We start from the raw sequence: 57,671 nt of genomic DNA, 5'->3' as shown, positions 1-57,671 counted from the left end.
AATGCCATCCAACGAATGGACGCCAGCATTTCGCAAGGCTGCCGAAGGAGAACCACAAGTCGGATGAGTGGAAGGTTCCAGCATCGTCTCCCGGCATATCAACGTCGAAATGGTAGTAGTAGGGAGCTTTGTCATATGCGGTTGTCCACGCATGAATGAACGCCAGATTGCCCATTTGCCCGACATGTTGAAGACTGCCATCTGCTTGAGGAACGATGAATTCGTTCGTCGTATTACCGACCATTACATCGACTTCGTTGGCGTCGCCACGCCCGATGATTTCGGCTTCCTGATCGGGCAGGAACAAGCCGTCAATGCACGGCACCCAGTTGACCATCATCGACCAATCGCCTTCACGTCCGCTGTCCGGTGGAACCGGCAGGGATTCGGCGGCTTCCAATACCGTTCGGGCCGGGATTGCACGGGCCTGTTCCAGCGTGGAGACACCCAATGCTTCGAACAGACGGATTCCGTTGGCCTGCGCATGCTCCAGCGTGTCCTGCCGCGCATTGAAATACCCTAGGCCTGCGCCGGATTGCATGATGGCTTTCTGAAACAGGCCATGATTCATCGGCGAGCAGATCTGGGCCAAGACGCTGGCGGCACCGGCCGATTGGCCAAAAACCGTAATGTTTTCCGGATCTCCGCCGAACTTCGCGATGTTTTCCTTCACCCATTGGATTCCGGCACGCTGATCCAGGAATCCAAAATTCGCATATGGTTCGCCGTCGCCGCGTTTTACGGCCTCCTCATGCAGCAAAGGGTGCGTCATAAACCCAAATGCATTCAGACGATAGGCCACACTGACCACAACGACGCCGTTCGCGGCGAGATGTGTGCCGTCGAATTCCTTTTCAAATGTGCCGCCGCATTGATAGGCTCCGCCATAGATCCAGACCATGACCGGCAGTTTTTCGGAGGCTACCATGCTATCCGCGCCATATCCACGTAATGCCGGAGTCCAAATATTCAGGTAGAGGCAATCCTCGCTCATCGGCACGGCCGGATCAGTGCCCCATTCACGATCATAGAAATCATCGGAGGCGCCCGGCGTCGGCTGCATCGCGGTAGGCCCGAAATCGAAGGCTTGCAGCACACCATCCCATGGCAGGGCCGGCTGCGGTGCGCGCCAACGCAAGTCCCCGACAGGAGGCTGGGCGAACGGGACCCCTCGGAACACGGTGATGCCCTGATCTTCAGCCGCCAAGCCTTCGACAGTTCCTTGCGCCACTATGACCTGTCGCTTCATTGCTCTCTTTCCTTCGTATCCGGCGTCGAATACGCAAAGTCGTAAAAATCGGCGATTCCACCGGTCTCTTTTGTCGAATACAGGAACAATCCGATACGGCAACCTGTGAAATGATCCATTTTGAAGACCATCCGGTGCGCTGTCCCCAATGGACGCCATTCGGATTCCGGCGTATCCGCATCGCGGTAGAAGAACGTCACTTCATCCTTGCAATCGGTGAAATCATATACCGCGCGCAGGCGCATGCAATCCTCATCCGCCATGATTTCCGCATCCGTTACGGCTGGACTGTCCCAATCATTATCGGAGAAGATGGAATCGTCATTCGCCGGCTTGTATTGGACGGTCAGCATCGTGCGGCCGTTCTTTCGCGTAAGCGCGATGTAGGAATAGCATCCTTGGAACGCCGCCAATCCGGCGAAGTCGCCATCGTGCAATGTCGACGCGTCGACGGTGACTTCGGCCACCGTCACAGGCCCCATCGTGCGCTGCGTCAGCGTGTTCCATGCATGATTGAGATTCGAGCTGATGCGTCCGGAATGCAGACGGAATGCTCCCGGACGTTCCGTCAGTGACCAGTATTCGTTATGTGAGATGTGATTGAACTGCCAGTATGGCTGCAGACAGTTGGCATCGACTCCGCCTTCGGCGTTATACCGGGCTATGAATTCGCTGCCGTTGATGGGCGTGACAGGTTCGGCACAGCTTGCAGCCGGCACGCTGACCGACTGCGGCACTTTGCCGTTCTCGCCGACGACGGGGAATCCGTCCTCGCCGAACCGCATCGGCATCAGTATCGGCACGCGTCCCACACCGCCGCGGTCCTGCATCATGAATGCATACCAGTCGCCGTCCGGAGTGTCCACCATACCGCCTTGCGCGACTCCGTAACCGTGGAAGGACAGGTCGTCTTCGATAATTTCACGCACTTCGAAAGCGCCATCCAAGGATTCGGCCATCAAGCAGGCTTCTGTTTTGCCCTTGCCTTGCGGGAAGTGACAGGTGAAGACGTAATAGCGTCCATCATGCTTGTACAGGTGACTGCCCTCATAACCAAGGTCAGCCTGCGGATCGTCCTGCACGATGACCCGGTCGAGCCCACCCGGCATCGGCCCGCTTAATTCAGGATTCAACTCCGTGATGCGCAATGTCGACTGCCCATGTACGACATAGGCTCGATCATCGTCATCAAAGAACAGTCCGCTGTCATAATAGAAGCCGTCAAGCTCACGCTTTCGCCATGGGCCGCATGGATCGTCCGCCGTCAGCAGATAGCTGGCATGCGTATCGTTGGCGGCGAACAACACATACCAAGTGCCCCGATGGTAACGCAGTGACGGCGCCCACATGCCTCGACCGTAGGCGTTGGCACCTTCACATTCCAAACGTTCTTCAGGGGTATCCGCCACGATATTCAATGCGTGCGCAATGAATTCCCAATGCACTAGGTCATAGCTGCGCAGAATATCGCACCCGGGTGTGAAATGCATAGTCGTAGTGGCCATGTAATACACGTCCCCGACCCGGATGATGTCTGGATCAGGAAAATCCGTGTAGACCATAGGATTAGTTGAGGTAATCATCATTCATACCGATACTTTCCGCTCAACGCCAGCATGGCGAAAGCATAGAGGAAATTGTCATAGTAACGACGCGTGCCGGTTCGCATCGGCGTATTCCACAGCATGCGCACCCATTCACGGGCATTATGTTCCGCGTCGGGCTGGGCCGAATGCACCGCCGCAAGTGCGCCTTGCGCGGTCGCGGCCAGGAATCCGACCGGATGAAGCACGACCTCGTCCACGGCGGTGCCGTCGATGGCGTAGACGCTAGTACGGTCGTGGGTCAGGAAGAATCGCTGCAGCGCGGCGACGCGGTCGCACAGCACTTCCTGCGGACCGTTCCAGGCTGCATCCAGTCCGATATTCGCCGCAGTACGGTAGGCGTCAGAATAGAAATGCCAATGATTGGACTCGTCGACATGCGGCTTTCCGTCATAATCCGCGTATTCAGCGTTCATGCCGGTCCGCTCGTCGCAGGCCGCCTGCAGATAGCGACGGCTTGCGGCGGCTGCCTCATGCCAAAATGGACGGTCTTCTTCGTCAGCTTCTTCGGCGAATACTTCATAGAAGTGCGGCAGATGGTAGGACGGATCGCTCCACTCGGTCTCCGGAATGAACTTGATGAGCTTGTTGTCGGGATTCCACATGGGTTCGCCGTCGTATCGTTCGCCCTTATGAACGCAATATCTCAAGATCTCGCGTCCCCATGCGGAATATTCGTAGATATCCTCGCCATCACCCCAGCGACGGGAGGCGAGGAACAGGTCCATCGCGAAATATTCCTCGCCGTCAGGTGCCGGACCGTTCGAGTTCGGCGTGCCGTCCGGCGCGACCGACCATGCGAAATAATGCGCATGGTGACCTTCCTCCATGTACATGTGACGCATTACCCAGCCCCACAGCTTGTCGAATACGTCCTTACGGTCGTATTGCAGGGCGATCATCATCGCATAGCTCATGCCTTCGGTACGCACATCGTTGTTGCCGGTGTCCATCACATAGGCAAGACCTTCGTCGTTCTCCCAATAGAATTTGTTCGGACCTTCGAAGATCTCATGCCAGACCTGCGCCACGCGCTTGTCGATGTCGTCCTGGGCATATCCGCATTGTGCGAACATGGATTTATCCAATGTCTTGTTGGTATCGGCCGTGTTTGTCATATCAGTTGTTCCATTTCCAGATTCGAATGTGGTTCTCTCCAGCGGCAAGGCCATTCAATGCACCGGCCTTGCGTTCCGTTGCCGTCAAGGCTTGCCCCAGCAAGTCGGTGTCCAGCACATAGTCACCGCCATCGGGCTGTTCGTAGCGTTCTTCCACGATGCGCGGCACGCCGAGCATATCGCTGGTGACGACCTGCATCCTGGTATCGGCGACGGCCTGCGGCACAGCGCACTGCAGGTACAGTCCATCGGCTTCTTCGACCAATGTCACCGGCATGGACTCATCACATGCAACGCTCATAGAGGCGGTGCCGCCGAAGAATGGGGCATCCTCCCGCATACGACCCGAATCGTCGACCATGCCTTCCTGCTTGCTCAGACCCCGGGCACCGGACAGGTAGACGTTGCCGCCAGCATACAGCGACTGCAACGGATTTCGCTCGCCGCCGCCCTGTGAAGGATCGGCCCACATGGCCCGCTGACGTTCCAAGTATTCATGCATCGACATCGGGCAATCGCCGTAAGCGGACAAACCATATTCACCGACGGCCGGCTTCACCGGCTGCGGCGCGAACATGTTGTTCAGCCAACGCTCATCGCCGCCGGACACCACTGCGCATCCGGCCACCTCGGTGGTATGCGGATAGTGATACGGCGTGGAACGGTCGGGGACGGTATGTGGTTCGATGGCGCCGCAGATCAGATTGTTGACGAAGGCACCGCCTTGCGACCAGTTCTGGAACATCACCGGCGAAGCGAAAACGTTATTGTCCACCAGATACGGCCCATGACTCACTTCAATCATCAGATCACGCACGTTGTTGTGGAACACATTGCGAGTGATGCGCGTGCCCTGTGTCTGCCAATCCATCCACATGCCCAGCGAGCAATCGTGGATGTTGTTGTTGGCAATGACCGTATCCAATGCGGCATGGAATTTGATGCCGGCGACTTCCCATCCGAAGAATTCGCGCTTCAGCGCGATGTGATGGACGTGATTGTGCTCGATACGGCAGAATGCGCTGCCCATATGACCGACGATGGCATTCTGGCCGCACTCGTAGATGTCGTTGTTGCGTACGATATGACCGCCGATCAGCCCCTTCTCCCAGCCGATGCGACGGGCCTTGAACACAGCCTCCAACTGGTATTGGTAACCGGTTTTGCGCTCGGTTTTCGCCCACTCGTTGTCGCCGGATGAGTTTTCCTTGCCCAACGACACCGCAGAGAATTTGGCGTCATGCAGGACATTGTCTTCGATGATCCAGCCATACGACCAGTTCGGACCGACCATACCCCACTGCTGCGAGGTCGGTGGCGCCCAATCGCCGGTGGCCTGCGCCATTTCGAAACCGCGCACAGTGATGTAGTTGACATGGTTGCGGGACGGGAAGAAGCACGCACGACGAACGCTGATTTCCACCAGTTCCGCATTCGGATCGGCACCTTGGAAATTCGCCCAGATCGTTGTGGTGCCGGCACGCTCGTCCACTTCGGCATGCCACGCATAACGGGTACGGTCCGCATCCGGTACAGGGCAGGGAATCTTCAACGCGAAATCCTCATCCGTGTCACGAGGTCGCGGGTCGTATACACCTTCCAACGTCGTCGATTCGAAGAAGGAGACACCGTTGAGATACACATCACCAAGATGTTTGTCCGGCTCCTTGCCGAACTTGGGCATTTCCAGCCAGTCACCGAAAATCGCAGTCGCGAAAGGATTGAAATCGCCGAACATCGCGTTGTCAAGCGTCACCGTCCACACATGCGGATGATCGGCCAATTCCGTCCAGCCCTGCACGCATTCCGAGCCTTTGATAACCGGCCGAGCTTCGCCCTCGGCTCCGCAATAGGTGATGCGTTCATGTTCGCTCAGACCACCGTGCCTCGGATCAACCTGTTCGCGGTATACGCCTTCATGCACGATCACCGTATCGCCCGGAGAGGCCACCCGCGCGGCCTTGGAAATCGTGGCGAACGGATGCTCCACGTCGCCGCACGCGGCATCGCTGCCGGTTGGTTTGACATGGTATTCAAACGTCATTGTTGAATCTCCTTCTTCAATATCGGGATGTGACCAATACAAAATCTCGTTACGACAATTTGATACGGAACGGCGTCACCGGTATACCGTACTCGTCACACAGCAACCCGCGATGCGGGTTGTTGCCCCACGCGTATCGGATGGATTCCGGACGACGCGGCGGCAACGCAACATGGACCGTGTTCCCGTCAATGATCGCCGGCATGGCCTGCACGGTGCCGCCGTCGGACCAGACATATTCGAATTCCTCCGGAACACCGCCGTCCAACGTCGCCATTGCACAATCCTCTGCACTGTCATCAGGCTTCGTACCGTACGGCACATGCACGAACGAGATAACGGCCTCATTGCGGGCCCGGTCAATGGTGACATCGCGTACGGCTGGCTGCAGGGTGTTCTCGCCGTAGACCAGTGACAACGCGGCTTCGAACAAACGCGTACCAACCAGCTGTTTGTTATAGGGATGCAGGTCGTTCCAAGCACCAGCATCCAACGTGACGACGGTGGCCACATCATTCACGTCCTGCGACACCTGCCATTCCGCCTCACGAATCAGCGGCCAACCGCCATCATCGAGACAATTCATCGAAAAGACAGGCAACTGGACAATCAGGAACGGCATACGTTTTTGCGCCCACTTACAACGCCACAGATTGATCATTGCGGCCAGCATGTCATGGTATTGTGTGGCGCGTTCACCGGTGTTTGATTCACCCTGATACCACAGTGCCGCACGGACACCGTAAGGAATGCACGGGGCCAGCATGGCATTATACAGGCCGACCGGCTTCCAGCGGACGAAATCCTCGATTGGTCGGTTCTCATCGGTGCGCGAGATGACCGCATACCGCCATGCTCCGGATACGTCGAAAGATTCGTCTCCGACACGCAGGAACATGGATTTGCCTGAAACGACGCATCCCATATCGTTTTCGCAAATCAAGCAAACGCGGATTTCGTTGGCACCGGCATGCAGAATGCCTTCATCGATCGTGAAATCCAACGGCTCGTACTGGCATGTGGTGCTACCGACGTGCCGCCCATTCACAAAAACCTCGGTACTGTCCATCCACAGACCAAGACGTAACAACGCGCTTTTGCTATCGCATTGGCGGGGCAGATATACGGTTTTGCGGAACTCCACACGACCACGAAAATCGGGTAACCCTGTTTCACGGAACACAGCAGGTATGTTCATCGTACACCACTGCCATTGTTCCGGTGGCAATTCGCTCTCATCCAAGCGACGCAGCCAGTCAGCTTGTGCGGCAATACTGTCGGCACTGCGTTTTTCGGCAATGCCCTCCCCCAGGTACGGCTCCAGTTCCTTCACCGCATCGGGGAACCGCTGCAACGTATCCCAATCCAGCCAGGATTCGATTGGGGAACCGCCCAACGACACGTTCAGCAGACCAACCGGAACATTGTAATGCTGTCGGATCTGCTTGGCGAAGAAGTAAGCGACGGCAGAGAATTCGGGCAGACCGTCCGCATCGCAGGCGGCCCAATGCGCCTCTTCATGATCGGCGACCGGACCATTGAAGTCATAACGCCACACGACTTTGTACTGGCGGAGGAACGGATCCGGATCCTTCTCGAATTCCGAAGGATAATCCGGCTTGACCCATTGCATCGGCAGTTCCATATTGGATTGGCCCGAGCACAGGAACACCTCACCTACATAACATTCACGGGTCAGTTGTTCGGTCCCGCATTCGATGACCATCGTGAACGGCCCACCGGGATTCAATGAGGGGAGAACAGCCTTCCAAGCGCCCTTCTCATCGGCCTGAGACGTCACCGCATGTTCCTGAACCGTGACCGTCACGCTCCGCCGTGGTTCGCACCACCCCCACACCGGCACGTCCTGTCCGGATTGCAGCACGCATCCGTCATCGAAAATCTTCGGCACCGCAAGCATCGTCGCTTTCCCCTTTCTTCCATCTTTGACCGGCCATATGAAATCTCCGTCATATACGATTCATGACGGTTTGCATACGCCAGTGGCGACGAAAACACACGTTTCCGTCGCCACCAGAACACCTATTCGTTATCAGGCAATTCCCGATAATCGAATTCGCCGAATTTCGCGACCCTGTCGTATCCGGACAAATCAACCACAGCCATGCCAACGAATGCTCCGGTGAAGAAGCCGCCGTACTGGCGCACGATATAGTCGTCCGACAGAATCTTCGCGTCCAGCTTGAGGCCCAAATCAGTCCACGTGGTCCCGTCAAACGAATATTCGTACGAATACCACTGCTTACGCACCTTCGTGCGCAGCCATACGGTCTTCACATCATCCGGCACAACAGGTGCCTTGTCGCGCAGGAAAGACGTGTAGTTGTTGAAATCGTTCTGTGCGACTTCAATCACACGGCACTGACGCTGTTCGTCCCAGGTCACGAACACCCAGGACCAGCACAAATCGTCATAGTAATTCGTCAGACCGGCCATTTGACGGTAGTTCTTCGGATCGAACTCGACTTTCACGGTCGCGTCGAAGTTGAACGCCTGCCAACGACGCGCCACCAACGACAGGTCGAACAGATTGCACAGCGAACCCTGGCCACGCAGTTCCAATGCACCGCCGCCGACCTTGCCCATGTTCTTATCGAACGGCACACGCAGCGTGTTCCAATTCAGGTCCAACGTGTCCGACATGAAATCGTCATGCTGGCTGTGATCCGCAGGCGCCTCGGTCTCGATGGCGTCCTTCGGGGCATCCACATAACGCTGTCCGCCGTGCCCTCCGACAACGTACGGCCAACCGTCCTCGGTCCATTCGACCTTCTGGATGGACGTTTCACGGCCCAGCGTACACCAGCCGCGAGGATCGGTGAAGGATTCATTGTCATGATGCCACGGACGGCCACACAGCGAGGCATAATACCATTCGCCCGACGGGGTATCGACCAGCGCACCGTGGCCCTGCTTCTGCAGATAGGAACGGGGCGTGTCGAAATTCGTGATGAACGGATTCGATGGCATGCCTTCAAAGGACAGTGCGTCCAAAGACCTGGAACGGGCCACGACTTCCTGATGCGTGTATACGGTGCCGCCTTCAGCAGCGAACAGGTAGTAATAACCATTGATCTTGTACAGATGTGGCCCCTCGGTAAGTTTGACATCCGTGCCACGCCAGATCGTGCGTTCGGTTTCCGGCTTGAGCTTCATCGTCTCCACATCGAATTCGGTAAGCGTGATGCCGTCGAATTGATGATGGTATTCACGGAAATCCCAAGTCTGCTGCACCAGATACTTACGGCCATCGTCATCATGGAACAGGCTTGCGTCGAAGCCGACGCCGTTCACACGAACCGGCTCGCTCCACGGACCACGAATGTCCTCTGCCGTCACCAGATAGTTCGTGCAGTCCTTGAACGCGCCGTTCACGACCTTCACGTCCGTGTAGATAAGCCAGAATTTGCCGTCCGCATAGGAAAGATCTGGAGCCCAGATGCCACCGGATGACGGATTGCCTCGCATATCAAGCTGGCTTATGCGGCTCAGTGGACTCGGCAACAGGTTCCAATGGACCATGTCCTTGGACTCGTGCAGACGGACACCTGGGAACCATTCGAACGTGGAATTGGCAATGTAATAGGTATCCCCAACTCGAATCATAGAGGGATCAGCATTGAATCCCGGGAGAACAGGGTTTGCGATTTGCATAGAATACTCCTTATGCAGGAGCTGTGTTCAAAAGCCACCTCGTAATGAAATGTCTCTTGAACACAGCTCCTTTCATGTATGGCTTATAGTTAAGCCGCAATCAGCCCTTAACAGCGCCGGTCAGTCCACCGACGATCTTCTTCTGGAAGATGGTGAAGCAGATCAGGGCCGGCAGCATCGCCAAAGAGGTGAAGGCCAAAACGGCTGCCGTATCCACGGAATGCTCCGAGCTGAACATAGACACACCCAACGGAAGGGTGTACTTGTCAGAGCTGCTGAGCACGAAGAGCGGAAGCATGTAACCATTCCAGCTGCCGACGAATTGCAGGATGCCGACAGTAGCGACGCCTGGCATCGACAACGGGATGACCATGCGCCAGAAGAAGCCCAGTCGAGAGCATCCATCAAGCAGACACGCCTCTTCAAGTTCGTTCGGGATTGACTGCAGGAACGGCACCAAGATAATGATGGTCTGAGGCAAGCCGAATGCAATCTGCGGCAAAATGATACCGGCCAGAGAGTTCGACAGACCAAGGTTGCGAATCATCAGGTACAGCGGGGTGATGCCGACGGTCATCGGGAACATCAGGCCCGCAGAGAACAGTGCATACATCACCGGGGCGTACTTGAACTTGTACCGAGCGATGACGAAGCTCACCATGATACCAAGCACGACCACGCCGACCATGGTGCAGATGGCCACAATCAACGAGTTCTTCAGTTCACCCCAGAAAATATCGCTGGCGAAAACGTTGATATAGTTATCAATGACCCACGGATTCGGCAGTCCCGAAGGATGATTGGTGATTTGCGAATTGGTGCGAAAACCGCCAAGAATGATGTAGAGAACCGGAACGACGCAGATCGCGACAAGGACCAAAGAGAAGAAATAGACGATGGGATTACCCCATGGGGTCTTTTGCGATACACGATATCCGTTCGCAGCAGTGTACTGCGTATTTTTCTTTGCCATGTTACTTCACCTCACCTGCAGCGGCAAGACGCTGCGCTTCCTTAGCGCGCTTCGCCGCGCGCCTCTTCGCCTGCTTCTGTTCGGTCAGGGCACCATCCAAATCGCGGTTGAGCACGAAACGCTGATAGGTAAGAGCAATCACCAAAGAGATGATGAAGATGATGATGGCGACTGCAGAGCCATAGCCATAATTGCCGGCGTCACGGCCTTCACGCACCATATAGGTGGCCATGGTGGATACACCGGCGGTCTCGGAAATGTAGCTTCCCCAGATAATGTACACCAAATCGAACAGCTGCAGAGAGCCGATCATCGACAGGAAGACCCAGATACGGAGGGTCGGTGCCAGCAGCGGCAGTGTGATACGCCACTGCATCTGCCAGAAAGTAGCGCCATCAACGCGGGCGGCTTCGTACAATTCCTCAGGAATGGACTGCATGCCGGCAAGCATCAAGATGACGGCGAAGCCGATGTACTTCCAGCTGATCAGAATAAGAAGGACGAATATAGCGAACTTCGGATCTGCCAGCCAGTCAGGGCCGTCGATGCCGAAATTAGCAAGAATCTCGTTAGCAGCACCGGTCTTCTGCAGAATCAGGCTCCAACCCGTACCAACGATGACTTCGGAGACTACGTACGGAACGAAGATCAAAGTACGGATCAGACCGCGGCCCTTGAACTTCTGGTTCAGCAGCAGTGCGAACAGGATGGCCAATGGAGCTTGGATGACCAGCGAGCCGATTACCACAATGAAGGTATGAAGGATAGCGGACTGGAAGCTGGCATCCTTCAATGCCGTGACGTAATTGCCGAGGCCAATGAATTCGCCGGTTTCGGAAGGCATTCCGAAACCCTTCCACTTGTAAAAGCCGTAATATGCACCCAGAATAAGGGGGAAGATTACGAACATAAGGAAAATGATGATGGCCGGGGCCGAAAGCAACGTTATCTCAGCCGCACGCCGGCCTTTTCCGCTGCTTGGTTTCTTTTCTGCGGCCGACCGCCGCGTTGTTGCACTTGTCATAGCATCTCCATCGATTTGTCCTGTTACCAGACGCGATAGGAGGCGGATTCAACCGTTTATCAATCACAGCGCGGCTGCACTGATAAATCAGGTACGAATCCGCCTCCACTTAGTTACTGTCCGTATCAGCCCTTGGCTGCGGCATCCTCAATCGCGGTGACGATGTCCTCAGGAGTACCTTGACCAGTCAGCAGGTTGACGATGCTGGTATTCAGAGCGTTACCGACATTGGCGCCCAAAGAAGAATCCATCCACAACTTCATGCCGGAGGACTGCTTCATCGCATCGATGATGGTCAGCAGGTTCTCATCAGTGACAGCGCCATAGGCTTCCTCAGAAGCCGGAATGGTCGAGAATGCGGTCGCATACTTTTCCTGCCATTCCTTCTCCGCCATAAAATTGACGAAATCAACAGCAACGTCCGGAGCTTCCGGATTCACGGCAAAGCTGGTGGCGGCGCCCATCAGCGCACCTTCCTCACCCTCACCATCTTCCAGCGTCGGGAATGCGAAATAGCCCAAATCAGCCATAGGCTGTTTGTCCGGAGTCAGATCCTTCAGAACGCCCGGCTCCCAAGTGCCCATGAGCTCCATCGCAGCCTTGTGATTCGCCAAAAGACCAGCCGAAGAACTTGCACCTTGCTGAGCGGTGGTGGTCAGGTAGCCCTCGTTGAACATACCTTTGTCATTCAGCTCCTGCAATTTCTCGCCAGCGGAAACCCAACAAGAATCAGAGAAGTCTTTATCGGTCATACCCTTGTCATACGCTTCGGTCGAGCAGGAACGCAGGGACAACCAGTAGTACCAGTGTCCTGCCGGCCAAGCATCCTTCGCACCCAACGCAATCGGGGCGATACCGGCATCCTTTAGCTTCTGGCAAGCATCCAGGAACTCCGACCATGTGGTCGGCACTTCAGTGATACCAGCCTGCTCAAACAGATCCTTGGAATACCAAATACCGCCAGGCTGAACCGTCACCGGAACGCCGTATACTTTGCCGTCGTATGTCGCAGACTCCAAAGAAGAAGCCATTTGAGTCTTAACGGTATCGGAGATTTTATCGGTCAGGTCCATCATCTGACCCGCATCAATCATATCCTGATCCTTCTGACCACCCAACGACATGAAGACATCCGGGCCAGAGGAAAGATCCTGCATAGCGGTTGTCAGCTTACCTTCAAAATCCTCATTCTGGATCGCTTCGATTTCAACGGTCACGCCGGGGTTTTCTTTTTCGAAGGCCGCCGCGACATCCTTCCAGTATTGCAAACCGTCACCGGAAGTGGCATTATGCCAAAAAACGATGGTATTGTCATCAGCATTATTGCTGCTTCCGCAGGCGCTCATACCGATCAAAGTTGCCACAGCGAGCGTCGCTGCAGCGATGGGCTTGAACTTCATTGTCTCCTCCTTGCCACTACCGTTCAGCGAATGAAGCCAAACGACACTCTTCAAACGAACCTAAATCAAACCGCAGGTTCCGTTTACGCCTTTAACACAACCAATCGAATCCTGCGAAATCATTCAAATTCGTTTTCGAAAACTTATCATTGTTTTCGACGGTTTTTACTATACAAGGATTTTATTTATTCGTCAAATTAAGTCAAAGCTGTCGCAAAAAGGTTTAAAAATGGCGATTTTTCAACACTACATAGCTTTTGAATAAACGAATTTCCATTTTCGAAACTTTCGAAATACAATAAAGAAACATCCGTTATATAAAGAAGGCAACATGACGAAGTCCCCCTCGACACCATCAACCAAAAAAACGGTCTCCTCCGTAAAACTCTCCGACATAGCCAAAATGACGGGCTATTCGCTGGCAACCGTGTCGAAAACCCTGAACGGCCGTTCGGACGTGTCCCCTACCGCACGAAAAGTCATCAAAGACGCCCTGCAAAAAAGCGGATACGCGCGACGATTCCCATCTCAGAAGCCTCGACAGCTTGTTGAAGTGGTATTTCAGGATTTCGACAGCATATGGGCGCTCGAAGTACTCCGGGGCATTCTCAGCGAAGCGAAATTCCATCACGCCAGCGTCATCACCACCGAAAGCGGAGACCGGCAACACCCCGGATCGTCATGGATCGACGGGGTCCTATACCGAAAACCGACCGGAGTCATCCTTATCTTCTCAGATTTGACCGATGAGGAAAGGAACGCCCTTGACTCGCACAACATCCCATTCGTCATCTTCGACCCATCCGGAGACCCGACGATTAACAGCATGTCTGTGCAAGCCGACAACTGGACAGGCGGCCTCATCGCCACCCGACATCTGTTGAAACTGGGGCATACTCGCATCGGCGTCATCGCCGGCCCAAATGAAATGGTGTGTTCCCGGGCCAGATTGGATGGCTATATAGCCGCACTCGCCGAATATGGCATTCCTTTGGACCCATCGTTGATTACCGAAGGTGATTTCACCACTCCTGGCGGTTACGCCCAAGCCATGACGCTGTTGGAAGATCCCGCTCTTCGCCCGACCGCAATTTTTGCAGGTAGCGACCTACAGGCAATGGGCGTATATGAGGCGGCACGACAACTCAGGCTGAGGATTCCTGACGACCTGTCCATAGTGGGTTTCGATGACATCCAGACTTCGGCGTTTCTCGGCCCCGGACTCACCACAGTGCGCCAACCCCTTAAGGATATGGCACGAGCAGCCACGCGCATGGTCCTCACCAACGATGGGATCAAGACCGAAGAGCAGCAACATATCATCATGCCGACCTCGCTTGTCATTCGCAGCAGTACGCGGGCAATCCATACGGCATAAGCCTCAGCATGATTCCAAGTACACTATGTAGTTGCTATCCTTCGACGTATGAAAGTCCGGTTATGTCCAAAAGCCAAATATCAATCGCTCAAATCGCAAAACTCACTGGACTGTCCGCGCCTACGGTCTCGAAAGTAATCAATGGACGTCCGGGCGTATCTGCCAACACGCGCGAGCGGGTGGAAACGGTGCTTGCACAATACGGTTACGAAAGGAAACCGGCTCCTCGCGGGAAAACATCGAAAACCATCGAACTGGTGTTCTCGCACACATTCAGTACTTCCACCATCGAACTGGTACGAGGTGCCATCACCCATGCATCGACTTTGGGTATAGGAATCACCATCAGCGAAGTGCCGGCAGCAACAGACAGAACCGAGCAATTCCGTCAAATTCTGGACCGCAATCCGCTTGGCGTCATTTTTGAACTGGAAGATGTCACGGAACAAGAACGGCGTCTGTTCCGATCACGTGCAATCCCATACATCATTATCAATCTCAGTCGTGGCATCAGTGACGATCTACTATCCGTGGGTCTTGATAATTGGTCGGGAGGCTTGCTCGTAGGACGCCATTTAACCAAACTTGGACATCAACGAATCGGCGTCATCACTGGCCCTTCGACGTCCGAGGCATCAGCGGCGCGATTGTCGGGCTTCCGCACCGCATTGAACGAAGTAGGAATCGGCCTCAGCCCAGAAATGATCAAAATCGGCGATTACAACAGCAAACTCGCTCTTATAGCGGCCGAAGAATTTCTCACCATGAACCAGCCACCAACGGCAATCTTTGCCTTCAACGACATTTCTGCGCTTTGCGTGTTGAAAGTCGCCGCACGACACAAAATCCTCATTCCAGACGAGCTTTCCGTCATCGGATTCGACGATGTGTTCCCCGCCAACGTTCTTGATATCACCACAATCAAGCAGCCACTCAGTCGCATTGCGCAAGAGGCGCTGGACATCATCATGAACGCGCGCAATGAGAAAGACGCTGGACAGCCCATAACAGAGCGCCGCATTATATTGCCGACACAACTTATCGAACGTAATACCACCAGTGTGCCGAAAATCTAACTGCAACAGCGCATGGGGGCAACGCAGATTTTCTGCATCGCCCCCCACGTATACAGGCTGCTGTTAATGCGTTGCCCTTACGGATTCGACCGACAAGAAGCACACCGCCGCAAGCAATACGCCAATCGCTTCGAACAGGAAGATATATCTGTAGCCGAAGGACGCAATGACTCCCGCAGCGACGAACGATGCGCACACGCCTCCCAAGGTGTTCGCTAAATTAAGAAAGCCCAAATCCTTGGCGGCGGCATTCGGATTCGGCAGTACCTGCAGGCTTATCGTCTGAATCAGCGCGGAATTCGCACCATTACCGATGCCATTGACGAAAGCGAACAGCAATATGCCAGCGGGACTGGAAATGATAAAAGCGAGCATTGCGGCCACAGCGATAATCATCGTAGTGGAAGCCGTCAACACTTTGACATGCCCTATCCGATCCGACAGCGGACCTGCTATGACGCAGCAGATCAAACCCACAACCAGCGCAATGGCCGCATTGGCAGACAACAGCCGACTGGAATCCGCGGAATCCAGCCCCAAATAATCCTGGATAATGTACAGCATGTAATTCGATGCCATGCTGGAGCAGGTGACCAGCAGGAAACGTCCGGCCAGCACCTTATAGAATTCGCGCGCTCCATGAGTAGGAAACATGAACATCGACGCCAATTCACGGACGTGCAACGGCTTGGCTGGCTCATGCTCGTTACCCGGCTCCGCAGCAAGCAACGCGGATACGATACCGCCGGCAATCGCGATGGCGGCCAGAACATTCACACCGACCGTCACATTGTCCAGGAACTGGGCCGCGACCAAAGCGCCTAGCTGAGAGCCTCCCATTTGCCCCATGCCGTACGCCGAGGACACCGTGCCCCTCCAACGCGGGGAAACGCGGTCGGACATTTGGGCCACCATGGCGGAGGCCACCCCATTGACCACCACCTCGTACAGGCACCACCACAGCAGCATCATACCGATGCTGCGCGCCTGTCCGAACATGAACAGCATCAGGCAGGACAGTATCGAACAGATCACGATCCAGGGCTTGCGCTTACCGAAGCGAGACCTGGTCCTGTCGGAGAGCGCGCCGAGAATGATGTTCGAGAACAATGCCACCACCATGGCGGTGGAGGAGAACATCACCAGCAATGACACCTTGTCGTCAGGGGCGATGACGTTCAGCCGCTGCGGCAGCAACGTGGAAATGGCGCCCTGATGCGGCAGCAGCCAGCATGCAGGGCCGATAACCAGAGCAATCGTCAGTAATTTCGGAAAACGCTCCTCAGCCGAATCCACAGCATTGGTCTTGTCGGGAGCATCCCGTCCCGCGGAATGCCGTAACGACAATTCAGCATCCCTCACGGTCATACACACTACCGGCCATGCACCCGACGAATCCACCGGACCATTCCGTACTCATAAAGCGCGCATCCAGTTCTTCCAAAACCGTCGTATCGGGGTCCTCCAGCAATTCACCCGGGGTCAGACCATCGCCTTTCGCTTCAGACAGTGCGGTCTTCGCGCATTGCATAATCATCAGACGATTATCATGGAACAGCACAGCCACCGTCAGTCCGTCAGCGGTCTTTTCAAACGGCAGCATCGCCTGCGACCGCTCACCGGCATTGACCGTCAGACGGTTCACGCTGTTCTCCGACATATACAGCGTCACATAATTCGTCGAATTCTGCTGGACACGCAGCATACCGCACTGTGGCATCGGCATCAGCGTATTATCCTCACTGATACGGCGATACAGCACGCTTCGATTCCCACGAACAGCCACCAACGAATCGTCTTCAAGCGAATCGATCGTCATATCAAGCACCGTCATCGTTGTACCTTCAGCAGCGTCAGCAGACGGCGCATGAAGTGTAATCGCCGCGTTGCCGTCACCATTGTTGACGATATCAATCGTTTCAGGCAAACGTCCCAATCCGGCGGCGACGACCGGCCAGCCCGGATCGCCCTGCGGAGTAATCGGAACGCCGGTACCATCCAATTTCCAATTTGCAGGATTGTGCTCCCACGTCAACGGCGCGACAAAGGATTCACGTCCCAAATAGCTCAGTAATTCACCCGGCTGAGCACCGACGGTTTCACGCACGCCCAACGTGACAATCCACCAACCAAGCGTCGGATGGTGAAGCATGTCGAAATGTCCGACACACTGAATCGGATCAGCCAAGCCAAGATGCCGATGCGTCAAAATCGGATTCTTCTTATCGGCATGGAACAGACGACGATACACGCCAACATAGCAACGCTCGTTCTCACGAGCCGGCGTAATGACATCACCGGATTCGTTCAATGCTTTATCGAACGCTTCAACGGCAGCGCGCAAGCCATTCGGCGCGTACGTACGCATCGCCATTTCGCTGTGCTCAAAACTGGTACCGCCCTCGGCTGTCATCAAATAAACGTAATCGCCGATTCGGTACAGGTGCGGGGCCTCCGCCCAAACGGCCTCCACGCCATAACCCTTCCAAATCACAGATTTGCCGGCACCTGCGACACCTCCATCATTGATCAGCCTCCACCCATCGGGATCGATGCGCTGCGTCCATACTTCAGTCTGACCTTCCCACTGCGAATCAACAGCCGGCCTGGTCTGCGTCCAGTAAACCGTGCCGTCCGAATCTTCAAAGATGTCGGGATCGATGCCTTCGGCACCGGTGATCCAGAACGGCCCGCGCCATGGCCCTTCCAGTGAATCGGCCTCGATGATGAAATTGCCTTCCGCAGCCAATGCCGCATCCAATTCCGCCTGAGTGCATCCGCCCGACAGCGCCATCTCCTGGTTAATGCGCGCGATCGTACATGCGATCACATATTTGCCGCCGATGTTTCGCAGGGTCGGCGCGTAGACTCCGCCGGAATCATCAACGAATGGAATCAACAGACGACGGGCCATGTCGGCGTTGATCGCATCGGATGCATGCGTCCAATGCGCCATGTCGGTCGACACGTGGATAGGCAAACCCGGGACCAATTCAAACGTGGAATTGACCAGGACGATTTCCTGTCGTTCACCGTCCCAGATCCAGCTGGGATCCGGATACATGCCGTGAAGAATCGGATTGGATACGATGACACCATGCTGTGCGGCCATGCGAGTTCCTTAATAGAAATAGATACGTTGGAATGACATCGATTCGGCGTCCTCGCCGAAAACGTTCGCCATGGGGACGAGTTTTCATACCTCCGCAAACGGCGGAACCGCCCAGACCGCATACATGATCTGGACGGTTCCGCTGCTTCTGCGATGAAGGAAGGAGTATAGGAGAAAAAGGAAAGAAGAAGGAGAGGGATGATGCAATCGTCGCGTACGCCGGCGATGCGGCGCGCCTGGCGCACGCGACGATCACCATCACCGATTCTGGTTTTCGCCTTGAATCAGGCTTCGGCCAGGGCGTCGATGATGTAGTTGTTGATGGTGGCCTTGACACCCTCGAGATGATCGGACTTGGTGGCTTCGATCAGCTTGGACTGCGGAATGTCCAGAGCGTACTCCTCCAGGGAGGCCAGCGAAGCGGTGCCGTTGTCGATGGTGGCTCCGATGCCGGAATCGTAGGAGGCGTAGCGCTCGGCCTGCAGGTTCTGGATGAACTTGTCCTCGTGCATCTTGGCTGCCACAAGCAGGCCGGCTGCGAAGGTGTCCATGCCGGCGACGTGGGAACGGAACAGGTCCTCAGCGTAGAAGGAGGTACGACGCGGCTTGGCGTCGAAGTTCAGGCCGCCGTGAGGTCCGATCTGGCCTTCGTCGAGGACTTCCCACATCACGGTGGTGGTTTCGACCAGGTCGGTCGGGAACTCATCCATATCCCAACCGATGAGCTTGTCGCCCTGGTTGGCGTCGAGGGAGCCGAGAACACCGGCCTCACGGGCGGTGCGGATCTCATGCTGATAGGTGTGGCCGGCCAGGTTGGCGTGGTTGCCTTCGAGGTTCAGCTTCATGAAGTCGATGCCATAGGTCTTCAGGAATGCGATGGCGGTGGCGGCGTCGAAGTCGTACTGGTGCATCGTCGGTTCCTTGGCCTTCGGCTCGATCAGGAACTGGGCATCCAGGCCGATTTCCTTGGCATAGTCATGGCACATGTAGAAGAACTTGGCCATGTGCTCCTGCTCACGCTTCATCTGGGTGTTCCACAGATTCTCGTAGCCTTCACGACCGCCCCAGAACACGTAGTTCTCGGCGCCCAGACGCTTTGCGATCTCCAGGGAGTGCTTCAGCTGGCCCGCGGAGTAGGCGTAGATGTCGGCGAACGGCGAGGTGGAGGCGCCGGAAACGAAGCGCGGGTTGGTGAACAGGGAGGAGGTGTTCCACAGCAGCTTGACGCCGGTGGCCTTCATGTTCTCTTCGATCTTGTCGACGACCTTGTCCAGATTTGCGTTGGTCTCACGCAGGGTGTCGCCTTCCGGAGCGATGTCGCGATCATGGAAGCAGAAGTATTCGGCACCCAGCTTGGTGAAGAACTCGAAAGCGTAATCAACCTTGGCCAGAGCCTCGTCCATCGGATTGGAGTACTTGCCGTACCACGGACGCCGAGCGGTGCCAGTGCCGAACGGATCGACGAGCTCCTGATCGAAGGTGTGCCACCAAGCGACGCCGAAGCGCAGCCAGTCCTTCATCTTCTTGCCAGCGACAATGCGGTCGGCGTCGTAGTAATGGAAAGCGAGGCCTTCCTTCGGTCCCTTTTCGCGACCGACGTATTCGATCTTATCGATATCCCACAGACCCATGGGTGCTCCTTTGCTAAGCATTGCTATCCATGACGGGTCCACTCGCCCGCCGTTGAGTAAATAGTAAAATGAACTACCTATCTTTGTCAATCCGTTTTACTATTCGGCGTTTCGCAAAGGTGAAAACACGACAAAGACTCCGTGAAAACGTTGAAATTAAGCCAAAATCACGACACAAATCACACTAAAGTCAGATATCAATCAGACCTGGATACATGTATAAGCAACGACTTCACGCAAATCAGACCCGAGAGGTCACATCACAAACATAAAATCACAGCGCAACACATCATCAGCACACAATGAAACCTCAAAAAATGAGGCCTTATTATCAATAAGGCCTCATACGACTCATGTCTCACCGATGATCACGCCGCTGTCCCAACACCAGCGTGCGCCTGTGCCGGCGAATCAAATCAAACGTGTACACCGCCAACGCGAACCAAATCACACCGAACGAAATGAAACGATGCGCCGGCACCTGCTCCCCCAACACCGTAATGCCCAGCACCAGCTGAATACTCGGCGTGATGTATTGCGTAAAGCTTAAGGTCACGAACGACGCGTGCTTGACGCCGTACGATGTCAGCACCAGCGGAATCACCGTCAGAATGCCGCAGCCCGCAAGCAGCGCCCACACCCACCACGGTTCCCCCGCCGGCACGCCGAAACGCGGCTGCACGGCGAGCGCCACAAACGCGAACGGCGCCAGCACACCGGTTTCGAACGTCAATGATTCGAACGGATCGAGCGGCACGAATCGTTTGATCAGGCAATATCCGCTGTAGCTGAAGGTCATCAGCATCGCCAGTCCGGGGAACGAGCCGGTATCAATCACGTACAAGGAGGCACCGCACAATGCGATCACCATGGATGCGATGCTCAGGACCGATGTTTTTTCGCGCAGAATCACCAACGCCAGCAGCATGTTGATCAGGGGCAACAGGAAATTCGCCGCACTCGCCTCGGATGTGTGTCCGATGGACACCAAATAAATGTAGACGACCCAATCAATGGTGACGAGCACCGCCGCGGCGACGGCGCCCGCGAAGATCTTCGGGCGTTTCCACATCGCCTTCACGGATTGCATGAACGCATGCCAGCGACCGCTTGCCAGCATGAACAGCACCATGACGATGGCCGCGGTCAGAATGCGGTACAGCATGACGTTCATGGATGAGACGCTGGACAGCGCGGCCCAATACAGCGGGAACATGCCATATACGACGGCGGCGATCAGCGTAGCCGAAACGCCGCGCGGAGTCTGTTTGATCTGATTGCTTTGCATCGGATGATGATATCGCATGACGCGACTTCATCATCCGATGCGGAATAATTCGAGGCGGCGCGAGACAGCGCGGAATAGGGGCAAGGCGATGCCGCTGCCTATGCCTCCGACCATTCGATTATTCGCCGATGAAAGCGAGGAAGGCTTCGGCCTGAGAGGCCAGTGCGGCCTTGTCTTCGTCGGTCGGTTCGAACGCACCGGTCACGAAGGCTTCGCTCGGCAGGACAATGCCTGTCTGCTGTTCCAGCACGTCGGTCCTGATGAAGCCCAGAAGTTCGGCGAGCTTGGCGCGCACGCCCTTGCCGGCGGAGTTGCCTGCGACTGCGGCTACGGCGGTCTTCTTGCCGGCGATGGCGCTGGTCATGTCCTGGAAAGTCGGGTCAAGCGGGCGGGACATCCAGTCGAGCAGGTTCTTCAGGTAGCCAGGATAGCTGAAGTTATATTCCGGGGTGAAGAACCAGATGCCGTCAGCGGCCTGGATTTCCTCGCGTACGCGGCTGACGGCTTCCGGCATCGGGAATTCGGCGCCCTGATCATAGAACGGCAGGTCAGTGTAGTTCAGGAAGCCGACTTCGGCCTTGCCTGCAAGAGCCTTGGCCGCCTCTTCTGCGGCGATGTGGTTGAAGGAACCGTCACGCTTGGAGCCGACGACGAACAGAATGCGGGTCATAGTGATGCCTCTCTTATGGTTTGGCTGATTCGCACATAATCGGAATGCGTTCGTGCGGTATGCCGCTGTACGCATGTTCCGATTTTGACGGCGAATTCGCAACGTCGAAATGTCCCCACCAATATTCCAGATTACGCGCGGATTGTCATTTCGTTCCGCAGATAACGAATCCGGGAATACATCCTTTATACGACGATGCGACCGGCGGCATCATTCGACACCATCGGCCGCATCGTTACACGCTGTGAGAGACCGTTCAGGCGACGGCCACTGCGAGGGCGGCGCCGACGGCACCGACCGGTTCTTCCGGCGGAAGCATCTGCAGGCGGGCCGCGATGTTCAGCGTCTCAAGAAAGTGACTGTCCTTTTCGCGAGCGTGCAGCTCTTCCAAAATAGCGTCCATCAGCGGCTGACCGGTCTTGATCATGCCGCCGCCCATGGCGACGATGGCCGGATCATAGCCCTGAATAACCACCTGAATCGTGTCGACGATGCCGTGGATGAGCATGTGCTTGACCTTCTGGGCTTCTTCGGAGCCGGCAGCGGCCTTTTCGAGAACGTCCGGCATCGGCGGACGACCGTCTTCGGTCGGCCACAGGCGCACGGCGGCGCCACCGGAGGCAACGGTTTCAAGGCAGCCATGCTGGCCGCAGGCGCACTTGAGACCGTTCGGGTCGACCGGCAGGTGGCCGATTTCGCCAAGAGCACCGGAATAGCCATGCTCAAGCTTGCCGTCGCTCACGATACCGGCGGCAAGTCCGGTGCCGAAGTTCAGGAATACCACGCTGCCGTCCTTCGGGGCGTCAACGATTGCGGCCGCGCCAAGAGCCGCGGCGTTGACGTCGTTCTCCACACGCACCGGGACGCCGCCCAGCCTGTCGGAGACTTCATCGGCCAGATCAAGACGCACGATGTCGAGATTTACGATGTCCTTGACGACACCGTTCTTCTCATCGACCTGCCCCGGAATGCCGATGCCGACCGGGATGCGCTCCTCGCTCAGATGACGCACGACGGCGACGATGTCGTCGACGACGTTCTGTGCGCCCGGGCGCGCCGGAACGCGGTACTCGTCGAGCACCTTGCCGTTCAGGTCGGTGAGCACGCCTTCAATCTTCGTGCCGCCGACATCAATGCCGACCAAACGGTCCGTAACCACATTATTCGTGGTTTCCATGGTTGTTCCTTTCCCTTTGTTGTGCTATCTGTTTTCGCAGAAAAATTTGCATGCATCGCTATTGGATATTCAGCTGCGTCTGCAATACTGCGGCACCGACGCCCAACGACACGATTTCCTGACCGAGTTTGGTACGTCGCACCGTAATCGGATTGCCGTCGTCCGTACGCACCCAGCCGTTCAACGTTTTCCCTAATTCTTCAAGGAAAACATCGTCGACGATATCGTCAGGCCCCATGACGGCGATTTCCCGAAGGTTCGCCATCGAAACCGGCATCGACAGCGACTTGCCGAGAGTATCGGCCGCATCTCGCAAAATCTGCTGGCGTGATTGCGGATCTTCTGAAATCCTGTTTCGCAATGCCGCCGCCGAAACCAAAGTTTCCAAGCATCCGTGCCGCCCGCAGCTGCACAATGGTCCGGCCGGATCGATAACGACATGGCCGATTTCCCCGGCTGCGAACCCGTCGCCGCGCACCAATCGATTTTCAATGATCATGCCCGCGCCCACACCGCGCGAAATGCAAATCACCAGCAGATTGCGCACACCGTGCTGCATATAGCGTTCGCCCAACGCCGCAGCGTCGGCGTCATTCAACACGACGACAGGCAGATTGAAGCGCTGTTCCAGCACACTTTGCAGATGTACGGACGACCAATGCAGGTTCGATGCATCAAGCACCGTGCCGGCATCGTCGACGGTGCCGGGAACCGCGATGCCGATGCCCAAAATCGACGCCGTCGCAACATCAATCAACTTCTCGCACAATGCGATGATGTCGTCGACTTGCGGCAAATTCCCATTCGCTGGCTGCATATTGCGCGATTGAATGACGCTGCCATTCAAATCGCTGATATATCCGCGCAACAAAGGAATATCGGCAATATCAATGGCTATGATGTGGCGTGCGGCAGGATTGAAGCCGACCAATAATGCCGGTTTTCCAGGACGATTCGACGCGCGATAGCCACCTTCGATGATCAAGCCATCGTCGATAAGGCCGGCGACGACGTCTGAGATTGACGCTTTGCTGATGCCCGTTATTTTGGCGAGTTCGGCGCGGGAACGCCATACGTCGGGATACAGCGACCGTAATATGACAGCGCGATTGCGTGAACGAATATCAGCAGGCGTCGATCCGGTTTGATTGGCGTCCATCACCATCATGTCCTTTCTGCGCCATCGCAATATACAGCTCAATATGTGGTCTCAGTAATTATTTTGTTTACTTTACTTACTAAGATTATATACAAACATATATAATGTACCCAAGAAAGAAATAATTTGCAAATCTAAGACACGACGAAAAACACGTGCTCCCATTGCGCGAATATCAGGCATTCCTCACCCGTTCGCAGTGCTACAGTGGCCGTGTTCACGACATCGCAATCATCTCCACCGATAAAGGAGCTTTAATGAGCGAACATATCGACACCACGTGCGTGCAGGGCGGCTACCAGCCAGGCAACGGCGAATCCCGCACTCCCCCGATCATTCAGGCGACGACATTCAAGTACACGTCCAGCGAACAGATGAGCCGTCTGTTCGACCTGTCCGCAAGCGGCTATTTCTACACCCGTCTGCAGAATCCGACCAGCGACACCATCGCCGCGAAGATCTGCGAGCTTGAAGGCGGCGTTGCGGCCATGCTCACCTCCTCCGGCCAGGCTGCCAATTTCTTCGCCCTGTTCAACATCTGCAACAATGGCGACCACATCGTGGCGTCCTCCGCAATCTATGGCGGCACCTTCAACCTCATCAACGTGACGATGAAGAAGATGGGCATCGACTGCACCTTCGTCAGCCCCGACTGCTCTGAGGAAGAGCTTGAAGCGGCATTCCGACCGAACACGAAGGCAGTGTTCGGCGAATCCATCGCCAACCCGGCGCTGATCGTGCTCGACTTCGAAAAGTTCGCCGACGCCGCGCACCGCCACGGTGTGCCGTTCATCGTCGACAACACCTTCCCGACCCCTATCAACTGCCGCCCGTTCGAATTCGGCGTCGACATCGTCACCCATGCCACCACCAAGTACATGGACGGCCACGGCTCCTGCGTCGGCGGTGCGATCGTCGACTCCGGCAACTTCGACTGGATGGCCCACGCCGACAAGTTCCCGGGAATGACCACGCCGGACGACTCCTATCATGGCGTCACCTACGCGAAGGACTTCGGCAAGGCCGCCTACATCACCAAAGCCACCGCACAGCTCATGCGCGACTTCGGCTCCACCCCGGCACCAATCAACTCCTGGATCATGGGCATGCATCTGGAATCCCTCGCCGTGCGCATGCAGCGCCACTGCGAGAATGCGCAGAAGGTCGCCGAATATCTCGCCGCAGACCCTCGCATCAACTGGGTGAACTTCCCGGGCCTGCCAGGCGACAAGTACCATGCGTTGGCCGAAAAGTACATGCCGAACGGCACCTGCGGCGTCATCTCCTTCGGCGTGCCCGGCGGCCGTGAGAAAGTTTCGTCCTTCCTTGACCATCTGAAGATGATCTCCATTGCCACGCATGTGGCCGATGCCCGCAGCTGCACGCTGTACCCGGCCGGCACCACGCACCGTCAGCTCACCGAAGAACAGCTCGAGGAGGCCGGCGTCGGCATCGACCTGGTTCGCCTGAGCTGCGGCATCGAAAATGCCGACGATATCATTGCCGATCTGGATCAGGCACTCGCCGCGATTCAGTAAGCCAGTCAATTGCTGAGGCCAATCCCTCAATGAGACAAATCTGTAGGGGGCCCTCTGGTCTTGGCTCGCTAGCAACGACTCAGCGAGCCAAGACCAGAGGGCCCCCTACAGATTTGTCTCGTTACGCTCAAAAACCACCGAAACACCGCCTCAAGCATGTAGGCTGAAGGCAACGGATTGAGGTGACGCGATGGACAACGACGACTATACGGCCAAGATGACCGATCTCATCGAACTGATGCGAATCATCGGCAACGACACCCAACAGTGCGAGGTCAAGGAATGCAGACGCCGCATTAGCACCACCATCACCGAGACGTTATCCGCCTTCTCCAACGGCAACGGCGGCTATATCGTTCTTGGACTCAGCGAAAAAGCCGGATTCACACCGGTCGAGGGATTCAACGCCCGAGCCATGCAGGAGGCGCTCAGCCAGGCCTGCGAAAAACTCACGCCCGTGGTGCGCCCGGTCATCGTAACCTGCCCTTTCGAAGGCTCCAACCTGGTGTTCGCCGTCATCGACGAAATGCAGCCGCGGGAAAAACCCTGCTTCATCACTACAGCGGGCCCCTATAACGGTTCCTACATACGTACAGGAGACGGCGACCGGCACATGACCTCCTATGAGGTGGACCGGCTGATGGAGGAACATGGCCAACCGGCCTATGACGTTCGGCCGGTCGGCGAAGCGACCTTCGACGATCTCAATCCGATGCTGCTGCATGCCCTGCTGACGCATGAACGGCAGCTTCATCCCCATGTCTTCGCAGACCGCAGCGACATCGACATGATGTTCGACCTGCGCATTCTCACCACGTCAGAATCATCTTCCGACGGCGCGGCGTCCGAATCCGAGCATGACGGGAGGCCCGCAGGAGCGACGTCCGAAAGCGTCGTCCCCGACGACGCGCATCCCACGCTCGCCGCGTTGCTCGCAGTGGGACGCTATCCGCAGAAGTTCTTTCCCCGTCTCAACGTCACGGTCGCCATGTTCCCCGGCACGGCCCACGAGGACGTATTCGACGGCGCCAGCAGTCTCATCACCGCGGAAACCTTCACCGGACCGATTCCGACCATGATCGACGATGCAGTCGACGCGTTGATGCGATGGACCACGCCGGACGACGGGCAAACCGCCTTCCCTGAGGATTCCCCGATGCAAGCCGCGCATGACGGCGCGCCGACAAGCGGCGCCAGTCGACGGAGCGATGCGCCGCTCCCCGCCTATCCGGCCGACGTATTGCGCGAAGCGATCAGCAACGCACTCACCCACCGCGACTACTCCCCCGACGCGCTCGGCACGCCCGTGCACATCAACATCTATACCGACCGACTGGAAATCGGCAATCCGGGCGGCCTGTTCGGCAAAGTCACCAAACGCACTCTATCCAAGCCTGCGACGCCCTCCACCCGTAACCCGTTCCTTTTTGCGTTGCTGCAGTCCACGCCATATCCCGACGGCGGCACCGTCATCACCAGCGGCGGCGCAGGCTACCTCAACATCGAAGCGACGTTGAGGCGCGAAGGCCGAGAACCCGCACGCATCGAAAACACCATCGAAACCTTCCGTATAATCATTCCCAAACACGGCGGCAGCATCTCCACCGACACAGACGGCGCAGCCTCACGCATCCTCGCTTTGCTCAGGCGTCAGCCCACACTGGGCACGCGCGATATCATGCTCACGTTGGGACTGCCGCCCGCCACCGTCGCAGCGGCGTTACGGCAGCTCGCCAACCGCAGGCTGATCGACATGGACGCGCCGGCACCGATTCGGCAGCGATACGTCCGACTGACGCCCCATGATAGGCCGGAATACGACAGCTGCCTATAGGCGGTATGAGCGGAATGCCGACGCATCATAATGTTCGGTGACACAGCGCGATTCCCTAGGCAGTGCAATCAGTAAAGGAGATGCCATGCAGCAGCCCATCATGACTTCGATTCCGTTTCTCTCCCAGCTTTCCACGCCGGCAACGGACTGCGCCGAGGACCGCGCGGTCGCCGTCGATCTGGTCGACACCCTGGAGGCAAATCGCGCAGGCTGCGTCGGCATGGCCGCGAATATGATCGGCGTTTCCAAGCGCATCATCGCCTTTGTGGACGAGGATTTCGGCGGCCGCATCACCGTCATGTACAATCCGATCATCACCGCAAAGGACGGCGCATACGATACCGCTGAAGGTTGCCTCTCCCTCAAAGGCGAGCGCCGTACGCTGCGTTATCAACGCGTTGAAGTGACTTATTTCGACCACCGTTTCCGAGAGCGCCACGCCGCATTCACCGGTTTCACCGCGCAGATCATCCAGCATGAAATCGATCATTGCGACGGCATCATCATCTGATCGCGGCGTCGCCGCGTCCGGCAGCGTTCCGCCGTATTCCGCCGCACCCCGCAGCATCCCTCAACAGCGCCGATACGTCGCGGCGCACGTCCGCGCATAAGAACAGGAGGCATCCGTGCGTTCCGAATCGCAGATATACGACCTGATCGTTTCCGTGGCGCAAGCCGATCCGCGTATTCGCGCCGCCTATGTGGAAGGTTCGCGCGCCAATCCGAAGGAGCCGCGCGACATGTTCCAGGATTACGACATCGGTTTCGTCGTCACCGACACCGCACCGTTCGTCGAGGACCGTTCCTGGATCGACCGTTTCGGCGAGCGCCTGATCATGCAGTATCCGGATGAATTCGGTGACGAGCCTTGCGACCACTCGAATTGGTATTGCTGGCTGATGCTGTTCACGGATGGCGTGCGTATCGACCTGCATGTGATGCCGACAAGCGCGTTGTCCGAACGATTGGAGCTGTACCGCACGCTGGTCGACAAGGACGGCATCATGCCGGATGGCGGGATGACGTCCGACGAACGCTATTGGGTGCAGCGTCCTTCGCGGAAGGCGTTTGCGGATACATGCAACGAATTCTGCTGGTGTCTGAACAATGTGGCGAAGGGTTTGCGGCGCGGACAGTTGCCGTTTGTGATGGACCATTTGGATGATGTGGTGCGGCCGATGCTGTTTCGTCTGCTGACGTGGCGCGCCGGCATCGACCATGATTTCGCGGTGAGCGTCGGCAAGGCCGGCAAATATCTGCGCCTGTATGTTTCGGATGACTATTACCGCCGATATCTGGCGACGTATACGAGGGCGGATGTCGATGCCGTTTGGAATGCGATTGATCCGATGATTGATCTGTTCGATGATGTCGCACGTTCAGTGGCTGCGGATCTGGATTTCGCCTATGACGTGTCGCAGACCGAAGCGATTCGCGGGTTCATGGCGAGGGTGCGGGCGTTGCCGCCCACCGCCACGGATTTCACGCCCCTTACGAGGACGTCACGGTAGGCGCCGGCGACTTCCCGTCATTCGTCGCGATCGAGAAGATTGACGTCGAGCATACCGTCGATTTCGGCGGCATGTGCGATGAGACAGGACGGATCGTCGTGGCCGCTGAGGCGGATTTCCATGGTCGCACCAGCACGGCCTTCATGTTCGATATCATGTGCGGCGACGATATGCAGTTCGAAACCATACCGCGACGCCATCAGCATGGTCTGCCGCAATACGCCCTTGCCATCTTCATAGGTCAGTCGCACGATATGGTCACGATTGCGCTTCAACAGCATGAACGCCAGCGGAGCGATTGCCAGCACGACGAGAAAATAGCCGATCACGACCAATGCGGCCAGCCCCACCATGCCCAGGCCACAGGCAAGTCCAATTGCGGCGACCACCCAGATCGCGGAGGCGGTGGTAAGGCCTCGCACGGTGTCCTTGTTGAAGAAAATCACACCGGCACCAAGAAACCCGATACCCGTCACCACTTGAGACGCGATACGAGAAGTGTCCCACGACGCGCCATCCGCAAGGAACATCGCACCGTGCACGGAAACCATCGCGAACAGGCAGCTGCCCAAACCGACCAGCATATGCGTGCGGATACCCGCCTCCTTGCGTCTTGCTTCACGTTCGAAACCGATCAAACCGCACAGCAGCAATGCGGCAAGCACCGACAATACCTCCGACGGGCTCAGTCCGATCGCATCCCACACCGTCATGGCATGCCTCCAATCAAAGTCGCCGACCGACGCCCGCCAGCATTGCCGGCATCACCGCACAACGCATCACAGCGATATGGCATTCGGTACAGCAGCACAGCACCTGTCAATAATCCTGTCATACTTCGCACACAAATTCGGAACCACGGCACCATTCTTCCGATTTTTTTTGGGGGGCTTGCAGAGGCACCGGTCTTCGGAATAGCCGTACGAATTACGACATGTCCGCCGCGATGATGGCAGCGGTTCATCCACGCAGGGCGGCACGCTGTAGGCAGCTTAAGGAATAATGGGGGTGTTGTATCGAAATCAATAGGATTACCACGTCTTTTTCGAAGGATGGGCAGCTTTGGCTGAGTTTATTTTTCAGATGATTAAGGCCCGCAAGGCCTATGGCGATCGCGTGATTTTGGATGACGTGACGCTGAACTTCCTTCCCGGTGCCAAGATCGGCGTCGTCGGCCCGAATGGCATGGGTAAGTCCACCCTGCTGAAGATTATGGCCGGTCTCGACACCGTGTCCAACGGCGAAGCCTATCTGACCCCGGGCTTCACCGTCGGCATCCTGCAGCAGGAACCGCCGCTGGACGACGCCAAGACCGTCGGAGAAAACATCAAGATGGCATTCGGCGAAATCGCCGAAAAGGTGGCCCGTTTCAACCAAATCGGTGAGGAAATGGCCAATCCGGACGCCGATTTTGATGCCCTGATGGAAGAAATGGGCAAGCTGCAGACCGATATCGACGCCGCCAACGGCTGGGATCTCGACTCTCAGCTTGAACAGGCCATGGATGCTCTGCAGTGCCCGGATCCGGATACTCCGGTCAGCGTGTGCTCCGGTGGCGAACGCCGTCGTGTCGCATTGTGCAAGTTGCTGTTGGAGGCCCCGGACTTGCTGCTGCTCGACGAACCGACCAACCATTTGGACGCCGAGTCCATTCTGTGGCTGGAACAGTTCCTGCATCAGTATCAAGGTGCCGTCGTGGCCGTCACCCACGATCGTTACTTCATGGACAACGTCGCCGAATGGATCTGCGAAGTCGACCGCGGCCAGCTCTACCCGTACAAGGGCAACTACACCACGTACTTGGAGACCAAGGCCAAGCGTATGGAGATTCAAGGCGCCAAGGACGCCAAGCTCGCCAAGCGCCTGAAGAACGAGCTCGAATGGGTGCGTTCCTCCCCGAAGGCCCGCCAGGCCAAGAACAAGGCCCGTCTGGAGCGTTACGACCAGATGGAGCAGGAGGCACGCAACAACAAGAAGCTTGACTTCTCCGAAATTCAGATTCCGGTCGGCCCGCGCCTGGGCTCCACCGTTCTGGAAGCCGAGCATATTCATAAGGCGTTCGGCGACCGCGTGCTTATCGACGACCTGAGCTTCACCCTGCCGCGTAACGGCGTGGTCGGTGTGATCGGTCCGAACGGTGTGGGTAAGTCCACGCTGTTCAAGACCATCGTCGGTCTGGAGCCGCTGTCGGGCGGCTCCCTGAAGATCGGCGAAACCGTCAAGATCAGCTATGTCGATCAGGGCCGTCAGGGCCTTGACCCGAACAAGAACCTGTGGGAAGCCGTCTCCGATGGCCTCGACTTCATAGAAGTCGGCGGCGTCGAGGTGCCGACCCGCGCCTATGTGGCCAGCTTTGGTTTCAAGGGTTCCGACCAGCAGAAACTCACCGGCATGCTGTCCGGTGGTGAGCGCAACCGTCTGAATCTTGCCCTGACCCTGAAGCAGGGCGGCAACCTGCTGCTGCTTGACGAACCGACCAACGATTTGGATGTTGAAACGCTCGAATCGTTGGAAAACGCGCTTATCGAATTCCCGGGCTGCGCCGTGGTCGTCTCCCACGATCGTTGGTTCCTCGACCGCATCGCCACGCATATCCTCGCGTGGGAAGGCGATGACGAAAATCCGGCCAAGTGGTACTGGTTCGAAGGCAACTTCCAGGCCTATCAGGAGAACAAGGTCGCCCGCTTGGGTGAGGATGCGGCTCGCCCGCACCGTCTGCACCGCAAGCTGACCCGCGTGTGATGCGTTGATGCACGCAGGCATGTGAGGTGTTCGGTCGCTGTAAGCACATGGAAGAACACCGAACGCAGACCAATATGGCAAGGACCGCCGGACACATCTTCCGGCGGTCCTTGCCATAAGCACCATATGCACAGACGTCATAAACCCGTCGTGCACCCGTCGTAAGACCGGCATAAACCGAAACACTCTGTGTCGCAGACGGCGCGCCACAATCAGCGCCACAGACGACGCGCCACCAGTGAACGACGAAAAGACGAAACCACGAAACAGCGAAACAGCCGCAAAAAGACAAACAGTGAAAAGAGGCACAAGATGAATGACGAACAGGAAACTCCGCTTGAACATCTGACGAAGGTTCTGGTGTTGAACAAGCCGACCGTCAGCCGCGATCACACATATATCAAGGGAGAAAGCATCTATTTCCCCACCGGTCGCGTATATGGCGGTCAGGTGATCGCACAATCGCTGGTCGCCGCCTCCCGCACCGTCCCGAAAAATCGTCTGCCGCATTCGATTCACGGCTATTTCATCTCCCCTGGCGATATTCGTCAGGATCTGCTGTTTGACGTGGAGACGTTGCGCGACGGCCGCTCGTTTTCCGCTCGCCGGGTGAATGTGACGCAGTCGAACGGTGCGATTCTGACCGCCATCGCCTCGTTTCAGGAGCATGGTCAGACGGGTGTGGAATTCGCCGATCAGATGCCGTCCGATGTGCCGGATCCGGAATCGTTGACCAGCGCAAAAGAGCTGATGACGCCGTATGCCGAGCATTCGCCGTTCGCGAAGTTCTACGCGCAGAAGTCGCCGTTTGACATTCGCCATGTGACGCGCACGATTATGTTGAGCGCCGACAAGAAAAGCGCCGCCGAGGATTCGGGCCGTCAGCTGGTGTGGATGAAGGCCGACGGCCATGTGGATATGCCGCAGGTGATGCATCGTGCGATGTTGGCGATGGGCTGCGATCAGATCATGATGGAGCCCGTGCTACGTCGTGCTGGCCTGAGCATTTCAACGCCCGGCATTTCGTATGCGTCCATCGACCATTCGATGTGGTGGTATCGCGATGTCGATATCAATCAGTGGCATCTGTATGTGCAGGACACGCCGACCGCCGCTCATGGCCGCGGACTAGGCGTGGCCAAAGTGTTTTCGCAGGACGGCGAACTGGTTGCGGTGATGGGCCAGGAGGCCATGATTCGCGTGCCGCAGGTGTGACGCCGCCGCTTTATGATGCGCTGCATTTTGCATGGTGATTTGTCAGGAACGTCGCCAATTTGACGCAGTACATAGCAAATAAAAGAGCCTGCCAGCATCGTGATGCCAATGCTGACAGGCTTTAATTATTATTCAACGATCATTGCATTGCGATGCTTGATTCGCGACCATCGATATGTGATATGGACGAGACCGCAATCAATGACTCGTTTTCTGCGATGGTTCCGACACCGTTTTCGACATTGTTTTCGTCGCTGCGGCCTGACGGCCGTACTGCCGTTGCGTTTTCGCTTTCATTTTCGCGCTTTCCGGCCCGTCCAGCGGCGGCAGCTGACACAACCACTCCCCCACGATGCCGACAATCATGTCGGCGAGGCATACGATAACGGCAACGGCGCATTCGATAACGGCCTGACGATAGAACTCCGCTTCAATATGATTCACGCTCATAAGAATTTGCCCGCCATACCATCCAGCCAGCACGGCTCCAGCAAGACCAAGCGCCTTACACAGCACCAGTGTGGTCACTGCTTTTTGCGGATCGAAGGGCTTCAACATGGCACGCTTTTTCGGATCGGTGTTTGTATATTTATGCACCTGCAGCGCCATGAGCAGTACGCCGACGCCCATGACAGCCAGTATGAAAATGACCAACCATGATACGCCGATCAGCGCCAGACCTGTTCGTTCGCCGTACACCGCAATGCCGGCGCCGCACACGAGGCCGACCACCAGTCCGATCACATAATGCCACCATGGCGTCCGGCGTGCTTTCATAGTGTTTCTCCAATAATCCAGTTATCCGACAGAATTCCCACCCGACCGGCGTCCGGTGCCATGGCAAGCAGGAAGGAGACGGGATCGCCGCCCAGTCTCGCTTCGGGGTCCATGTCCATCCAGGGGGCGAGTACACCGGCATGTTCACGCGCGGACGGCCATGGAATACGGCAATCCTCATCATTGCTGGTGACGCCTTCGAAATCGACGACGTCCAAGTCGATAGCGTCCTCATGCACATGTTCGATGCTTTGCAGCATGGCAATCAGTTCGCGGGGCTGCATGGCAGTGACGATTTGCATGACAGCGGACATGGCGTCAGGCCCGTCGAAACGGCTGACATGATACAGCGGCGAAATCCCTTCGACCTGATTGCCTGCGACGGCGTCCACAGTGGCGATGGCGGTACGGAACAAGCGTTCCGCGTCGGGCAGCGTGCTGTCCATGGAAATGATGGCGCGATGCGGCGTCATATTGGCTTCGCTGGAAGATTGCGATTGAGGCAACTCCGGCTGGCCACCGTTCGGTGATGCCGCGAATGCCGATGATGCGCTTGCAGAACAAGATTCCGACGATGATGCGGATGATGCAGCCATTGCGTCATCCGCATTGGCGACCTTGATATTGACATGTGGCACCAGTGTCGAAAAGTCGGGGTCATCGCAATGCACGATGACATCCACGTGCAGTTTGTCCAGCAATGACCGTAATGCTTCCGTCGACATGCCAGCGTCGATGTTCAATGTCACATCCGCGCTGAGCACATCATCGCCGCTGATCGGCGTCGAAGAGGATTCGTTCGTATTCATAACTGTTCTTCCCGCTACCTTTCACCCATCACATCCGCAATTCGCTCTTGATGGGTTGAGGGGCGTGCCGACGATTTCGCGACATGCCCCTCAACTCAGTTGACGCCTATATTGCTGTTATTCACTGCTGCCGGCGTCGACGCACGCCGTCACTCGCCCGGTTTCATTCCTGCCGAACGTTTAAGCGATTCGGGAATCTCGACCGGCGGCTTGTCGGAATCAGGTCGATTCTCGTTGCTCAGCCACAACTCACGTTCCGGAGCCTTCTTGATATTCGCGAAGATCGCGGCAAGCTCCTTCTCATTCAACGTTTCCTTGACGAGCAGCTGGCGAACGAGTTCATCGAGCACGTCACGGTTTTCGTTGATGACGTTCCATGCTTCCGTATGCGCATTTTCAACGAGCTTCAACACCTCATCGTCGATGATCTGCGCGGTGCGTTCGGAATATCGGCGAGCCAACATGCCTTCAACACCGGTTCCACGTTCGTCATCATCCGACCACTTGATGGCGCCAAGCTGCGAGGAGAAACCGTATTCGACAACCATCTGACGGGCGATCGCCGTGGCTTTTTCGATATCGTTGGACGCGCCGGTGGTCGGATCGTGGAATACGACCTCTTCGGCGGTACGGCCGCCCATAGCGTAGGCCATCTGATCGAGCAGCTGGTTGCGGGACATGGAATAACGGTCTTCGGTCGGCATGACCGCGGTGTAGCCGAGCGCGCGGCCTCGCGGCAGAATCGTCACCTTGGTCACCGGATCGGTGTGGTGCATGGCTGCGGCGACCAGAGCGTGACCGCCTTCATGGTATGCGGTGTTGCGCAGCTCTTCGAGTGCCATGCCCTTGGAGCGACGCTTCGGGCCGGACTGCACACGGTCGATGGCTTCATCGATGGCACGATTGTCGATCAGCTGGGCTCCGGCACGGGCGCACAACAGGGCGGCTTCGTTCAGCACATTCGCCAGGTCGGCGCCGGTGAAGCCCGGTGTACGCACGGCGATGGTACGCAGGTCGACGTCCGGAACGAACGGCTTGCCCTTGGCATGCACCTTCAGGATTGCTTCACGGCCTTCCAAATCCGGCGCTTCAACGGCAACCTGACGGTCGAAACGACCGGGACGAAGCAGTGCCGGATCAAGCACGTCGGGACGGTTGGTGGCTGCAATGATGATCAGGTTTGTATCGTTGTTGAAGCCATCCATTTCGACCAGCAGCTGATTCAAGGTCTGCTCGCGTTCATCATGACCGCCGTTCATACCGGAGCCACGCTTACGGCCGACGGCGTCGATTTCGTCGATGAAGATGATTGCCGGGGAGTTCTTCTTCGCTTCCTCGAACAGATCACGCACACGGGATGCACCCAGACCGACGAACATTTCAACGAAGTCGGAGCCTGCCATCGAATAGAACGGCACGCCCGCCTCGCCTGCGATCGCACGGGCGAGCAGCGTCTTACCGGTACCCGGAGGACCATACAGAAGCACGCCGCGCGGGATGCGCGCGCCCAAGGCCTTGTATCGGGACGGGTCCTTGAGGAAGTCCTTGATCTCTTCGACTTCCTGTACGGCGGCTTCCTCTCCTGCCACGTCGGAGAACTTCGTGGTCGGGGTCTGGCCGTCAAGCAGCTTGCCGTTGTTCTTCTTGCCGCCAATGCCGAACATGCCACCGGCACCCCCGCTCATGCGGCTCATCAGGAACCACAGCAGACCGAACATGATGAAGAATGGCAGCAGCGAGGTGATCAGATACGACACCATGCTGGTCTGCTGCATGGTGGCGGTCCAGCCGTTGGTCGGATTCGCCTGTTCCACCGCCTGCACCACCTGGGCGCTTTGCGCATAGGTGTAGTAGAACTGAACGTTCTTGCCGTAATTCTTGACACGACCTGTGTCGGGATCCTGCTTGGAGTAATCGGATGTCAGCTCAAGCTTGACCTGTTGCGTGTTGTCGACGATCTGAGCGTATTTGACGTTACCGCTGTCAAGAATCTGCAGACCGTCCTTGGTGTCGATGGTCTGCGTACCGGAGCCGACGAACAGCTGGAACAGCATAATGGCCATGGCGGCGATGACAACGCCCCACAGCCACGGGGACTGCCAGAACGGACGGGGGCCCTTGTTGCCGTTGCCGCGATTATTGCCGTTATCGTCGTTGCCTCGATTAAACGGGTTGTTGAACGGATTGCCGTTGTTGCCGCCATTGCCTTGCGGCATTTGCGGTCCTTGCGAGAAACTCATTCATGCCCTCCTTCATATACTGCGGGCTTCAGCACCGCAATCGAATCAAGATTGCGGTAACGCTCGTCGTAGTCCAAGCCAAAGCCGACGACGAATTCATCGGGAATTTCGTATCCCCTATATTTCACATCCACATGCACCTTGCGACGTGCAGGCTTCTCCAAAAGCGCAAAGACCTCGACCGATGCAGCTCCGCGGCGCTTCAATTCCTCAATCAACCAGGCAAGCGTGATTCCGGAGTCGACGATATCCTCGACAATGAGAACGTGACGCCCCTGAACATCCGTGGACAAATCCTGACGAACGGTAACCGTTCCGCTGGATTGTGTGCCGGAGCCGTAGCTGGACAGGCTCATGAAATCCATTTGAACGGGGATACTCAACGCTTGCGCGAACGCAGTCATTGTATTCACCGCCCCCTTCAACACGCATACCAGCAGCGGATCCTTATCGCGATAATCCTCACTGACCTGTGCAGCAGCCTCTTCGATCTTGCTGGCAATCTGTTCTTTGGTGATCAGCTCATGATCAATATCATTCTGTATATCCGCGATTTTCATGCGTCCTATCTTGGCATACACGAATGACGTGTTTCTGACGAATCGCTGAATATCCTCTGGAAAGATTCACACCACGTTGGCCATGCCAATCCGTAATCAGCGCGTCAATCGCCTCGACCTGTCGCGACGAGCATGGAACATCGGCCCCTGCTAATGCATGGGCAATAGCACGCAATCTCACCGACGCCGGCTGCCGAGCAAGCGTGGAGGCCCGTAATACCAGCACTGTTCTCATATGTTCAGCATTTCGTGCCGATGCCTCTGCGACGCCGTCAAGGGGAAGCATCGCCTCACGCAATGCACTGCCGGCAAGATCGTCAAGGAGCTGCTTATCCATTTGCGCAATCCGCGCGCCTTGCGCCAGACGTGCGACGATATCGCCTCCGGCAAAATCACATATATATGGAATCAGCTGCTGGCGTATGCGCGATCGCAGAGGAAACGACATATCCAATCCGTCTTGCCCGTCCTGCGAAACAGCATCGCCATTGGTCGGATCATCCCACCAATCCAATCCAAGATCTTCGCAGATTCCTGTGGTGTCGCCGCGTGTCAGCGACAACCAAGGGCGTATAAAACGCACGCCTCCACGCTCAAATGATGCCGGCATACCGGCGACCGCATCCAATCCACCGCTTCTGAGCAGCCCGATCAGCACGGTTTCCGCCTGATCGTTCTGCGTGTGTGCAAGCAGAACGACCGGAGCATTCCACGCATGCGCCTGCTGTTCAATGGCGGTATAGCGAGCCTCTCGCGCAGCCGCCTCCAAACCTTGGCCGGATTCGCGTACATCAATCGGCAACACGGTCACCGGCCGCAATCCCAGCATGTCGCAGCGTTGCGCGGCCGTCGCCGCAACGTCGCTCGACCCGTCCTGCAAACGGTGGTCCACAATAATCGCGCCGCAGCGCAATCCCAATGACGCGCAGACTTTCGCGCTTACCGCGGCAAGTGCAATCGAATCGCGCCCGCCAGAGCAGGCGACGACGATTAGCGGCGCATCCGGATCAACCGTATGTTCGCCATGCTGGGAGAAACGCTTATCCTGAAGGTCGAATCCCTCTGCCTCAAGTCCTACGCGTAATGCGCCCACAGCTTTGCGCATTCGTGCCGTATACACCATATGCGTCCCTTTTCTGATTCACGCTTGCGGTGATCACATTGTTACATGTGATGATATGCCGCTATAGATTCGGCAATTCCGATACAAATTCGTCGATGGCGGTACGTGCGCCGTAATAGTCATCCGGATTATTGACGATAACAGCGAAGGATAATACGCCGCCCTTGATGCGCGTCACATTGCCGCACATGGATGTGACGTTACCAAGGCTACCTGTTTTGGCGCGGATAAGGCCTGCGATGTCGGCATCGGAAATTCGCGATGCGGCAGTGCCGACCAGATTGGAGACTGATAGTCCTTCGGCAGCAGCCGCGCCCAATCCTGCGTTGAGATTGTATGTTTGCACATCGGTGAGTGTACGCACGGTGACGCTCGACCCCAGGGTAAGGCCGGAACAGTCGCCCATGACCAATCCTTTAGTATCGATGCCAAGGGTGTTCAATACGCTTCTTACAGCCTGTGTCGCACCTTTCGGCGAATTTTCGTCGCCGATGGCCAATGCGGTAAGCCTGCCGAATTCCTCGGCGATGGTGTTGTCTGATTGACGAAGCGCGAAGGCGAGGATTTCATTGAGTTGCGCCGAGCTGACGGATGCAATCGGACTGACATCTTCAGGCACGGTGGCGGTGGTGATGTCACCGTCAATGGTGATGCCGTTTTCCTGCAAACGTTCGGCGAAAATGTCAGCCGCTTCGGTGGCCGGCTTGGTGGTAAGCGGCGGATAACTGCTGAACGAATCAGGGTTGGAAGGCTCGTACCCGCCCCAGTCTCGTCCGCCATCAACGGCCATCGACGCTACCGGCATGTAATACACGTGATCAGGATCGCGTTCTTCCATCGCCTCAGGCCAGCGGTCGTCGCCGAACAGACTGTCGTCATACTGCAATTGCACGGTGCTGATGCCGCGCTGCGACAACGCCTTCGCTGTTTGCGCTGCCAGCGTGCCTAATCCGGCACGCCCATTAACATGCGTCGCATCACTGCTGCCGGCACCCAGCAGCATATCGCCATTACCTTTCACAATCAGCGTCGCCGTATCATCATCATGCTGAATCAGATATGTTTGCGTATCCAACGTCGTGCTCATATCCAATGTCGCCGACGCCGCCAGGGCCGTCAGCGTTTTCAATGTGGAGGCCGGCTCATAGGAGACGTCAGCATCATGATCAGCAATCGGATCGCCGTTGGCGTCGGTCAACGATACTGCGATATCGCCAATGCCATCGGTCGCAACGAGATCGTCGACCAATTGCTGCGCCTTCTTGACGTCAACGTCAACACTTCGGTCGATTCTTCCAGCGATATCGCCGGCGTCGACCGAGGAAGCCGCCGCTGGAATTTCGCGACGATACTCCGGCTGCAATGTCAATGCTCCCGGCGCCACATCACACACGTCGGCGACTGTATAGACGGCGGCAAGCGCGACCGTAACCAGAATCGACGCCACTACAGTGATGCGACGGCGTCGACGCATATTGTTCGGCGCTTCACTCAACTCTGCTGGCGATGAATCAGGCGCCGACATAACGTGCTCCTTCGAATGAGTGTGAAAAGCCGCGCTCACTTCTGCAAGGATGCGAACGAGTTCAACGTTTCCATCACCTTGAGCATGCGAGCGTTCAACAGCTTACCGCCGAGCCACGAGCCAAGAGCCAGCATGCCCGCGCCATTGATGAGCGACACGGGGACGATCGTCCATATCGCGCCGAAATTACCGGTCAACGTCAACGCCAACGCGACGATGGCGGTCGGAAGCATCAGCACATACATGCCCAGGATATGTGCGAGCGGAAAGAATCCTTGTGCCACGGCACGCCCTTGCGGGGACGAGAACGGCTTGTCCATGGAGGGAACGGGGTACATGAGCACACAGGACAGAGTCTCCGCTAGCCCCAGCCCGCAGAAGGCGACGCCGATTCCCACGGCGGTCATTGCCGAACCCAGCAGAATGCCGTCCGGCGTGCACCAGTCGCCGGTAATGACAAAGCACAATGCCATAAGCGCCAGCATGTATATCAGAATGATCGCGGCATAGATGCGTATACGACCGAGACGGTCTGCGCGCCCATCCGTCGCGGTGATGACCTGCATGGCGAATCCACGGCCGTCATAGGCCAGCCCGTTGCCTTCCACAAGCACCAGGAACATTGCGCTCCAGATCATCGTCTGCCACACCATCGCAGTGATGCCATGCGATTGCATCGCGAACAGCACGACGAACAACAGCGGCATCGCGAACATCGGAGCCTGCCGGGGGTCGCATTTCATATACGTGAGCAGACGCGCTGAAATCGCGCCGGATACCGAGTCGGGCATCCACGCGAATGCACCGACGCCTTTGACCTTGAGCGTTTCCTCAGAGGCTCCGGAGATCAGACGCTCATGCTTCAGACACCATGTACAGCCCACAAAACACAGCATCCAGGTAACGGCCAATACAATCAAACGGGCCGCAAGAAAGCCCCATGCTCCGACGAATGCGTCAAAAGGCAGCTGGAAAGCCGCAGCAAACGGCGTCCACGCAACGATCACGGCGGCACTGTCCAGCGCATCCAGACTGACGCCGTTTTCGATGCCGCCATTGACCAGCAGATTGGGCAGCTGGCACAGCACGATGAACACGACGAGCACGACCATATAAAACATGCCTTTGCCGCGTTTGGAACGGACCAAAGTGGTGACCAGGGAAATGACCAGCTTGGAAAAACTCATCATCGTCAGCACAATCAGCGGGGCACTGACGACACCGACGAATACGGGCAATGCACCCATCCAGCGGTAGGCCATCGACCACAGGGCAAAGCCGATTACGCCGAAGATCGCCGGCAGACCCGACAGACCGGCCAAAAGCAGACCGAATTGCAGCGTTCGGTCCTTAATGCCATACAGCGAGAATTTGCCTGGACTCATCGTCGACCCCTCGCCGATGTACATCAGCTGTATGAAGGCTACGAACAGTACAAAGCCGGCGCCGACCAGCACGACGCCGATATGCAAAACGGACGCATACGCCGCGGCTGCATGAGACCCGGTCCCCAGGCCCAACGCCGCCCAATCCAGCCGAGGCAATCCGGCGCCCAGTTGCCAGGCTAGCGCAGCGGCACCGACAACGGCGGATAGTCCCAATAGGATGCAGATCGCATAGCCAACGGTCTGGCCGACGGACTTACGCATGGCCGCAATGGTCAAGGACCAGCGCAAACGCATCAGCACCAGTGCTTCATTCATCGTGAGCCTCTCATTCGGCCGGGGACGGCATGCCGCCGTCCAACCACTCCAGATGCGCCGCAGCATGACGTCCGCCGACCAACTGCAGGAAACGATCCTCCAGATCCTCACCGGCGGCAACCTCGTCAACCGTGCCGGCCGCGCATACCTGCCCGTTATTGATCACGGCAACATGCGTGCACATTTTCTCGACCAACGCCATCACATGCGAGGAAATAATCACCGTGCCGCCGGTCTTCGCGTATTCAATCAAAATATCGCGCAGATTCGCGCTCGACACCGGATCGACCGATTCGAAAGGCTCATCCAACACCAGAATGCGCGGGCTGTGAATCATCGCACTGGCCAAACAGATTTTCTTGGTCATACCAGCCGAATACTCCGCAACCATCGTATTGGCGTCATCCGTCAAATCGAACGCATTAATCAGATCCATGCCGCGTTTGACGCACTCATTGCGCGACATGCCACGCAGCATACCCGCATATATCAGCAGCTGCATGCCCGTCAATCTGTCGAAAATCTGATCGGACTGCGGCATCACGCCGATCATGCGTTTCGCACGATTCACATCGCTCCACACATCATTGCCAAGAATCATCGCAGTACCGGCATCCGGCACCAGCAAACCCGTCAGCATATTCAACGTCGTCGTTTTGCCGGCGCCGTTCGGGCCGACCAAACCGTAAAACGAACCGATTGGAATATCCAAAGCCAAGCCGTCAACGGCGACCTTATCGCCAAAACGCTTATACAGGCCGCGAATCGAAACAGCGGCAGTGGAATTAGGCGCAAGCACACCCGCATTGGCGTACGGATTGACCACATCATTCATACTGTCAATGCTACAGGAACTCTCTCGCCTTTCCCGGATTTCTTCTTCGCGACACGAAGAGCTCATACAAGGAGCTCTGACACGTCCGCGCTCATGCGCGTTTTCACCGTTACGCCCCCTTATGCACAATCGGCTTCCACTCGGCCTTCGAGAACATGGCTTGGAAGGAAATCGGCACATAACTCATCAAATACACCGGGAAGCTCAACACATAGGCCAGCAATTCCTTATTCGACGCGCCAATATGATCACGTTCGGCAACAATCGTCAACGCTGCCAATCCCATCATCACCAATACCGAGGCGACGATGCCGCTCGACCAGCTGCTCAACGCCCCCAGCTGACTTTGCCACGTCACGAAACCGCAGACCGCAAACAGGAACCCCATCGCAATGCGCACCGTCGCCAACACCGTGAACGGGCAAATCAGCAACGTCAAATCAACCGCGGAAAAATCACGCTCACGAACGGCACGCTGAATCAAGGCAGGACCGTAATAACGGAACACCTGCAAAAAGCCCTTGCTCCAACGCAAACGCTGACGCCAGCTCTGCGCAAAAGTCACAGGCTGCTCGTCGTACAGCATCGCGGTACCACAGAATCCAATGCGGTCGCCATGCAGCACGGAATCCATCGTAAATTCCAAATCTTCGGTCAAAAGATGGAATTTCCAACCCTTATTACGCTTCATAATTTCCCTGGAGAACATGAAACCGGTACCGCCGACGTGGCAACTTGTACCCAAACGCATGCGGGAAGCGTTCAGGAAACGCGATTCGCGAATAAACCACAGGGCAGAGCCCGACGACACCCAATTCTCTGACAGATTCACCGAATTACGGTAGCTGGTCAAAATACGGAAACCGGATTGGAATGCCTTATTCATCTCCTCGATATAATGCGAATCCAACTTATTATCCGCATCGAACACGAAGAACGCGTCATACTGGTCGGCCTGCCCCATGCTTTCCATATGATCCAGCAAATATGTCAACGCATAGCCCTTGCCGATCTGCTCCTGATTGAAGCGCTCGACGACATGACAGCCCATGGAACGCGCCAAATCGGCGGTATGGTCGGTGCAATTATCGGCGACCAGCCAAATATCAACCAATTCCTTCGGATACGTCTGCTCATGAATGCAATTAATCAGGTTGCCGACCACATTCTCTTCATTACGCGCCGAAATCAGCACGGCATACCGTTTATCCATGGAAGCGTCGGCAAACTTCACCGGCTTGGACAACAGTGAAACCAATACGCACACGGCCTGATACAACAAACCGACAGCGCCTACCAACAGCGTCAGAATATCAAGAACACTGAGGAATACCATATTGCTTAACGCCACCTGCTTCGCGGATTATCGTCGGTCTCTTTCGCTTCCGTACGAGGCGATTCGCCGGCATCATTCTGCCTGTTCAACATGCCTTTCGGAATCGCCACCGTTGCGGATTCATCCAATTCGTCGGAAGTCGGAATGTTATATGCCTGATCCCGCAAATGACGCAATTCCTCACTCAACAGCACACGGCCGCTCGACCCCTGCGCTGCGCGTGGCATGTGGCGGGCCACCTGTTCGCCGATTACCTCAACGCCTTCCACGACCTTCGACTTCCTCGTTGGCCCCGGGTCGTTCATCAACGGGGAGTCCACCAAATCATAGCGCTTCGTGGATACCTTGAAAATAGCCTGCAGGCTCGCCGTGATCGGCAAGGCAAGGAACGCGCCAAGAGCGCCGAACAAGGAGCCGAACACCAACACCGACAGGAATGCAATAGCCGGATTCAAATCCATCGTGCGCTGCGAAATCTTCGGCGAAAGCAGCAGATTCTCAACCTGCTGATACGCCGTAATAAACACGAGCACACCAAGAGCCGGGTAGATGCCGCCCGCCCCCCAAGCGAACACCACCGGCAACGCGCCGCCGATATACGTGCCGACCGTCGGAATGAACTGCGAAACCAAGCCGCAGAACAGCGCCAATGGCAGCCAATACGGCACATGGATGATTTCCAAGAAAATCGCCGTGCACGTGGCATTGATCGCAGCCAAAATCGTACGGGAAAACAGGAATCCGGAAATCTGAGTCTGAACAACCGTCCACACCAGCAGGAATCTGCGCTGCATCTGCGGGCCCAGCCACTGGCAGAAACTACGACGCAATTTCGGGCCGGCGGCGGAAATGTAATAAGCCACCATGCACACAGTCAGCATATCGATAAGGAAACCGCCGACACCGGCCACTGTATTCAACGCTTGGCCTGCAAAATCAGTAATCCACGAGCCTTGAATATTTTTGAACACCTCAACGCCAAGGCTCTCGATTTCCGGCAGCTTGAATGTTGTATACTGCTCAACCGACTGCGAAAGCTGATCATAGAGAGCCGGCATGCCCTTGAACATCAGAATCATCTGCTGCACGAACATATTGCCGAACAGTGCCAGCAATACGCATACGACAACGGCCAATCCGATCAGGCTCACACCTGTGGCGGCGCCGCGTTTCCAGCCGTGCTTCACAAACGATACGACAACCGGTTCAATGGCGAGCGCAATGAACAGCGCAATGATGATGTTGAGAATAATGCCTGACACCTTCGCCCATGAATGCCATACGAAATATGCCGAAAACACGGCGATTGCCGTGTACAGCAACGCTCTTCCGTACCATTCCGGGGGTCTGCGCGGGTCACCTTTGGCCGGGAACACCGACGCAAAATCGATTTTTTGCTCATCCTGTGCGTTCATGGCTTCTCATTGTAGCCGCCATTGCACGTGTGCGCCTGCCAGTCGAGGTGAATGTTTGCTGGACGGGGAAGCTTTGCGAAGACGTATTGCACGCGTATGGCAAGATGATCGTATGCCTAGTGGAGATGATTGTATAAAATGGGCACAATGCATGTAATGTGCACGGACAAGTAGGCCGCATATAAAATGCGGGTCCCGCTCTTCAACCTTTGAAAAGCGGGACCCTGTTTTATATCTCGGTTTCGGGACCGGATCTTTATTACATCAGGCTCTTATAGATGGCGTAAATGTCTTCCTCACTGGCCTGACGCGGGTTACCCGGCGTGCACACATCGTTGAAGGCGTCCTGTGCGAGACCTTCCAGATCGGCCTCGGTGGCGCCGACTTCACTGATAGTGGTCGGGTTACCCAAATCTCGGGTGAGTTTGGCGACTGCGGCAACCGCTTCATCACGAACGGTTTCGATGTCGCCGGTATAGGCATCTTCGACACCGAAGGCGTCTGCGATATCACGATACTTTTCGCCGGTGTACTCCTTGTTGTATTCCATAACCGGAGCCAACAGGATGCCGTTGGCAACACCGTGGGCGACGCCCAGACGGCCGCCAAGCGGGTGCGCCATGCCATGGACCAGGCCGAGGCCGACGTTCGAGTAGGCCATGCCGGTGATGTAGGAGGCGTATGCCATCTGCTCGCCTGCCGGAACATCGCCATCAGCGCTCTTGGCAAGATTCTTGGCGATCATACGAATGGTCTGCATGGACAGACAGTCGGACAGACTCCAAGCGCCCGGCGTGATATAGCCTTCGATGGCATGGGTCAGGGCGTCCAAACCGGTGGCGACTTTCAGACCGCGCGGCATGGAATCGGTCAAGTCCGGGTCGACGAAAGCGACGATCGGGATATCATGCGGATCGACGGCAACGAACTTGCGCTTATGCTCTGTATCGGTGATGACATAGTTGATGGTCGTCTCGGATGCGGTGCCAGCTGTGGTTGGCACGCCGAAAATCGGGACGGACGGATTCTTCGTGTCGGCGACGCCTTCCAAAGACAATACGTCGGCAAACTCCGGATTGGCGGTGACGATGCCGATGCCCTTGCAGGTATCCTGCGGGGAACCTCCGCCGAGACCGATCAGAAAGTCAGCGCCGGATGCGGCGAACTTGGCAACACCGTCCTTGATGTTCTCAACCGGCGGATTCGGCTGAACGTTATCGAAGATTTCATATGGCATGCCGGCTTCATCCAGTACGTCGGTGACCTTCTTGACCGTGCCGGTCTTCATCAGTACCGGGTCGGTGACGATAAAAGCCTTGGTAAAGCCATGGGACTTGGCAACGTCCGGGATTTCCTTGATTGCGCCGCGACCGAAATATGCCGTCTGGTTGAAGATCATCCTGTAGACCATAAAGCCCTCCTTTGAAGCTTTGCCTCGTCACATATGGAAATCCACGACTTTGAGGCTTCCATCGGTTCTATATACTAGCGCTCAACCTTGGTGTTTTCTGTAAATAGTTGCGTAATCATTTCAGCGTGTCATCAATGTTTCTGGATGCCGCCACCATTTTCAGTATCTCGCCATCCCGACGTTCCAACCTTGCAACATCCCAACCTTGCAACATCCCATTATCATTTTCACCAACACTGGGAATATAAAGCCCATTTCGGTCACATTTGCCGTCAGAAAGCCGCCCCACCAGCAAAAGTGACCGTTCCTATGCCATTTTTCGGTCACACCTGCTGATGGGCACACGCATCTTCAGCAAAAGTGACCGTTCCGACACCACATTTCGGCCTATAACCCACACTTGCGTGTGGAAGAGCGCCCAGAGAGAAAACGGGAACAAAAACCAGGTGGGCGAAAAACAAAAAACCCAGCCAAAGCTGGGTTTTAATGGCGACCACGACCGGACTTGAACCGGCGACCTCCGCCGTGACAGGGCGGCGCTCTAACCAACTGAGCTACGCGGCCGTTTACCTTGTTGCCAAGGAGTACCCCCGGAGAGAGTCGAACTCTCGTTGTCAGATTGAAAGTCTGGTGTCCTAACCGTTAGACGACGGGGGCTTCAATTATCGAATTCACGCTTTCGCATGAACCCCAGTGGCTCCGAGCGGCATCGATCCGCTGACCTAACGATTTTCAGTCGTTCGCTCTACCAACTGAGCTACAGAGCCAGAAACAGTTTGCATTCAACAACGTTGAACACGAACCATTCGCGACCACGACCGGACTTGAACCGGCGACCTCCGCCGTGACAGGGCGGCGCTCTAACCAACTGAGCTACGCGGCCGTTTACCTTGTTGCCAAGGAGTACCCCCGGAGAGAGTCGAACTCTCGTTGTCAGATTGAAAGTCTGGTGTCCTAACCGTTAGACGACGGGGGCTTTCAGTTTTTGTCACCGCCACTTCCGCCGCGGCAACCTGATTAAATATACACGAGAATCATCATTATGCAAATGTCGGCGTGTCGCACATAGCACCGCGCTTTTGGGCACTGTATATAAGCAGGCTCCACAACACGCACCATGCATCACGCCGACATCACAATCCGAACAAATCAACCAATCGCAGTCGTCATCAACCGCAATCGATCGCATAGGCAACCAATCAAATTCGACGATAGGTGAAATCGTGAATCACACGACCCGCATCCAAGCCTTTCTTTTCGAAATTGGTCAGCACACGCCCTTCAAATCGCACGGATTCCACAAAATCAGCATGCGGCAAGCCAGCGGCATCATCGGCATTGCCCTTGCCGACATGTTCGGTCGGCAGGCTCACCGCCACCTCGCCGTCATTATGGAAAGTCGGCAACGCATCCATGACTTCATGTACATGCAGCGCATAGTCTTCGATATCGGTGGCGATACGCCAACAGCCATCTTCATGCAGCACACGATGAACGTCGCCGGCAAGCTCCGGCTGCACGATGCGACGCTTATGGTGACGCATCTTCGGCCAAGGATCCGGGAAGAACGTCCACACTTCGTCAACGGCGCCATCCGCGATGACCTTGAACAATTCCGGCGCATTCACTTGGGCGATACGCAGATTGTCCAGGCCCTGCTTGCCGGCGAGCAGCATCGTATGGGCAACGCCCGGATCATACACTTCCAATGCCAGGAAGTTACGGCCGGGATTCGCGGCCGCCGCAGCGACGACGTTTTCGCCCTGACCCGTACCGATCTCCACAGTCAGCGGATTGGCGTTTCCCCAATGGTCGGCAACGAACCGCGCATCCACAACGACGCCTTCACGAACGCTCAACGAGCCTTCAGACGCATTGATATCCAGAAGGTACTTGTCCGAATAGTTATCCCACGCCCTTTGCAGGCGCGCATCCAAGCGCCCAGAACGTCGCACGAACGACAGCACCGGGCGGAATTTCAACTGTTCCTGTTCGTTTTCCTGCATACTTCATTTATACCGGCCGGACGGAACGAGCATCAGCACACGTAGAAACCGCACAGTCATTCCGCAACGCCCGTCAGCATTGACCGAATCGGGACACGCCGGAATTTGCATGCATTGGAAACACCGGTATTATTTCTATTCGTTGCCTCATGAAAATGAGAAACAACGGCCGCGTAGCTCAGTTGGTTAGAGCGCCGCCCTGTCACGGCGGAGGTCGCCGGTTCAAGTCCGGTCGTGGTCGCGAATGCTTGAAAGCCCGGTTTTATGCCGGGTTTTTTTGAGCTGTTCACTGGCTCTGTAGCTCAGTTGGTAGAGCGAACGACTGAAAATCGTTAGGTCAGCGGATCGATGCCGCTCGGAGCCACCACATGCAAAAGACCCGCCACACAGCGGGTCTTTTGCATATATGCGTGCCACATAACTTGCACCACACGAGGCGAATCCTTACGCGGAGCACGGCGCCACGCCTCAAACAAAAAGCATCACTCAGCAGAAGCCTGAAGCTGCTTCTCCACCCAGTCCACAATGTACGGCGCTACTTCTTCAATCTGATCAATGGCCACTTCGAATTCGCGAGCGCCGCCATACCACGGATCAACCAGGTCAATGTCGGCTTCACGCCCTGGAGCCGGTACAGGCAGATTCGGGTCGAAGCTGCGATACATATGCACGCCGCCCTTCTTGTCGGCCGGCAGTTGGCGCAGCAGGGCGCGCATATGCGAGGCGGTCATCGGCAGGAACAGATCGGTGCGTTCGATTTCGTCCCGTTCAATGCGATGTGCGAAATGATGCGACGGAATCTCATATCCGCGCTCCTTCAGCACACGCACGGCACGGCGGTCGATTGGATTGCCGTACTCCTCGTCGCTGACGCCACTGGATTCGACATTGACGCGGTCGGACAGGCCACGACGCTCGAATTCAGTGCGCAGAATGATTTCAGCCATTGGAGAACGGCAGATATTGCCGGTGCAGACAGTCATCACGGTATACATACAAGCTCTTTCCTGTTGAATATTGGGGTTGAATATTGAGATTGTGGATTTTGAATATTCAATATCGCACTGTGATTGATGATTGATAATCAGCGATCAATGCGTTCAGCACAGATTACATACCTGATTACAGCGAATAGCATTGGCCCTGCTTATTGAAAAACAGGGCCATATCAATATTGAATCAGTGATTCTTCACGAAGGTCATAAAACGGTATCCGGTGATGAAATCGGATCCCTTCGTCGTATTACGCCATTCGGTTTCCTCAACAACGCTCCATGCGCCGCTATTCACCAAAACCATAATGTCAGGAGCATACGCATCCGCATCCACGCGAGCGCCGATCTGCGTCACATACGCCTTATCGGCCAATGGTATGGCTTCGCGGAACATTTCCGCTCCTCCGATAATCCAGATTTCGCTGCGGTCCAAGCCGTCGTCCGGAATGGCTTCCTGACGTGCCAGGTCAAGTGCAGCATCCAAGCTGTCCACGACGGTGGCGCCGATTGCGGGATATTCGGGATTGCGCGATACGACGATATTGTCTCGGTTCGGCAGAGGGCGGAACTTCGCGTTCAACGATTCCCAGGTCCTGCGCCCCATGATCACGGGATGTGACACCGTCAATTCCTTGAAGCGTTTCATATCTTCAGGAAGATTCCACGGCATGCCGCCTTGGAATCCGATGGCACCCTCGCGACCTTCCTTGTCGCAGGCCTGCGCCCAAATCAGGTTCACCGAAAAGACTTTGGGGAAATCATCTCCCCAATCTTCTTCGATGTCTTCAAGCCCGGCAGATCCGGGCACGGGTTCGTGATAGCCGTTTTGGCTACTATCATGCTCCATTTCAGTTTCTCCTTGATGTCGAACTAGGGCAGAAGTCTAACGGCTGGCTCAGACGGCAACAGGCGCCTTGATGGTGCGATGGTGCTGATAGTTGACGATTTCGAAGTCCTCATACGTGTAGTCGAACAGCGAATCCGCCTTGCGAATGTTCATTGTCGGGTACGGATACGGTTCGCGGCTCAGCTGCTCCAACACTTGGTCGATGTGGTTGTCGTACACGTGGCAGTCGCCGCCGGTCCATACGAATTCGCCGGGCTCCAAGCCCGTCTGCTGCGCCATCATCATGGTGAGCAGCGAATACGAGGCGATGTTGAACGGCACGCCTAGGAACATGTCACAGCTGCGCTGGTAGAGCTGGCAGCTGAGCTTGCCGTCGGCCACATAGAACTGGAATAGCGCGTGGCATGGCGGCAGGGCCATGTTTTCCACTTCGGCCGGATTCCATGCGCTGACGACCATGCGTCGGGAGTCGGGGTGATGCTTGATCAGATCAAGCACGTTGGAGATCTGGTCGATGGTGCGGTTCGGGTCTTCCGGCGTCGGCGCCGGCCAACTGCGCCACTGCACGCCGTATACCGGGCCGAGGTCGCCGTTTTCGTCGGCCCACTCGTCCCAGATGTGCACGTTGTGTTCGAGCAGCCAATTGATGTTGTTCGAGCCTTTCAAGAACCACAGAAGCTCGTAGGCAACGCCTTTGAAGAACACGCGTTTGGTGGTCAGCAGCGGGAAGCCATCCTGTAGGTTGAAGCGCATCTGCTGGCCGAACATGGAAATGGTGCCGGTGCCGGTGCGATCGGATTTCAGTGTGCCCTCATTGAGGATTTTGCGCACCAGGTCTTCATACGGCATGGGAATATCCGTTTGCGGGCGCGCGGGGATACGGGTGCGAATTTCAGCAAGCTGTTCAGAAGTCAAAGCCATGCCTTCAAGCATAACAGCGGCGACCTATAGCGAATATGCCGGGATGGTGTGGGGCTACCCCTTACAGAAATCCCACATCCCAATTCCGTTAAAACCACGGGGTTTTAACGATTACGAGGACCATAGCAAGCCGATTCCGTCAAAACCACATGGTTTTAACGGTCTGGGAGACATGGACGGACCGATACGGCTTGGGATTGGAAGCCTCTTCGCTTGTGGCATAACGAGACATGCGTACCGCGATTCTGCATTTTCGCGATACATTGAGAGGGAGGCGGTGTTATGCACGTCGGTGCAGCGACCTGCAGTAATCCGCAGCGACCTGCAGTAATCCATGATGAAAACGAGGAGGATGCCATGGGCAAGCGTCTATGGGTAGAGCGTAATCATGACGGTTCTTGGGATGCTTTCAGTGACGACGGCGCCCACATCAAGTTCGGTAAAGGCAAGGGCGTGTTTACGCCGGGCGATCTGATGAAGATCGCACTGGCTGGCTGCGCCGCGCTGTCGAGTCAGTTCGCCATCGAGCATACGCTTGGCGAGGGCAAGGGCGCGAAAATCGTCGTTGACGGCACGTATGACGCCGACACCGATTCCTATATCAATTTCAATGAGCAGCTGGTGGTTGACGCCATTGATGCCGGTCTGAGCGATGAAGACGCCGGCAAGCTGAAGGAGCGCATTACGCGCCACGTCGAGAAGGGCTGCACTGTGCAACATACGTACAAGCAGGAAACTCCGTGCCGTTTGGATGTGACGATTCGTCACTGATAGTCGCATTATGCGCATAAGTCGTTGATTATGCGTCGTATTCCGACGTTGCCGATATGTGATTTACAATGCGCGCCCGTCCTCTTCGCTGAAACAAGACTGGACGGACGCGCATTGCATATGATTGGCGGTGTATGCATTGAGATTGATGCCACTGATGATTGATAGCATCAATGGCATCAATGATTTCAGCTTTGACGATGCGGATCGATGGTCGTTTCGATTGCTTCGACAACATCCGGAGTCGCCTTATCAATCGGGATTTCTTCAACACCCTTGATATCGTCGATCGGCTTGGTCGGCACGTCCGCAGGAGAATTCGGCACCGTGTCCGCACGGCTTTCCGCGGCTTCCACGTATTTGCGCGGCACCACATACACCGGGCCGACGGAATGCTGCAGCAGGCCTTGGCTGGTGGAACCGAGCAGCAAACCCGTGAATCCGCCACGCCCACGAGATCCGACGACTACGACGTCGTGATCCTTACTGGCCTGGGTCAAGGCGTTCACCGCGGAGCCCTGAACGACGGTTTTGTTAATCGTCAGATCAGGATAGGTTTCCTGCAACGGCTTCACACGGACGTCCAGATCCTCCATGTAGGACTCCATGACGCCCTGCTCGACATCATTGCCCGGAAAATTAGGCACTGCAGAGATGACGTCCAATTCGGCGCCCCATGTATTGGCGAAATCCGCAGCAATGGTCAGCGCCTTCAGTCCCCACTTGGATTCATCCGAGCCGACGGCGACCTTGGTGATCGTATTGTTCAGATGCATCAGATTGCCATCGTCGTCGGTGTACGGCACAACGACTATCGGACAGTATGCGTATGCGGGAAGGCTGGAGCTGGTGGTGCCGAGCAGACGCTCCGCCAAACCACCCTTGCCGCGGTTGCCGATCACAATCAGATTGTAGTTGCGCGACAATTCCACGAATACGGATGCCGGGTCTCCGGTAACAATCAACGTATCCGCTTCCACGCCTTGCTCATCCGCGATGGCCTTGGCCTTGGACAGAATTTCCTGCGCATCGCTGTGAGCCGCGTTGTCATCCCCCATCGACGTGTATGTTGCGTCGAATGACACCGCCGCATAGCTTGGCAGAGAATATGCACATACGATTTGCAGAGTCAGTCCGGCATGCTTGGCGTAATTTGCAGCCCACCACGTCGCCTTGTAACTGGCATGAGAACCATCGACTCCAACCAGGATTGCCTTCTCGTTGATCACGACAACCTCCTTTAGTCAGCAGCGATGCCACTATACATCGCCTTAGCTAAAACGATACCTCTGCAATGCCGCATATGCCGGTAATTCAGTCGAAAAATAAAAGTGCGTCTTCCCAATCAGGAAGACGCACTTCACATTACTTTAGCATTTATCGCGATTTATATGATGAGCTATCAGAACACTCGAATATAGTAGTACGAACTTGGCGTCACCGAGGAAATCGCACTGATCTGTGTGCCCATACCCGGATTCAATGCATGAACCATCAGGCCATTGCCGAGATAGATGCCAGCGTGCGACACATCAGTGGAAATCATCAGATCACCCGGCTGCGGATTCGAAACAATAGTGCCGGCATTCAGCTGATCGCTCGTGGTGCGGCCAATGTTGTAGCCGAACTGGGCAAACACCCACTGGGTGAAGCCGGAGCAATCCCAGCCACCCGGCTGGTTACCGCCATACACGTACGGATATCCGACAAACTGTGAAGCATATGCGGCCAATGCACTGGCATCGGCACTGGCCGGCGGATCGACGCTATCTGCCACTGCGGCATCGTCGGATGCAATCGCATTGCGGTCCGACGTTCGGCTGGCCGCCGCGGTATCAGATGCAGTCTGCTGTGCCGCTTCCTGCGCTTCCTGCGCCTCGCGCTGCTCACGTTCGGTCTGGCTCTCAGTCTGCGGGACATCCAGACTTTCAATGCCGCCCCAATCAGAATCCGACTCCACCTGAGTGGAAGTTGCTTCCGCCAGCAGGTCCTTCTTCGCGGTATTGACCTTGGGGAACGAACGTGTGGAAGTAACGGCTACTGCATCATGAGATGCGTCGGCCGCTTCAGCGGCCGGCGCGAGTAAGGCTGACATCGCACCGACCGCAACCATTGCCGCCAGCACGGAACTTATACGCTTCGTAATGCTCATCAACTCAATAACCTAACATTGCATATTCCTCGCACCGCGAGGCAATCACCCCCATGAGGCATGGAATACCACGCAACACGCCGAAATCTTTGATACATAAAACCCGGCACATATCACGGTACCGGGCATCTGATCATCAGTAATGAATATATGTGAACTGTGAGGCTTCCTCAGCGGTAAAGGAACGTTGGGAGATTACGCCCAAACCCTTCACATTCGATTCGGAAATCTCAACGGAGCCGTCGTCATTAATCTTTTCAACGATGGCGACGTGACCGTAATAGCCGTCCGCTCCTGCCTGGCCGGGGGCGAACACCACGATGTCGCCGACGTGGCGGGCAGTACCATCTACCCAGTAGCCCAGAGCCGAAGCGGAATTACCCCAGTTCAAAGCATTGCCGAACATGCTGCCGACGGGAAGACCCAGCTGCGCACGGCGAGTATACGCCCACCACGTGCACTGACCATACGGGTACGTGTTGCCTTTATCACCGGTATCATGATTCGGATTAAAACCTGCGGGAAGCAGGCTGAAATCCTGTTCCACAAGCAACGCAACCTGCGGATTCTCTGCGATGGACTTGGACATCTGATCCGCATCGGTCACCGTATTGGTATCGCCCAGCTGCCAGGTTCCGTCCGTGTTCGCGTTGTCAGTGGCTTCAGTCGCAGCCTCAGACACGACGCTGTCGTTTGCTGCTACGCCATTGGTGATTGTGTTCAGAGCCTCACGATCGGTGGAACGAGATGCCGCACCAGTCGTCACGCGCTTAAGCTGCGTCGTAGTGGTGGCCGGATCGACGGCAACGGAAATGGAATCATCGGTACGGGCAAGCGCCATAGCGGTTGCCGCAGTGCCCACCAGCGCCGCAAGGGACGCGGAGGCCAGGAACGTGGAACGGCGTTCGGCGGCGCGCGCCGCTTCACGAATGGAACGTCGGCTCAGCGGAGCAACCTCATTGAGCTTCGCCATAACCTCACGGTCAAGTCCAAGCACTGCACCGTTCCCATTAGCCATCTGAACCGCACGCACGGCCTTTGCCGTGTGGGTTCCGCGACTCGGTGCGAACAGCGACCTGACGAGGTCAAGCGGTTCGTACGAAGTCGCCGAGGCTTTATGAGCCGCATGCTTCATAAATAAATCAACTCCTTGCCGGATTCATAAGACGCCTCGTGACTATGGGTGACTATGGGGGCGCATACATGCCCGAAGGCACAGCTTCTCAGCGCGGTGGCGTCATACTCTACCGTCACAGTGTGGAAGATTACAACGTGGTCCAGTCATCAATCAATCGCTTTACCAGACTTCATTACGAATCGTCATGCATATCGCTGACACTCAACCGGCGTTTTATCCCTTGCATGGCAACGCTTTTACCTTGCAATGCAACCAATGTGCGCAACTGTCCACATAGTGTTTTTAATCCGGGCGTGTCATATGCTTCGCAACTACGCTTGTTTGCATGAGCAACATAGTGACGATTCCCGAATCCCTACTACCTGAAGACGGCCGCTTCGGCTCGGGGCCGACCAAGATCCGCCCGGAGCAGATCGCCGCGCTTGACGACAGCGCCACCTGTCTGCTTGGCACCTCTCACCGCCAATCCCCGGTTAAACAGGTCGTTGCTTCCATTCGCGAAGGATTGGCCGAATTCTTCACCATTCCGGACGGCTATGAAATCGCACTCGGCAATGGCGGCGCCACAGCATTCTGGGATCTCGCCTGCGCTTCGCTGATTACACGCAAGGCCGCATTCGGCGTGTATGGCTCGTTCAGCGGCAAATTCGCCCAGTCAGCGAAAAACACGCCATTCTTGGAAGAGCCCGTCGTTTTTGAAGGCGAACCGGGCACGTGCAGGCTTCCTGACTTCACTGAAGGCGTTGACGCGTACTGCTGGGCGCATAACGAAACCTCAACCGGCGTCGCCGCTCCGGTACAGCGCGTCGAAGGCTCGCTGGAGCAAGGCGCGCTGACAATTATCGACGCCACTAGTGCGGCCGGCGCTTTGGACGTGGACATCAGCCAAACCGACGTCTATTATTTCTCTCCGCAGAAGGCATTCGGCTCCGACGGCGGAATGTGGGTGGCCGTGCTGTCCCCGCGCGCAGTGGAGCGCGCTTACGCAATCGAACGCAATGTGGGCCTGCCGGGTACGCATCGTTGGATTCCGCCATTCCTGTCGCTGACTTCGGCATTGGAGAATTCCCGCAAGGATCAGACGCTGAACACTCCGGCTTTGGCGACGCTGATCATGATGGAAAATCAGATTCGTTGGATGAACGACAATGGCGGTCTCGCCTGGTCCGCCGCACGCTGCGACAAATCCTCGTCGCTGCTGTATCACTGGGCCGAACAGTCCTCGTATGCGACTCCGTTCGTTACCGATGTGAATACACGTTCTAAGGCCGTCGTCACGGTGGATTTGGATGAATCCATCAGCGCCGCACAGGTTATCGGCGTGCTGCGCGATAACGGCATTGTCGATGTGAACGGATATCGCAAGCTGGGGCGCAATCAGCTGCGCGTGGGCGTGTTCCCCTCCGTCGAGCCGTCTGACGTCATCGCATTGACCAAGTGCGTTGATTACGTCGTTGAGCACCTGTAACGCCGTCACATATTCGTATATAACCGTATACAAACCGTGAAAGGCTGCGGCCTGTCATAACAACGACAGGCCGCAGCCTTTCACGTTTGGCGAATGAGTCCTTTTACTTGTTCGCCGACCGCAAGATGCCGCTACAATATTTGACCATGAAGTTTGCACCGATTATCGATCCCAGCGTACGTCGCGAAACACCAAAGCCCGTTCGCGTCGACTTGCGCAAG

The 57,671-nt window shown here is 56.3% G+C and carries 46 protein-coding genes, 7 tRNA genes and 1 pseudogene (2 of these 54 cut by a window edge); 13 read left to right on the top strand and 41 right to left on the bottom strand.

All coding sequences use genetic code 11. The annotated features are described in order from the left end of the window. The 9 genes from AC1AWD_RS01500 to AC1AWD_RS01460 all read right to left on the bottom strand — a co-directional run. A protein-coding gene (locus AC1AWD_RS01500; RefSeq protein WP_476509598.1) for a carboxylesterase/lipase family protein crosses the window boundary here: on the bottom strand, positions 1–1,249 show its 5' portion. The gene continues 203 nt to the left of window position 1, outside the view; 1,249 of the gene's 1,452 nt are visible here — the first part of the coding sequence; it begins with the start codon at positions 1,247–1,249; its stop codon lies beyond the left edge, outside the window. Next, positions 1,246–2,835, bottom strand: coding sequence for a glycoside hydrolase family 43 protein (locus AC1AWD_RS01495; protein WP_476563293.1), 1,590 nt, complete (start codon positions 2,833–2,835; stop codon positions 1,246–1,248). The genes AC1AWD_RS01500 and AC1AWD_RS01495 overlap by 4 nt, the downstream gene beginning before the upstream one ends. Further along, positions 2,832–3,971 (bottom strand): glycosyl hydrolase family 8, encoded by a 1,140-nt coding sequence (locus AC1AWD_RS01490; protein ID WP_464343351.1) that lies wholly within the window; start codon positions 3,969–3,971, stop codon positions 2,832–2,834. Before AC1AWD_RS01490 ends, AC1AWD_RS01495 begins: the two co-directional genes overlap by 4 nt. Position 3,972: 1 nt before the next feature. Further along, a complete protein-coding gene (locus AC1AWD_RS01485) occupies positions 3,973–6,015 on the bottom strand; it encodes a right-handed parallel beta-helix repeat-containing protein (protein WP_476563292.1) in 2,043 nt (680 codons plus the stop codon). 49 nt (positions 6,016–6,064) lie between these two features. Continuing rightward, complete coding sequence (locus AC1AWD_RS01480) at positions 6,065–7,936, bottom strand: sialate O-acetylesterase (RefSeq protein ID WP_476563291.1); 1,872 nt, start codon at positions 7,934–7,936, stop codon at positions 6,065–6,067. Between the two features lie 122 nt (positions 7,937–8,058). Then, positions 8,059–9,690, bottom strand: a complete 1,632-nt coding sequence (locus AC1AWD_RS01475; RefSeq protein ID WP_476563290.1) for a glycoside hydrolase family 43 protein — start codon at positions 9,688–9,690, stop codon at positions 8,059–8,061. Between the two features lie 100 nt (positions 9,691–9,790). Then, entirely contained in the window at positions 9,791–10,663 is an 873-nt protein-coding gene (locus AC1AWD_RS01470) for a carbohydrate ABC transporter permease (RefSeq protein ID WP_476563289.1), read from the bottom strand. Between the two features lies 1 nt (position 10,664). Continuing rightward, positions 10,665–11,687 carry a carbohydrate ABC transporter permease gene (locus AC1AWD_RS01465; protein ID WP_476563288.1) on the bottom strand — a complete coding sequence of 341 codons (1,023 nt, stop codon included), beginning with the start codon at positions 11,685–11,687 and terminating at the stop codon, positions 10,665–10,667. Positions 11,688–11,812: 125 nt separating this feature from the next. Continuing rightward, positions 11,813–13,087, bottom strand: a complete 1,275-nt coding sequence (locus AC1AWD_RS01460; protein ID WP_476563287.1) for an ABC transporter substrate-binding protein — start codon at positions 13,085–13,087, stop codon at positions 11,813–11,815. 331 nt (positions 13,088–13,418) lie between these two features. Here AC1AWD_RS01460 and AC1AWD_RS01455 point away from each other — a divergent pair, with 331 nt between their 5' ends. After that, entirely contained in the window at positions 13,419–14,465 is a 1,047-nt protein-coding gene (locus AC1AWD_RS01455) for a LacI family DNA-binding transcriptional regulator (protein WP_476563286.1), read from the top strand. 62 nt (positions 14,466–14,527) lie between these two features. Beyond that, the gene (locus AC1AWD_RS01450) at positions 14,528–15,541 is read left to right on the top strand and encodes a LacI family DNA-binding transcriptional regulator (protein ID WP_476563285.1); all 1,014 of its coding nucleotides are present in this window, start codon (positions 14,528–14,530) and stop codon (positions 15,539–15,541) included. A 63-nt stretch (positions 15,542–15,604) separates the two neighbouring features. Here the strand turns inward: AC1AWD_RS01450 and AC1AWD_RS01445 are convergent, their stop codons facing one another. From AC1AWD_RS01445 to AC1AWD_RS01415, 7 genes are all read right to left on the bottom strand, one after another. Continuing rightward, positions 15,605–16,909, bottom strand: coding sequence for an MFS transporter (locus tag AC1AWD_RS01445; protein ID WP_476563284.1), 1,305 nt, complete (start codon positions 16,907–16,909; stop codon positions 15,605–15,607). Next, a complete protein-coding gene (locus AC1AWD_RS01440; protein ID WP_476563283.1) occupies positions 16,890–18,653 on the bottom strand; it encodes a glycoside hydrolase family 43 protein in 1,764 nt (587 codons plus the stop codon). The genes AC1AWD_RS01445 and AC1AWD_RS01440 overlap by 20 nt, the downstream gene beginning before the upstream one ends. 284 nt (positions 18,654–18,937) lie before the next feature. Further along, positions 18,938–20,284 (bottom strand): xylose isomerase, encoded by a 1,347-nt coding sequence (gene xylA / locus AC1AWD_RS01435; protein WP_476563282.1) that lies wholly within the window; start codon positions 20,282–20,284, stop codon positions 18,938–18,940. A 358-nt stretch (positions 20,285–20,642) separates the two neighbouring features. After that, positions 20,643–21,572: an EamA family transporter gene (locus AC1AWD_RS01430; protein ID WP_476563281.1), complete on the bottom strand. Its 930-nt coding sequence runs from the start codon at positions 21,570–21,572 to the stop codon at positions 20,643–20,645. A gap of 118 nt (positions 21,573–21,690) precedes the next feature. Further along, the gene (locus AC1AWD_RS01425) at positions 21,691–22,242 is read right to left on the bottom strand and encodes an NADPH-dependent FMN reductase (RefSeq protein WP_476509559.1); all 552 of its coding nucleotides are present in this window, start codon (positions 22,240–22,242) and stop codon (positions 21,691–21,693) included. A gap of 256 nt (positions 22,243–22,498) precedes the next feature. Further along, positions 22,499–23,419 carry an ROK family protein gene (locus AC1AWD_RS01420; protein WP_476563280.1) on the bottom strand — a complete coding sequence of 307 codons (921 nt, stop codon included), beginning with the start codon at positions 23,417–23,419 and terminating at the stop codon, positions 22,499–22,501. A gap of 58 nt (positions 23,420–23,477) precedes the next feature. Continuing rightward, positions 23,478–24,578: an ROK family protein gene (locus AC1AWD_RS01415; RefSeq protein WP_476563279.1), complete on the bottom strand. Its 1,101-nt coding sequence runs from the start codon at positions 24,576–24,578 to the stop codon at positions 23,478–23,480. 257 nt (positions 24,579–24,835) lie between these two features. On the opposite strand from AC1AWD_RS01415, the gene AC1AWD_RS01410 reads away from it, so the two are divergent. From AC1AWD_RS01410 to AC1AWD_RS01395, 4 genes are all read left to right on the top strand, one after another. Beyond that, on the top strand, positions 24,836–26,116 hold the full coding sequence (locus tag AC1AWD_RS01410; protein ID WP_476563278.1) for an O-acetylhomoserine aminocarboxypropyltransferase/cysteine synthase family protein: 1,281 nt from the start codon (positions 24,836–24,838) through the stop codon (positions 26,114–26,116). Between the two features lie 190 nt (positions 26,117–26,306). Beyond that, positions 26,307–27,950 carry an ATP-binding protein gene (locus tag AC1AWD_RS01405; protein WP_476563277.1) on the top strand — a complete coding sequence of 548 codons (1,644 nt, stop codon included), beginning with the start codon at positions 26,307–26,309 and terminating at the stop codon, positions 27,948–27,950. Between the two features lie 85 nt (positions 27,951–28,035). Then, positions 28,036–28,461, top strand: coding sequence for a peptide deformylase (locus AC1AWD_RS01400; RefSeq protein WP_476563276.1), 426 nt, complete (start codon positions 28,036–28,038; stop codon positions 28,459–28,461). A gap of 115 nt (positions 28,462–28,576) precedes the next feature. Beyond that, positions 28,577–29,461, top strand: coding sequence for an aminoglycoside 6-adenylyltransferase (locus AC1AWD_RS01395; protein WP_476563275.1), 885 nt, complete (start codon positions 28,577–28,579; stop codon positions 29,459–29,461). 17 nt (positions 29,462–29,478) lie between these two features. Here AC1AWD_RS01395 and AC1AWD_RS01390 read toward each other — a convergent pair whose 3' ends face one another. Beyond that, on the bottom strand, positions 29,479–30,174 hold the full coding sequence (locus AC1AWD_RS01390) for an MgtC/SapB family protein (RefSeq protein WP_476509566.1): 696 nt from the start codon (positions 30,172–30,174) through the stop codon (positions 29,479–29,481). 349 nt (positions 30,175–30,523) lie between these two features. On the opposite strand from AC1AWD_RS01390, the gene ettA reads away from it, so the two are divergent. Next, the gene (gene ettA / locus AC1AWD_RS01385; protein WP_476563274.1) at positions 30,524–32,203 is read left to right on the top strand and encodes an energy-dependent translational throttle protein EttA; all 1,680 of its coding nucleotides are present in this window, start codon (positions 30,524–30,526) and stop codon (positions 32,201–32,203) included. A 312-nt stretch (positions 32,204–32,515) separates the two neighbouring features. Next, a complete protein-coding gene (locus tag AC1AWD_RS01380; protein ID WP_476563273.1) occupies positions 32,516–33,418 on the top strand; it encodes an acyl-CoA thioesterase in 903 nt (300 codons plus the stop codon). A 198-nt stretch (positions 33,419–33,616) separates the two neighbouring features. Here AC1AWD_RS01380 and AC1AWD_RS01375 read toward each other — a convergent pair whose 3' ends face one another. The 18 genes and pseudogenes from AC1AWD_RS01375 to trmB all read right to left on the bottom strand — a co-directional run bounded on the left by AC1AWD_RS01375 (position 33,617) and on the right by trmB (position 49,158). Then, on the bottom strand, positions 33,617–34,195 hold the full coding sequence (locus AC1AWD_RS01375; protein ID WP_476563272.1) for a DUF3180 domain-containing protein: 579 nt from the start codon (positions 34,193–34,195) through the stop codon (positions 33,617–33,619). Further along, positions 34,192–34,695 (bottom strand): annotated as a pseudogene (locus tag AC1AWD_RS01370) (2-amino-4-hydroxy-6-hydroxymethyldihydropteridine diphosphokinase); the annotation flags it as partial. The gene AC1AWD_RS01375 and the pseudogene AC1AWD_RS01370, both read right to left, overlap by 4 nt. A 458-nt stretch (positions 34,696–35,153) precedes the next feature. Then, a complete protein-coding gene (gene ftsH / locus AC1AWD_RS01365) occupies positions 35,154–37,244 on the bottom strand; it encodes an ATP-dependent zinc metalloprotease FtsH (protein ID WP_476563271.1) in 2,091 nt (696 codons plus the stop codon). Further along, positions 37,241–37,804: a hypoxanthine phosphoribosyltransferase gene (hpt, locus tag AC1AWD_RS01360; protein ID WP_476563270.1), complete on the bottom strand. Its 564-nt coding sequence runs from the start codon at positions 37,802–37,804 to the stop codon at positions 37,241–37,243. The genes ftsH and hpt overlap by 4 nt, the downstream gene beginning before the upstream one ends. After that, positions 37,779–38,927, bottom strand: coding sequence for a tRNA lysidine(34) synthetase TilS (gene tilS, locus AC1AWD_RS01355; protein WP_476563269.1), 1,149 nt, complete (start codon positions 38,925–38,927; stop codon positions 37,779–37,781). The genes hpt and tilS overlap by 26 nt, the downstream gene beginning before the upstream one ends. A 61-nt stretch (positions 38,928–38,988) precedes the next feature. Continuing rightward, positions 38,989–40,452 (bottom strand): D-alanyl-D-alanine carboxypeptidase/D-alanyl-D-alanine endopeptidase, encoded by a 1,464-nt coding sequence (dacB, locus tag AC1AWD_RS01350; protein WP_476563268.1) that lies wholly within the window; start codon positions 40,450–40,452, stop codon positions 38,989–38,991. A gap of 35 nt (positions 40,453–40,487) precedes the next feature. After that, positions 40,488–42,155, bottom strand: a complete 1,668-nt coding sequence (locus AC1AWD_RS01345; RefSeq protein WP_476563267.1) for an ABC transporter permease — start codon at positions 42,153–42,155, stop codon at positions 40,488–40,490. Between the two features lie 10 nt (positions 42,156–42,165). Beyond that, on the bottom strand, positions 42,166–42,990 hold the full coding sequence (locus AC1AWD_RS01340) for an ABC transporter ATP-binding protein (RefSeq protein ID WP_476563266.1): 825 nt from the start codon (positions 42,988–42,990) through the stop codon (positions 42,166–42,168). A gap of 109 nt (positions 42,991–43,099) precedes the next feature. Next, a complete protein-coding gene (locus tag AC1AWD_RS01335; RefSeq protein WP_476563265.1) occupies positions 43,100–44,326 on the bottom strand; it encodes a glycosyltransferase family 2 protein in 1,227 nt (408 codons plus the stop codon). 5 nt (positions 44,327–44,331) lie between these two features. Then, complete coding sequence (locus AC1AWD_RS01330) at positions 44,332–45,741, bottom strand: AI-2E family transporter (RefSeq protein ID WP_476563264.1); 1,410 nt, start codon at positions 45,739–45,741, stop codon at positions 44,332–44,334. A gap of 259 nt (positions 45,742–46,000) precedes the next feature. Next, complete coding sequence (gene fucO / locus AC1AWD_RS01325; protein WP_476563263.1) at positions 46,001–47,152, bottom strand: lactaldehyde reductase; 1,152 nt, start codon at positions 47,150–47,152, stop codon at positions 46,001–46,003. 115 nt (positions 47,153–47,267) lie between these two features. Continuing rightward, positions 47,268–47,447, bottom strand: coding sequence for a hypothetical protein (locus AC1AWD_RS01320; protein WP_476563262.1), 180 nt, complete (start codon positions 47,445–47,447; stop codon positions 47,268–47,270). Positions 47,448–47,639: 192 nt separating this feature from the next. Then, positions 47,640–47,716 (bottom strand) — tRNA-Asp (locus AC1AWD_RS01315). A 21-nt stretch (positions 47,717–47,737) separates the two neighbouring features. Beyond that, positions 47,738–47,809 (bottom strand) — tRNA-Glu (locus AC1AWD_RS01310). 37 nt (positions 47,810–47,846) lie between these two features. Beyond that, a tRNA-Phe gene (locus AC1AWD_RS01305) sits at positions 47,847–47,919 on the bottom strand. Positions 47,920–47,961: 42 nt separating this feature from the next. Continuing rightward, positions 47,962–48,035: transfer RNA gene (locus AC1AWD_RS01300), tRNA-Asp, on the bottom strand. 21 nt (positions 48,036–48,056) lie between these two features. Beyond that, positions 48,057–48,128, bottom strand: a tRNA-Glu gene (locus tag AC1AWD_RS01295). 223 nt (positions 48,129–48,351) lie between these two features. After that, a complete protein-coding gene (gene trmB / locus AC1AWD_RS01290; protein ID WP_476563261.1) occupies positions 48,352–49,158 on the bottom strand; it encodes a tRNA (guanosine(46)-N7)-methyltransferase TrmB in 807 nt (268 codons plus the stop codon). 167 nt (positions 49,159–49,325) lie between these two features. Between trmB and AC1AWD_RS01285 the strand changes: the two genes are divergently transcribed. Beyond that, positions 49,326–49,399 (top strand) — tRNA-Asp (locus AC1AWD_RS01285). Positions 49,400–49,449: 50 nt separating this feature from the next. Further along, positions 49,450–49,525 (top strand) — tRNA-Phe (locus AC1AWD_RS01280). Positions 49,526–49,640: 115 nt separating this feature from the next. On the opposite strand, the gene AC1AWD_RS01275 is transcribed toward AC1AWD_RS01280, so the two are convergent. From AC1AWD_RS01275 to AC1AWD_RS01265, 3 genes are all read right to left on the bottom strand, one after another. After that, positions 49,641–50,153: a low molecular weight protein-tyrosine-phosphatase gene (locus AC1AWD_RS01275; protein ID WP_476563260.1), complete on the bottom strand. Its 513-nt coding sequence runs from the start codon at positions 50,151–50,153 to the stop codon at positions 49,641–49,643. A gap of 184 nt (positions 50,154–50,337) precedes the next feature. After that, positions 50,338–51,000 carry a dihydrofolate reductase gene (locus tag AC1AWD_RS01270; RefSeq protein ID WP_476563259.1) on the bottom strand — a complete coding sequence of 221 codons (663 nt, stop codon included), beginning with the start codon at positions 50,998–51,000 and terminating at the stop codon, positions 50,338–50,340. A gap of 48 nt (positions 51,001–51,048) precedes the next feature. Then, positions 51,049–51,849: a thymidylate synthase gene (locus AC1AWD_RS01265; RefSeq protein WP_476564517.1), complete on the bottom strand. Its 801-nt coding sequence runs from the start codon at positions 51,847–51,849 to the stop codon at positions 51,049–51,051. A gap of 429 nt (positions 51,850–52,278) precedes the next feature. On the opposite strand from AC1AWD_RS01265, the gene AC1AWD_RS01260 reads away from it, so the two are divergent. After that, positions 52,279–52,692, top strand: coding sequence for an OsmC family protein (locus AC1AWD_RS01260; RefSeq protein ID WP_476564515.1), 414 nt, complete (start codon positions 52,279–52,281; stop codon positions 52,690–52,692). 188 nt (positions 52,693–52,880) lie between these two features. On the opposite strand, the gene AC1AWD_RS01255 is transcribed toward AC1AWD_RS01260, so the two are convergent. From AC1AWD_RS01255 to AC1AWD_RS01245, 3 genes are all read right to left on the bottom strand, one after another. Beyond that, on the bottom strand, positions 52,881–53,921 hold the full coding sequence (locus tag AC1AWD_RS01255; RefSeq protein ID WP_476563258.1) for a universal stress protein: 1,041 nt from the start codon (positions 53,919–53,921) through the stop codon (positions 52,881–52,883). Between the two features lie 173 nt (positions 53,922–54,094). Beyond that, complete coding sequence (locus tag AC1AWD_RS01250) at positions 54,095–54,844, bottom strand: C40 family peptidase (protein WP_476563257.1); 750 nt, start codon at positions 54,842–54,844, stop codon at positions 54,095–54,097. A gap of 136 nt (positions 54,845–54,980) precedes the next feature. Beyond that, entirely contained in the window at positions 54,981–55,979 is a 999-nt protein-coding gene (locus AC1AWD_RS01245) for a CHAP domain-containing protein (protein ID WP_476563256.1), read from the bottom strand. 328 nt (positions 55,980–56,307) lie between these two features. Here AC1AWD_RS01245 and serC point away from each other — a divergent pair, with 328 nt between their 5' ends. Both serC and AC1AWD_RS01235 read left to right on the top strand, forming a co-directional pair. Further along, positions 56,308–57,450, top strand: coding sequence for a phosphoserine transaminase (gene serC, locus AC1AWD_RS01240; RefSeq protein ID WP_476563255.1), 1,143 nt, complete (start codon positions 56,308–56,310; stop codon positions 57,448–57,450). Between the two features lie 146 nt (positions 57,451–57,596). Beyond that, a protein-coding gene (locus AC1AWD_RS01235) for a DUF2530 domain-containing protein (RefSeq protein WP_476563254.1) crosses the window boundary here: on the top strand, positions 57,597–57,671 show its 5' end (the start). It continues 180 nt past the right edge of the window; the window shows 75 of its 255 coding nt (coding positions 1–75); it begins with the start codon at positions 57,597–57,599; the stop codon falls past the right edge of the window.

The organism is Bifidobacterium sp. LH_512, from assembly GCF_056356435.1.
This window is presented reverse-complemented; position numbering and strand designations above follow the sequence as displayed.

Bases quoted from the DNA above. Each gene is read 5' to 3' on its own strand.
- AC1AWD_RS01495 (WP_476563293.1), bottom strand. From the start codon at position 2,835: ATGATGATTACCTCAACTAATCCTATGGTCTACACGGATTTTCCTGAT.
- AC1AWD_RS01490 (WP_464343351.1), bottom strand. From the start codon at position 3,971: ATGACAAACACGGCCGATACCAACAAGACATTGGATAAATCCATGTTC.
- AC1AWD_RS01485 (WP_476563292.1), bottom strand. From the start codon at position 6,015: ATGACGTTTGAATACCATGTCAAACCAACCGGCAGCGATGCCGCGTGC.
- AC1AWD_RS01480 (WP_476563291.1), bottom strand. From the start codon at position 7,936: ATGCTTGCGGTGCCGAAGATTTTCGATGACGGATGCGTGCTGCAATCC.
- AC1AWD_RS01475 (WP_476563290.1), bottom strand. From the start codon at position 9,690: ATGCAAATCGCAAACCCTGTTCTCCCGGGATTCAATGCTGATCCCTCT.
- AC1AWD_RS01470 (WP_476563289.1), bottom strand. From the start codon at position 10,663: ATGGCAAAGAAAAATACGCAGTACACTGCTGCGAACGGATATCGTGTA.
- AC1AWD_RS01465 (WP_476563288.1), bottom strand. From the start codon at position 11,687: ATGACAAGTGCAACAACGCGGCGGTCGGCCGCAGAAAAGAAACCAAGC.
- AC1AWD_RS01460 (WP_476563287.1), bottom strand. From the start codon at position 13,087: ATGAAGTTCAAGCCCATCGCTGCAGCGACGCTCGCTGTGGCAACTTTG.
- AC1AWD_RS01455 (WP_476563286.1), top strand. From the start codon at position 13,419: ATGACGAAGTCCCCCTCGACACCATCAACCAAAAAAACGGTCTCCTCC.
- AC1AWD_RS01450 (WP_476563285.1), top strand. From the start codon at position 14,528: ATGTCCAAAAGCCAAATATCAATCGCTCAAATCGCAAAACTCACTGGA.
- AC1AWD_RS01445 (WP_476563284.1), bottom strand. From the start codon at position 16,909: ATGACCGTGAGGGATGCTGAATTGTCGTTACGGCATTCCGCGGGACGG.
- AC1AWD_RS01440 (WP_476563283.1), bottom strand. From the start codon at position 18,653: ATGGCCGCACAGCATGGTGTCATCGTATCCAATCCGATTCTTCACGGC.
- xylA (WP_476563282.1), bottom strand. From the start codon at position 20,284: ATGGGTCTGTGGGATATCGATAAGATCGAATACGTCGGTCGCGAAAAG.
- AC1AWD_RS01430 (WP_476563281.1), bottom strand. From the start codon at position 21,572: ATGCAAAGCAATCAGATCAAACAGACTCCGCGCGGCGTTTCGGCTACG.
- AC1AWD_RS01425 (WP_476509559.1), bottom strand. From the start codon at position 22,242: ATGACCCGCATTCTGTTCGTCGTCGGCTCCAAGCGTGACGGTTCCTTC.
- AC1AWD_RS01420 (WP_476563280.1), bottom strand. From the start codon at position 23,419: ATGGAAACCACGAATAATGTGGTTACGGACCGTTTGGTCGGCATTGAT.
- AC1AWD_RS01415 (WP_476563279.1), bottom strand. From the start codon at position 24,578: ATGGACGCCAATCAAACCGGATCGACGCCTGCTGATATTCGTTCACGC.
- AC1AWD_RS01410 (WP_476563278.1), top strand. From the start codon at position 24,836: ATGAGCGAACATATCGACACCACGTGCGTGCAGGGCGGCTACCAGCCA.
- AC1AWD_RS01405 (WP_476563277.1), top strand. From the start codon at position 26,307: ATGGACAACGACGACTATACGGCCAAGATGACCGATCTCATCGAACTG.
- AC1AWD_RS01400 (WP_476563276.1), top strand. From the start codon at position 28,036: ATGCAGCAGCCCATCATGACTTCGATTCCGTTTCTCTCCCAGCTTTCC.
- AC1AWD_RS01390 (WP_476509566.1), bottom strand. From the start codon at position 30,174: ATGACGGTGTGGGATGCGATCGGACTGAGCCCGTCGGAGGTATTGTCG.
- AC1AWD_RS01380 (WP_476563273.1), top strand. From the start codon at position 32,516: ATGAATGACGAACAGGAAACTCCGCTTGAACATCTGACGAAGGTTCTG.
- AC1AWD_RS01375 (WP_476563272.1), bottom strand. From the start codon at position 34,195: ATGAAAGCACGCCGGACGCCATGGTGGCATTATGTGATCGGACTGGTG.
- ftsH (WP_476563271.1), bottom strand. From the start codon at position 37,244: ATGAGTTTCTCGCAAGGACCGCAAATGCCGCAAGGCAATGGCGGCAAC.
- hpt (WP_476563270.1), bottom strand. From the start codon at position 37,804: ATGAAAATCGCGGATATACAGAATGATATTGATCATGAGCTGATCACC.
- tilS (WP_476563269.1), bottom strand. From the start codon at position 38,927: ATGGTGTATACGGCACGAATGCGCAAAGCTGTGGGCGCATTACGCGTA.
- dacB (WP_476563268.1), bottom strand. From the start codon at position 40,452: ATGTCGGCGCCTGATTCATCGCCAGCAGAGTTGAGTGAAGCGCCGAAC.
- AC1AWD_RS01345 (WP_476563267.1), bottom strand. From the start codon at position 42,155: ATGAATGAAGCACTGGTGCTGATGCGTTTGCGCTGGTCCTTGACCATT.
- AC1AWD_RS01340 (WP_476563266.1), bottom strand. From the start codon at position 42,990: ATGAATGATGTGGTCAATCCGTACGCCAATGCGGGTGTGCTTGCGCCT.
- AC1AWD_RS01335 (WP_476563265.1), bottom strand. From the start codon at position 44,326: ATGGTATTCCTCAGTGTTCTTGATATTCTGACGCTGTTGGTAGGCGCT.
- AC1AWD_RS01330 (WP_476563264.1), bottom strand. From the start codon at position 45,741: ATGAACGCACAGGATGAGCAAAAAATCGATTTTGCGTCGGTGTTCCCG.
- fucO (WP_476563263.1), bottom strand. From the start codon at position 47,152: ATGGTCTACAGGATGATCTTCAACCAGACGGCATATTTCGGTCGCGGC.
- trmB (WP_476563261.1), bottom strand. From the start codon at position 49,158: ATGCAGGAAAACGAACAGGAACAGTTGAAATTCCGCCCGGTGCTGTCG.
- AC1AWD_RS01275 (WP_476563260.1), bottom strand. From the start codon at position 50,153: ATGTATACCGTGATGACTGTCTGCACCGGCAATATCTGCCGTTCTCCA.
- AC1AWD_RS01270 (WP_476563259.1), bottom strand. From the start codon at position 51,000: ATGGAGCATGATAGTAGCCAAAACGGCTATCACGAACCCGTGCCCGGA.
- AC1AWD_RS01265 (WP_476564517.1), bottom strand. From the start codon at position 51,849: ATGCCGTATGAAGACCTGGTGCGCAAAATCCTCAATGAGGGCACACTG.
- AC1AWD_RS01260 (WP_476564515.1), top strand. From the start codon at position 52,279: ATGGGCAAGCGTCTATGGGTAGAGCGTAATCATGACGGTTCTTGGGAT.
- AC1AWD_RS01250 (WP_476563257.1), bottom strand. From the start codon at position 54,844: ATGAGCATTACGAAGCGTATAAGTTCCGTGCTGGCGGCAATGGTTGCG.
- AC1AWD_RS01245 (WP_476563256.1), bottom strand. From the start codon at position 55,979: ATGAAGCATGCGGCTCATAAAGCCTCGGCGACTTCGTACGAACCGCTT.
- serC (WP_476563255.1), top strand. From the start codon at position 56,308: ATGAGCAACATAGTGACGATTCCCGAATCCCTACTACCTGAAGACGGC.